Source organism: Synergistales bacterium, assembly GCA_021736445.1.
Taxonomy (GTDB): Bacteria; Synergistota; Synergistia; order Synergistales; family Aminiphilaceae; genus JAIPGA01.
Genome location: JAIPGA010000013.1, coordinates 1 through 42,422 on the forward strand (window position 1 = coordinate 1; position 42,422 = coordinate 42,422).

Annotated in this window: 38 protein-coding genes; 18 read left to right on the top strand and 20 right to left on the bottom strand. The window is 64.9% G+C overall.

Annotated elements, in window-relative coordinates; translation table 11 throughout:
• The 3 genes from K9L28_03630 to ychF all read right to left on the bottom strand — a co-directional run.
• On the bottom strand, nt 1-503 hold a 503-nt coding region (locus tag K9L28_03630; GenBank protein MCF7935413.1), incomplete at its 3' end, for an ROK family protein.
• Between the two features lie 34 nt (nt 504-537).
• Nucleotides 538-1,536: an NADH:flavin oxidoreductase gene (locus tag K9L28_03635; protein MCF7935414.1), complete on the bottom strand. Its 999-nt coding sequence runs from the start codon at nt 1,534-1,536 to the stop codon at nt 538-540.
• A 15-nt stretch (nt 1,537-1,551) separates the two neighbouring features.
• Nucleotides 1,552-2,646 carry a redox-regulated ATPase YchF gene (gene ychF, locus K9L28_03640; GenBank protein ID MCF7935415.1) on the bottom strand — a complete coding sequence of 365 codons (1,095 nt, stop codon included), beginning with the start codon at nt 2,644-2,646 and terminating at the stop codon, nt 1,552-1,554.
• Nucleotides 2,647-3,436: 790 nt separating this feature from the next.
• Here ychF and K9L28_03645 point away from each other — a divergent pair.
• The 5 genes from K9L28_03645 to K9L28_03665 all read left to right on the top strand — a co-directional run bounded on the left by K9L28_03645 (nt 3,437) and on the right by K9L28_03665 (nt 9,548).
• Nucleotides 3,437-4,879 (top strand): radical SAM protein, encoded by a 1,443-nt coding sequence (locus K9L28_03645; GenBank protein MCF7935416.1) that lies wholly within the window; start codon nt 3,437-3,439, stop codon nt 4,877-4,879.
• A 77-nt stretch (nt 4,880-4,956) separates the two neighbouring features.
• Nucleotides 4,957-5,574 (top strand): transglycosylase SLT domain-containing protein, encoded by a 618-nt coding sequence (locus K9L28_03650; GenBank protein ID MCF7935417.1) that lies wholly within the window; start codon nt 4,957-4,959, stop codon nt 5,572-5,574.
• A 139-nt stretch (nt 5,575-5,713) separates the two neighbouring features.
• Entirely contained in the window at nt 5,714-6,463 is a 750-nt protein-coding gene (locus tag K9L28_03655; GenBank protein ID MCF7935418.1) for a GntR family transcriptional regulator, read from the top strand.
• Nucleotides 6,464-6,568: 105 nt separating this feature from the next.
• Nucleotides 6,569-8,149 carry a sodium:proton exchanger gene (locus K9L28_03660; GenBank protein ID MCF7935419.1) on the top strand — a complete coding sequence of 527 codons (1,581 nt, stop codon included), beginning with the start codon at nt 6,569-6,571 and terminating at the stop codon, nt 8,147-8,149.
• Nucleotides 8,150-8,222: 73 nt separating this feature from the next.
• A complete protein-coding gene (locus tag K9L28_03665; GenBank protein ID MCF7935420.1) occupies nt 8,223-9,548 on the top strand; it encodes a saccharopine dehydrogenase NADP-binding domain-containing protein in 1,326 nt (441 codons plus the stop codon).
• Between the two features lie 88 nt (nt 9,549-9,636).
• Here the strand turns inward: K9L28_03665 and gpmA are convergent, their stop codons facing one another.
• The 3 genes from gpmA to K9L28_03680 form a co-directional block, all read right to left on the bottom strand.
• The gene (gpmA, locus tag K9L28_03670) at nt 9,637-10,386 is read right to left on the bottom strand and encodes a 2,3-diphosphoglycerate-dependent phosphoglycerate mutase (protein ID MCF7935421.1); all 750 of its coding nucleotides are present in this window, start codon (nt 10,384-10,386) and stop codon (nt 9,637-9,639) included.
• A gap of 167 nt (nt 10,387-10,553) precedes the next feature.
• Entirely contained in the window at nt 10,554-12,131 is a 1,578-nt protein-coding gene (locus K9L28_03675; GenBank protein ID MCF7935422.1) for a hypothetical protein, read from the bottom strand.
• A 323-nt stretch (nt 12,132-12,454) separates the two neighbouring features.
• Nucleotides 12,455-12,997 carry a hypothetical protein gene (locus tag K9L28_03680; GenBank protein MCF7935423.1) on the bottom strand — a complete coding sequence of 181 codons (543 nt, stop codon included), beginning with the start codon at nt 12,995-12,997 and terminating at the stop codon, nt 12,455-12,457.
• 511 nt (nt 12,998-13,508) lie between these two features.
• On the opposite strand from K9L28_03680, the gene K9L28_03685 reads away from it, so the two are divergent.
• Both K9L28_03685 and K9L28_03690 read left to right on the top strand, forming a co-directional pair.
• Nucleotides 13,509-14,570: a class I fructose-bisphosphate aldolase gene (locus tag K9L28_03685; protein MCF7935424.1), complete on the top strand. Its 1,062-nt coding sequence runs from the start codon at nt 13,509-13,511 to the stop codon at nt 14,568-14,570.
• A 119-nt stretch (nt 14,571-14,689) separates the two neighbouring features.
• Nucleotides 14,690-15,481: an A24 family peptidase gene (locus tag K9L28_03690; GenBank protein ID MCF7935425.1), complete on the top strand. Its 792-nt coding sequence runs from the start codon at nt 14,690-14,692 to the stop codon at nt 15,479-15,481.
• Here the strand turns inward: K9L28_03690 and K9L28_03695 are convergent.
• Nucleotides 15,448-16,794, bottom strand: a complete 1,347-nt coding sequence (locus tag K9L28_03695; protein MCF7935426.1) for a diguanylate cyclase — start codon at nt 16,792-16,794, stop codon at nt 15,448-15,450. The two genes, K9L28_03690 and K9L28_03695, sit on opposite strands and share 34 nt — an antisense overlap.
• 154 nt (nt 16,795-16,948) lie before the next feature.
• On the opposite strand from K9L28_03695, the gene K9L28_03700 reads away from it, so the two are divergent.
• A complete protein-coding gene (locus K9L28_03700) occupies nt 16,949-18,235 on the top strand; it encodes a M48 family metallopeptidase (protein MCF7935427.1) in 1,287 nt (428 codons plus the stop codon).
• Here K9L28_03700 and K9L28_03705 read toward each other — a convergent pair.
• The 3 genes from K9L28_03705 to K9L28_03715 all read right to left on the bottom strand — a co-directional run bounded on the left by K9L28_03705 (nt 18,232) and on the right by K9L28_03715 (nt 20,137).
• The gene (locus tag K9L28_03705) at nt 18,232-18,819 is read right to left on the bottom strand and encodes a ribonuclease HI family protein (protein MCF7935428.1); all 588 of its coding nucleotides are present in this window, start codon (nt 18,817-18,819) and stop codon (nt 18,232-18,234) included. The genes K9L28_03700 and K9L28_03705 overlap by 4 nt on opposite strands.
• A gap of 19 nt (nt 18,820-18,838) precedes the next feature.
• On the bottom strand, nt 18,839-19,450 hold the full coding sequence (locus K9L28_03710) for a protein-L-isoaspartate(D-aspartate) O-methyltransferase (GenBank protein ID MCF7935429.1): 612 nt from the start codon (nt 19,448-19,450) through the stop codon (nt 18,839-18,841).
• Nucleotides 19,451-19,537: 87 nt separating this feature from the next.
• On the bottom strand, nt 19,538-20,137 hold the full coding sequence (locus K9L28_03715; GenBank protein ID MCF7935430.1) for a DUF4412 domain-containing protein: 600 nt from the start codon (nt 20,135-20,137) through the stop codon (nt 19,538-19,540).
• A gap of 227 nt (nt 20,138-20,364) precedes the next feature.
• Here K9L28_03715 and K9L28_03720 point away from each other — a divergent pair, with 227 nt between their 5' ends.
• From K9L28_03720 to K9L28_03730, 3 genes are all read left to right on the top strand, one after another.
• Nucleotides 20,365-21,534 (top strand): ABC transporter substrate-binding protein, encoded by a 1,170-nt coding sequence (locus K9L28_03720; protein MCF7935431.1) that lies wholly within the window; start codon nt 20,365-20,367, stop codon nt 21,532-21,534.
• 123 nt (nt 21,535-21,657) lie between these two features.
• A complete protein-coding gene (locus K9L28_03725) occupies nt 21,658-22,551 on the top strand; it encodes a sel1 repeat family protein (protein MCF7935432.1) in 894 nt (297 codons plus the stop codon).
• A 167-nt stretch (nt 22,552-22,718) separates the two neighbouring features.
• A complete protein-coding gene (locus K9L28_03730; GenBank protein MCF7935433.1) occupies nt 22,719-24,209 on the top strand; it encodes a DUF4139 domain-containing protein in 1,491 nt (496 codons plus the stop codon).
• Nucleotides 24,210-24,605: 396 nt separating this feature from the next.
• Here K9L28_03730 and K9L28_03735 read toward each other — a convergent pair whose 3' ends face one another.
• From K9L28_03735 to K9L28_03750, 4 genes are all read right to left on the bottom strand, one after another.
• The gene (locus K9L28_03735; GenBank protein ID MCF7935434.1) at nt 24,606-25,118 is read right to left on the bottom strand and encodes a GNAT family N-acetyltransferase; all 513 of its coding nucleotides are present in this window, start codon (nt 25,116-25,118) and stop codon (nt 24,606-24,608) included.
• A 13-nt stretch (nt 25,119-25,131) separates the two neighbouring features.
• Complete coding sequence (locus K9L28_03740; protein ID MCF7935435.1) at nt 25,132-26,010, bottom strand: PhzF family phenazine biosynthesis protein; 879 nt, start codon at nt 26,008-26,010, stop codon at nt 25,132-25,134.
• 23 nt (nt 26,011-26,033) lie between these two features.
• Entirely contained in the window at nt 26,034-26,606 is a 573-nt protein-coding gene (locus tag K9L28_03745) for a YqhA family protein (GenBank protein ID MCF7935436.1), read from the bottom strand.
• A 220-nt stretch (nt 26,607-26,826) separates the two neighbouring features.
• Nucleotides 26,827-27,579, bottom strand: coding sequence for an IclR family transcriptional regulator (locus K9L28_03750; protein MCF7935437.1), 753 nt, complete (start codon nt 27,577-27,579; stop codon nt 26,827-26,829).
• Between the two features lie 137 nt (nt 27,580-27,716).
• On the opposite strand from K9L28_03750, the gene K9L28_03755 reads away from it, so the two are divergent.
• The 5 genes from K9L28_03755 to K9L28_03775 are packed head-to-tail and all read left to right on the top strand — an operon-like array spanning nt 27,717 to nt 32,987.
• Nucleotides 27,717-28,835, top strand: a complete 1,119-nt coding sequence (locus tag K9L28_03755; GenBank protein ID MCF7935438.1) for a hypothetical protein — start codon at nt 27,717-27,719, stop codon at nt 28,833-28,835.
• Nucleotides 28,836-28,849: 14 nt separating this feature from the next.
• The gene (locus tag K9L28_03760; protein ID MCF7935439.1) at nt 28,850-30,082 is read left to right on the top strand and encodes an amidohydrolase; all 1,233 of its coding nucleotides are present in this window, start codon (nt 28,850-28,852) and stop codon (nt 30,080-30,082) included.
• Complete coding sequence (gene dctP / locus K9L28_03765) at nt 30,079-31,134, top strand: TRAP transporter substrate-binding protein DctP (protein ID MCF7935440.1); 1,056 nt, start codon at nt 30,079-30,081, stop codon at nt 31,132-31,134. The genes K9L28_03760 and dctP overlap by 4 nt, the downstream gene beginning before the upstream one ends.
• Before the next feature lie 54 nt (nt 31,135-31,188).
• A complete protein-coding gene (locus K9L28_03770; protein MCF7935441.1) occupies nt 31,189-31,668 on the top strand; it encodes a TRAP transporter small permease in 480 nt (159 codons plus the stop codon).
• Nucleotides 31,665-32,987 carry a TRAP transporter large permease gene (locus K9L28_03775; GenBank protein ID MCF7935442.1) on the top strand — a complete coding sequence of 441 codons (1,323 nt, stop codon included), beginning with the start codon at nt 31,665-31,667 and terminating at the stop codon, nt 32,985-32,987. The genes K9L28_03770 and K9L28_03775 overlap by 4 nt, the downstream gene beginning before the upstream one ends.
• A gap of 486 nt (nt 32,988-33,473) precedes the next feature.
• Here K9L28_03775 and K9L28_03780 read toward each other — a convergent pair whose 3' ends face one another.
• From K9L28_03780 to K9L28_03795, 4 genes are all read right to left on the bottom strand, one after another.
• The gene (locus K9L28_03780; protein MCF7935443.1) at nt 33,474-34,613 is read right to left on the bottom strand and encodes a YibE/F family protein; all 1,140 of its coding nucleotides are present in this window, start codon (nt 34,611-34,613) and stop codon (nt 33,474-33,476) included.
• A 113-nt stretch (nt 34,614-34,726) separates the two neighbouring features.
• Nucleotides 34,727-36,469, bottom strand: coding sequence for an SYNERG-CTERM sorting domain-containing protein (locus K9L28_03785; protein ID MCF7935444.1), 1,743 nt, complete (start codon nt 36,467-36,469; stop codon nt 34,727-34,729).
• An 82-nt stretch (nt 36,470-36,551) separates the two neighbouring features.
• Complete coding sequence (locus tag K9L28_03790; GenBank protein ID MCF7935445.1) at nt 36,552-37,373, bottom strand: hypothetical protein; 822 nt, start codon at nt 37,371-37,373, stop codon at nt 36,552-36,554.
• Between the two features lie 207 nt (nt 37,374-37,580).
• Nucleotides 37,581-38,420, bottom strand: coding sequence for a 4Fe-4S dicluster domain-containing protein (locus K9L28_03795; protein MCF7935446.1), 840 nt, complete (start codon nt 38,418-38,420; stop codon nt 37,581-37,583).
• A 483-nt stretch (nt 38,421-38,903) separates the two neighbouring features.
• On the opposite strand from K9L28_03795, the gene K9L28_03800 reads away from it, so the two are divergent.
• Entirely contained in the window at nt 38,904-39,197 is a 294-nt protein-coding gene (locus K9L28_03800) for a DNA-binding transcriptional regulator (GenBank protein ID MCF7935447.1), read from the top strand.
• Nucleotides 39,198-39,294: 97 nt separating this feature from the next.
• On the opposite strand, the gene K9L28_03805 is transcribed toward K9L28_03800, so the two are convergent.
• The gene (locus K9L28_03805) at nt 39,295-39,717 is read right to left on the bottom strand and encodes an Rrf2 family transcriptional regulator (GenBank protein ID MCF7935448.1); all 423 of its coding nucleotides are present in this window, start codon (nt 39,715-39,717) and stop codon (nt 39,295-39,297) included.
• 312 nt (nt 39,718-40,029) lie between these two features.
• A complete protein-coding gene (locus K9L28_03810) occupies nt 40,030-40,881 on the bottom strand; it encodes an alpha/beta fold hydrolase (protein MCF7935449.1) in 852 nt (283 codons plus the stop codon).
• 332 nt (nt 40,882-41,213) lie between these two features.
• On the opposite strand from K9L28_03810, the gene K9L28_03815 reads away from it, so the two are divergent.
• A partial coding sequence (locus K9L28_03815; GenBank protein MCF7935450.1) for an aminopeptidase 1 occupies nt 41,214-42,422 on the top strand: 1,209 nt, incomplete at its 3' end.

Genomic DNA, 42,422 nt, shown 5'->3' on the forward strand with positions numbered 1-42,422 from the left:
CCGCAGGGGGCGTCGCCGCCCATCACCAGATGTCCCGGCTCGGCGGCCATCCCGCGGCTGCCGCGGAGGAGCCTCCGCCCCAGCACAATGCCGCCCCCGATGCCGGTGCCGAGGGTCAGCACCACAAAGGAGTCGTACCCCCGGGCCGCACCGAAGCGCCCCTCGCCGACGGCGTAGCAGTTGGCGTCGTTCTCCAGGGTCAGCGGCGCATCAATGTGCCTGCGGAGCTCCGCAGCGAGCGGCGCCCCCTCCCATCCCGGGAAGTTGGGCATCCGCAAGGCCACCTCGCGCTGGATATCGAGAAAGGCCGGAACGCCGACGCAGAGCGGCACCCCTTCCGCACCGGCGGTCACCTGCCGGGCGAGCCGGGCGATCTGCGCCAGCACGGCCTGCATCCCTCTGTCCGATGCCGTCGCCTCCCGGGCGTGTTCGACAATACGGCCATCCTCCACCATGGCGACGCGGAGGTTGTGTCCGCCCAGATCCACCCCTAGGGATCTCATCTCCATCCACCTCCCGCGGGCTGATCCCGCCGTGCTACAGCTGCCTCCACCGCTCCGGCAGCGTCGGATCCGCCAGCAGCGGACGCCCCACGCCGACCAGCCGGCAGGAACCGTCGCGGAGCAGCCGCTCGGCCGTCCCAGCGGAACGGATGCCGCCCGCGCAGACCGTGGGGGCCATGCCCACATGCTGGGTGATCTCGCGGGCGAAGGGCTCGAAGTAGGCGTCGCCCTCGCCGTCGTAGCCGCACATATTTCCCGAGAGATCGAGGATGTCCGCACCCATGGCCACCAGCTCCCCGGCCAGCCAGGCCGTCTCCTCGATCCGGAGCCCCCGGGGCTCCGCACAGGGGAGATGGTCGGCCATGCCCAGCCGTACCGAGAGGGGCGCGTCGCCGATGAGGTCCCGGACCACGTCGACGATGTCCCGCAGCAGCCGGGAACGCCCCCTGATATCGCCGCCGTATCTGTCGGACCGGTGGTTGGTCAGGGGACTGAGGAACTGCCCCAGCAGAAAGCCGTGGGCGCCGTGGACCTCCACACCGTCGTAGCCGGCGTGCATCGCCCGCAGAGCAGCGGAGGCAAAGGACTGGACGATCTCCGACAGATCGCTTTCGTTCAGCTCGCGGGGGACCGCCTCCCCCTCCAGACCGGGATGGGGCACGGGAGAGGGCGCCGCCGGCAGCGGCTCTTCATTCCACAGCGCAGGATCCATCACCAGGCTCCCGCCGTGGTTGAGCTGCACCAGCGCCGGCACCCCGGCGCTCCGGAAGCACTCCGTCAGGCGACGGTGCCCCTCGATCACGGCATCGTCGTGGAGCATCAGCTGCGTCTTCCGCACCCTGCCCGCGGCGTGTACGGCGTGGTGCTCCACCACCACCAGGCCCACACCGCTCCGGGCGAAGCCCTCGTAGATCTCCAGGGTCTTCTCGCCGGGCGTGCCGTCGGGCTGGGCGGTGCCGGAGAAGAGCGGCACCGAGACAAGGCGGTTGGCCATTCGCATATCGCGTACTCCAATGGGCTGCCACAACTGCATCACAGGCTCTCCTTTCTACACGTTGAACCGGATCTCGATGATATCCCCGTCCACAACGGGATACCCCTTGCCCTCCAGGCGCAGGACACCGGCCTCCCGGCATTTCGCCGTGGACGCCCCGTGGGCGATGAACTCGTCGTAGTGCACCACCTGGGCCCGGATGAAGCCCCGGGCCAGGTCGGAGTGGATCGCCCCGGCCGCGTCCACCGCCGTATCGCCCCTGCGGAGCGTCCAGGCCTTCACCTCGTCCTTCCCGGTAGTGAAAAAGGAGATCAGCCCCAGCAGATCGTAGGCCTCGGCGATGAGGCGCTCCCGGCCCGGATCGGCGATCCCCAGCTCCTCCATGAACTCACGCTGCTCCTCCGATTCCAGCTCGGCCATCTCCATCTCCGTCCGGCCGTAGACGGAAACCAGCCGGAAACCGCTCTTTTCGGCCCGTTTTTTCAGTTCTCCGTAGCCGGGGATGTCCGCTTCGGTCAGCTGGCTCTCATCGAGGTTGCAGACCACCAATTGCGGCTTCTGGGTCAGAAAGGTGAATCCCCGCAGCGCCTTACCCTCCTCCGGCGAGAGCTCCAGGTCCCGCAGGGGAAGCTCCTGCTCCAGATGTTCCCGGCAGCGCTGCAGCAGCTCCTCCTCGAAGCGCTCGCCGGCCTCTTTCTTCTTCTTGGCCTGCAGCCGGTCCAGGCGGTTCTCGATCACCTCCAGGTCCCGGAAGATCAGCTCCATGTCGACGATCTCCAGATCCCGCACCGGGTCGACACTCTCCTCGGGATGGGGCACCTCGGGGTTGTCGAAGGCCCGCAGGACATGCACCAGCGCGTCCGCCTCGGCCACGAAGGAGAGGAAGGCATTGCCCAGTCCCTCGCCTTTGCCGGCCCCCCGGGAGAGCCCGGCGAGGTCGACAAACTCCATGGACGCCGGTGTGGCCTTCTTCGGCCTGTAGAGCTCCACCAGCTTGTCGTGACGCGGATCCGGCACCGACACCAGCGCCTTGTTGGGGTCCGTCTTCCCCCCCGCATAGGACTTTACCTCCGCACCCGCCTTGGTGATCACATTGAAGACCGTGGTCTTCCCCGCCAGGGGCAGGCCGATAATGCCGCAGTTCAGCATGGTCTCTCTCCATCCTTTTGTCGCAGTGTGTGCGCTCCGTCCAGAAATCGGAGCCCCTTGCAATAGGTAAGCATAGCATACCTGCCGGCGGGGTCGTAGCGGCCCAATCGCTGAATTGTCTGAAGCTTGCGAAATTGTACCCGCATGATTGACAACTACGGACAATTTGCTATGATACGCGCGGCGTCGGCGAATGCCACGTGATGAACGTGATCGCGACGGTTTACTTTCACAAGGAGGAGGTATACCCATGAACGAACACCATATCCGCAAACAGGTTTCGCAGGCGATGTCTTTCTTCGGAAGCACCGCTGTTGCCCTCACGGCGGCTACGTACGGCGCAGCCATGCTGCTTCTGTAGGAGGCAGCAACCGACACAACCAAAACCACGTGCATACCCACGTGTGCCTGACAGTGTACAACCCACAACCCACCTCTCAACTCGGGGAGACGCCCACTGGGCGTCTCCCCTTCGCATATCCCGCATGGACGCCGCAGCGAGGGTCGCACAGTCACGAAAAGCCGTCTTCCCGGGAATCCCGGAGAACTGAAATCCCTCCATTTTCCCTGCATCCATCTTCCTGATATACTAAGCTCACAATAGCAGTAACCAGGAATGGTGTCTCCGCCAATCCGGCCCGGAAACGAAGGGGGGCCTGTGCAGGAATGTCGGAAATAGGAGCAAATGACCATGACAGGCCATTTGTCTGGTGATATAAATAACGAGTAGTCTGCCATAGACCACCTGGTTGCATTCTGCGGCTTGATGGTTGAAAAGGAGGGATACATCATGTCCAAAACACTGCTGGAACAGATGAAAGGCTACATCTCGGGAAAGCTCTTCGAACGCGTAACCACCCTCATTGACGAGGGGGATGAAACCAAACTGGCGCAACTCTTCGACAACATCGCAAGCATCGCCCCTGCGCAATACCACAAGGAGGCCTTCGGCTACCTGGCGCAGCTGGCGCGGGAGGGAAGCCCCTTCATGGGGGTCTTCCGCAGGATGTTCCGCAATCTCCACCCGAACTGCAGGAAGAAGCTCATCCAGAACTTCCTGGTCAACTTCGTGGTCCTCAGCCGGGGGATTCGGGAACGCAAGGAGGCGCAGCTTGACACCCATCTGCCCAACTTCTTCGTGGTCTCGCCGACCATGAAGTGCAACCTCCACTGCAAGGGATGCTACGCCAGCGGCTACGACACAAGCGAAGACCTGACCTTCGAAGAGCTCGACAAGCTCTTCTCGGAGGCCAAGGAGCTGGGGATGTACTTCTTCACCCTCTCCGGCGGCGAGCCCTTCTACCGCAGGGACATCCTCGACCTCTTCGCCAAGCACGACGACTGCTACTTCCAGGTCTACACCAACGGCACCCTCATCGACGACAGCGTGGCCGACAGGCTGGCCGAACTGGGCAACGTGGCCCCCATGATCTCCGTAGAGGGCGACAAGGAGGAGACCGACTACCGGCGGGGCGAGGGCGTCTACGAAACGGTGCGGGCCACCTTCCGGCGACTCAGGGAGAAGGGCGTGCTCTTCGGCTTCAGCGCCACCTACACCAGCCACAGCGCCGACCACATCGCCCGGGACGAGTTCATCGAGGAGATGATCGAGGCGGGCTGCTCGGCGGGATGGTTCTTCCAGTACATCCCCACGGGATCCAAACCGGAGCTCGAATACATGGCCACACCGGAACAGCGCGTCTACCTCCATAAAAAGGTGGAACAGTGGCGTCTCGACTATCCCATCTTCCTGGGTGATTTCTGGAACGACGGGAAGTACGTGGACGGCTGCATGGCCGGCGGGGAACGCTACATGCACATCATCTCCAACGGCGACGTGGAGCCCTGCGTCTTCTGCCACTTCGCGGTGGACAACATCAGGGACAAACCGCTGGCCGAGGTGGTCCAGAGCCCCTTCTTCAAGGCCATACGGGACGCCCAGCCCTACGACGACGACAACCTGCTCCGGCCCTGCATCATCATCGACCACCCCTGGGTGCTGCGGGATCTCGTCCAGAAACACGGAGCACGCCCGACCCACGACGGCTCCAGCGCCATGCTGGAGGAGCTGGCTCCGGGCCTCGACCAATACGCCCAGGAGCTCAAGGAGATCTACGACCCGCTGTGGGAGGAGCACGAACGGGCCCACTACGAACGGCTCATCCTCTCCAGGGAGGACAAACCGCGCTCCCACCAGCGCTTCCAGAAACACCGGCCCGTCCAGACCTCCTGAGGGGTTGCCTCCAGCGTCGCTTTCCCCTATCATGCTGGGGCGCTTGAACCCAGTCTGTACAAAGGGAGCGGATGTACGTGACAAATCGGCACCTCTGGTGCCTGCTTGTGCTACCGATCATACCGCTGCTTCTGACCACGGCCGCACCGGCCCCGTCGGAGGCAGCGGATCATTTTGGAAATCATCCCGGGATCCGCTACATGCGGAGCCTGGGTGAACACAAGTACGGCGCAGCGGCACGCAACGCCATCAGCAGCTTTCTCGCCACCAGACACAACGGACTGAATGCGACCACACGGCAGCGCTACGCACGCTGGACCACCGAAGCGGCCGACGAGTTCGGCGTGGATCCCCTGCTGGTGACCGCCATCATGGTTCGGGAATCCAACGGCCGCGCCGACGCCACCAACCGGGGCTCCTACGGCCTCATGCAGATCAACTGGCGGGCCCACCGCCGGACCATCCCCCTGGCCTTCCCCGAGGTCACCTCCATCAGGGCGCTCATGGCCCCCCACACCAACATCCGGGTCGGCACCTACCTCTTCGCCAACAACCTGCGGCGCGCCTCCTTCGACGTCGACAGGGCCCTGGTCTACTACAAGGGCGGCAGGAGTGACGCCTACAACCGCAGCATCCGCCGCTTCTACGAAGCGATGCTGCAGCAGTACAGACGCCACCGCCGACAGTCACCGTAGCCCCTGTTGCGTAGAATATTCCCAATATGCAGCTGAAGTAAGACTCCAGCCTCCTTGCACGGGAGCGCTGGAGTCTTTAGTATGTGTGTGCCCAACTGTATCCTGCATTGGATACGACTTTGTGAAAGAAGTGAAGAATATGTCCCGACAGAGCACCGAGGACCACGCCTACCGCACCCTGATGGGGATGCTCCTCAACCACGAGCTGCCCCCCGGGGACCGGGTGGTGGAGAGCGAGATCGCCGGCGAGCTGGGCCTCAGCCGGACACCCGTCCGGAACGCCCTGGGCAGACTGATCGCCCAGGGTCTGCTGGAAAAGCGGGGGAGCAAGGGCTGCTACGTACCCAGGCTCACCCCCATGGACATGAAGGAGGTCTTCGAGTCGCGGATCACCTTGGAATCCCAGGCGGCCCGCTCGGCGGCCCAGCGCTCGGTGGGCAAGGACCTCCGCTATCTGCGGATCCTCACCGAGCGGGAGAAGGAGCTCTACCGCGCCGGCGACCGCCACGGCTACACCGAGGTCAACAAGGACCTCCATCTCTTTGTGGCCTCCCTGGCCCACAACTCCTACCTGGAACGCTTCGTCCGCCAGACCTTCTGGCGCTCGGAGCTCTACATCTTCTTCTTCGACCGCTTCTACCAGCACCCGACGGAGGAACAGACAACCCTGCGCAACCCCGAGGAGTCCGTCAGCTGCCGGGAACACGACGCCCTGGTGACGGCGCTGGAGTCCAAGGACGCCGACCGGGCCGCCGAGCTGATGGAAGCCCATATCCAGAGCACCTACGAGCTCATCACCCGTCGCTTTCCGCCGCAGCCGCTCTATCCGGGGCTGCAGCGGAACGGCGTCGAGGGGCACAGCAGGGAAAGGGGGGATAGCAGGGGATAGTCGAGCGGTGGAGTGGGCGAGCATTCTGTCGTCAGCGCACCATGGGATGCAGCGATGTGCGGGAATGCATCCGATCGTATTGGAGACAAAGGGAGGTTCACACTCATGGAACACTACGGTTTTCTGTCTGTCCTGCCGCCGCTGGTGGCGGTGGTTCTGGCCATCAAGTACAGAAACGTCCTCATGGCCCTCTTTACGGGGACCTTCATCGGCACCCTCACCCTGGCGAACGGCAACCCCATCGTCGGCCTCACCTCGATGATCAAGGACTACATCTTCGAGCAGGCCGCAGGGGGCTACAACTCCAGTCTGCTGGTGATGATGGTCTTCATCGGCGGCTTCGTCGGCGTGGTTACCCACTCCGGCGGCGCGGCGGCCTTCGCCAGGAAGGCGGCCAACTGGTTCAACACCCGGGCCAAGGCGCAGATCGCCGTCTGGCTGGGCGGGATCGCCATCTTCTTCTCCGACTCCGGCAACCCGCTCATCCTGGGCCCCACCTTCCAGCCGATCACCGACAAGCTGCGGCTCAGCCGGGAGAAGCTGGCCTGGCTGCTGGACTCCACGGCCTCGCCGGTCTGTATCCTCATCCCCTTCATCGGGTGGGGGATCTACATCATGGGCCTCATCAAGCAGGAGTTCGGCAATCTGAACATGACGGAGGCCCCCCTGACGGCCTTCATGAAGGTCATCCCCTTCCAGTTCTACGCCATCAGCACACTGCTGATGATCCCGCTGGTGGCCTATCTGGGCTTCGAGTTCAGCGCCATGTACAAGGCCGAGAAGCGGACCATCGAGAAGGGCCAGCCCTTCTGGCCTGAAGCCCGTCCCGCCAGACCCTCGGTGGACATCAGCGCCAGGGAGAACGGCGTGGAGCCCCGGGCCTCCATGATGGTGATCCCCCTGATCGTCCTCTTCGTCTGTATCTTCGGCCTGCTGATCCCCGAAGGCTTCCCCTTCAAGAAGGTCTCGGGCTCCACGCTGCGGATGGCGCTCTGTATCGGCTACTTCCTCGGCGCCCTGGCCTGCATGTTCCTGATGGTGCGCTACAAGGTGCACACCGCCCAGGAGGCCTTCACCATGTACATGAACGGCACCAAGGAGATCGTCTTCATCCTGATGATCCTGGTGCTGGCCTGGTCGCTGGGCTCGGTCTGCAAATCCCTGGGCACCGCCAGCTACATCGTCAGCATCACCCAGGGAACGCTGCCGGGATGGATGGTGCCGGCGCTGGTCTTCGCCGCCGGGGCGGGTATCAGCTTCTCCACCGGCTCCTCCTGGGGGACCTTCGCCATCCTCATGCCGCTGGCCATCCCCATGGCGAGCGCCCTGGGCGCACCACTCTACGCCTCCATCGGCGCGGTGCTCAGCGGAGGGCTCTTCGGCGACCACTGCTCGCCCATCTCCGACACCACGGTGCTCTCCTCCATGGGGGCCGCCTGTGACCACATCGACCACGTGAAGACCCAGCTCCCCTACGCGCTCACCGTGGGCCTCGCCAGCATCATCGCCTACATCATCGTGGGCTTTACGGGCACCTCCGCCATCCTCGGCGTGGCCCTGCTGCTGACGGTGCTGCTGGTGACCATCTTCGGCAAGCTCTGGGGCTCCAGGATGCCCAACTACTCGGCCGACGAGATCGAACACATGGAAGCCCAGGGCGTGGAGGCCTACAAGGCGAACAACTAACCAGAGAGATCCCGCGGCCGCCGGCGCATCGCGTCCAATCCGGCGGCCGCGGCAGAGGAAGGTGTGTCAATCCGTGAAGCACGTACTCGTACTGGGAGCGGGCCGCGTCGCCCGCCCCTGCGTTCAATATCTCCTGCGACACCAGCACATCACCGTCACCGTGGTCGATCAGGCCCGGGACCGGATCGACCGCGTCCTGGGCGGACACCCCCGGGGGAAGGCCCTCCGGGACGACGCCGTGGCCCAGGCCGGCGCGCTCATCGAAGCGAACACCCCGGACGTGGTGGTCAACCTTCTGCCCAAGCAGTTCATGGCGTCTGTCGCCAGGGAGGGGATCAACCACAGAACGCCGGTGATCAACCCCTCCTACATCGGCGACGAGCTGCGGGCGCTGGACCGACCGGCCCGGGAGGCTGGGGTGCTGCTGCTCTGCGAACTCGGCGTGGACCCCGGCATCGACCACATGTCGGCCGTCAGGACCATCCGCTCCATCCACGACCAGGGCGGTCAGGTGGAGTCCTTCTGGTCGGGCTGCGGGGCGCTTCCGGCACCGGGGAGCAACACCAACCCTCTGGGGTACAAGCTCTCCTGGTCGCCCGAGGCCGTGGTGGGCACCGGCAAGCGGGAGGCCCGCTTCTACCGCAACGGCGAGACGGTGGTCTACCCCGACGGCGAGACCTTCCGTCACAGCTCCTTCACCGAAATCGGGGATCTGGGCTGCTTCGAGGAGTACGCCAACGCCGACGCCACCCCCTACCGGGAGCTCTACGACATCCCCGAGGCCGGCGACATCTACCGCTGCACCCTGCGCTACCCCGGATGGAGCGAGCTGGTGACGGCCCTCAACCGGCTGGGCTACTTCGACACGGAACCGCTGGACAGCCCCCCCGCCACGGCGGCCGGGTGGACCCTCCGTCTGGCGGGCCGGGAGGGAACACCCCGGCAGGCCGCGGCGGCCGCTCTCGGTCTGCCGGAATACGCCGCGCTCTTCCACAGGATGGAGTGGCTGGGGCTCTTTGCAGACAGAGCGCTGGAGGGGGAGCCCCGCTCCCCCCGGGATGTGCTCTCCCTGCTGTTCAACCAGCGCCTCCTCTACGGCGAGGGCGAACGGGACATGGTGGTAATGGAACACCGCTACCTGGCGCGCTTCCCCGGCGGCGGACGGAAGCGCTACACCTCCACGCTCGTGGACTACGGCGATCCCCTCGGGGAGACCTCCATCGCCAAAACCACGGGGCTCCCGCCGGCCATCGCCGCCACGCTGCTGCTGGAAGGGCGCTTCGACGCCGTGGGCGTCAGGGCCCCGGTCTTTCCGGAGCTCTCCGAGCCGTCGCTGGAGCTGCTGGAAAACGAGGGCATCCGCTTTGCGGAGACCGTGGAGGACATGCCCGCCAGATAACGCTGCGGGGCAGAGAGGCAACAGCACACAGGACAACCGGAGGGGACGGCGTGCGCCGTCCCCTCCGGTGCAGGTGCTCCCCTGTGGGCTACTGCTGCTGTGTGGTCTGGTCGGCCACGGCCCTGGAGGCCCTGGCCACCTCCTCGGGGTCGCCGAGGTAGTAGTGGCGGATGGGCTCCAGGCTGTCGTCCAGCTCGTAGACCAGCGGGACGCCGGTGGGGATGTTGAGCTTGGCGATCTCGTCGTCGTCCACCCTGTCCAGGTACTTCACCAGCGCCCGGAGGCTGTTGCCGTGGGCGGCGATGAGCACCTTCTCCCCCCGCTCGATGGTGGGGGCGATCTCCTGCTCCCAGTAGGGGACAAAGCGTTCCACCGTATCCCTGAGGCACTCCGTGTGGGGCGCCTCGCCTTCGGCCAGGTCGCCGTAGCGGGGGTCCAGACCGGGGAAGCGCTCGTCGTCCTCGGCCAGCCCGGGGGGACGCACATCGTAGCTCCGCCGCCAGGCGTGGACCTGCTCCTTGCCGTGCTTCTCGGCCATCTCGTGCTTGAAGAGCCCCTGCAGCGCCCCGTAGTGACGCTCGTTGAGCCGCCAGTTCCGTTCCACGGGGATCCACATCAGATCCAGCTCGTCCAGAACGATCCAGAGCGTCCGGATCGCCCGCTTGAGCACCGAGGTGTAGGCCACCGTAAAGCCGTACCCCCCCTCGCGGAGGAGCCTCCCCGCCTGCCGGGCCTCCTCGACACCCTTCTCGGAGAGGTCCACGTCGGTCCAGCCGGTAAAGCGGTTCTCCTTGTTCCAGACACTCTCGCCGTGCCGCAACAGTACCAGTGTATGCATCGGATCACTCCCTGACCGCAGATTTCATCTTCCTGCGGATAGTGTACACCACACCGCCCGGGAGGCGGAACCGGGGGAGAGCGTTGCCGCCGGCACCGGCGGGGAATCATAAAACAGGAGGCCGCCGAGGCGGCCTCCTGTAGCGTTACCGTTCAGACTGGAATGTGTTAGGGACGGGTGATCTCAAATAAAAACTGAAACTGGTAACACTGCATTCCGCCACGAACCATTGAAACATACATAATTTTTTTCCACTTCTTGTGAAGATCTGTCAGTCTATCCAAACACATAACAAACTCGGTTCTTTCAAACTCCCTTCTTGTCCGCCTTACAGGACATACTTTTTCATCCTCCTCTAACGATTTCCATTCCCCGTTTTCAAGAACTCGGTAGTCTCCTCCGCCTCGACTAACGTTCTGCGAGACATAGCCCTCTTCATACACTCGCCACCACTGCTCAGGCAATCCTACGGTAGCCAATAGCAATGTTGTCGCATTTACGGGGATATCCGGCATCCTGTCACCGGCGTGGAGTGTCGCCAGCTCCGTCCATCCGGAGTCTGTGGGATCCTCCTCGTTACCAGGATCGGTGATGTGGTCGGAGCGGTAGTAGACCTCCACCGCCACATCGTCGGTGCCTGCCGTCTCGCTCCCCTCGGGGATCATGAAGGTGTAGTCCTTGGATCTGGACTGGTCTTCGCTGGTCAGATTGATCTCCACATCGTAGGAGACGGCGGTGCCGGCGGTCCGCCAGGTGGTGACCACAGCCTGATTCTGTGCATTGACTCCCGGTCTGCCTGGAAGTTCCCAGTATCCGTACCAGTCACCATCCTCCTGGACCTCACAGTCCCGGGACAATGTCATGTCGTCGAGGCCGGAGACAATCAACCGTTTCGATCCCTTACCTCGGGAATCGAGGCCCTCCGCTTCCAGATCATAGCTGATGCCCTCGTCGGGGCTGATCAGGTTCCACTGTTCCGTTACCAGGAGATTTTCGACCGCCCAGTTGTTGTCCGGATTTTCGTTGTCACCGATTTTGTCGGTACGTCCGGTACGGTTGAAAACCCATTCGAACTGTGCGTTGTCTCCGAAGTTCTTCCGCACCGTCGCATACCTGAACACATAATTGGCGAAGCTGGTGTTCAGGATGAACTCCTCTCTCAGGGGATCGCTGTTGTCGCCCTTTCCAGTCCGTACTGATGTCTCCACAGGCTCGCCATAGGTGCTCAAAAAATTTACTCCACTGGCATAGGTCCATCCCCTGGCGGCCCAGCCGTCATCGAGGTCGCCGCTCACCTGATAGTCCAGATGGAGATCCTCGCTGTTGGGCAGCGACATCCAGACGTCGTTGGAGCAGTCGTCCTCGACGATATTGATCCAGCCGCCGTTCTGCTTGTAGGACCACTCCACATCCGGGCTGGCCTCCACATCGGTGAGGTCGATCGTCCGCTCCCATGTATAGGTTTTGTCGTCCTCAAGCGTAATCCGGAATTCCATCTTCTTCCCGAGGAAGTCGGGACGCTCGTTGAACCGGTACCGATAATACCTTGCATAGGTTGCATTGTAGTCGTTGGAGATCTCCTTGTCCTCCCAGCCGAAGGCCTCGCAGGTCACCAGAAGCGGCTGGCCCTCGTCTCCCGGAAAGGTTCCGTCCTCGGCGGGATAGAGATCAAACCAGAGATGCCCCGTGCTGTTTTCGCCATCTCCCCACATACCGAGGCAGTCGTGCTCGTACCGGTCCTCCACGGTCAAGCGGAGCTCCGGCTCATCCGACGGTGTCGGCGTGGGCGTCGGAGCTGTAGTTGGTGTCGGGGCCGGCGTGGCCGTCGGACCCGGTGTGGGGGTGGGGCCTACCGTAGGTGTAGGTGTCGGGGCGGCCGTCGGCTGGGGTGTGGGCGTCGGAGCTGTAGTTGGTGTCGGGGCCGGCGTGGCCGTCGGACCCGGTGTGGGGGTGGGGCCTACCGTAGGTGTAGGTGTCGGGGCGGCCGTCGGCTGGGGTGTGGGCGTGGGCGAACCGGTGGGGGCGTGGAAGGTGTTGACGGTGATCCGGATGCGGCCCTCCTCGTCGTTCAGGTCGTACCGGCCGTTGTCGGCGATGCCGTTCCAGTGGAGGCTGATGACCTCGCTTCGGCCTTCGCCGACCTCGGAGCTGATAAAGCCCAGGTGCCGTCGCTCCGCTTGGCGAAGAGGTAGTAGACAGCGGCACTGTGGCTCCGCACCCGGAAGGTGGCGTTGGCAGTGAAGGCCGCGGCGTGGAACGGTGCGCCCGACCGGACCATCCTGCCGTCAACAATCCGGAGTTCCTCTCTCCCGGCCGTGTTCTCGGGAACGAGATCAAGGGTTCCCCCGCCGCCGGGGACGGGTTGTGCCGAGGGCTCCACCTCCTGGGCGGTACTCTGGGAGGTCTCTTCGTCCTCCTCCGCCAGCTCGGGCTCCACATTCTCCACCTGCCCACCCGCCACGGTGGTCTCATCCAGGTCGGCCGAGGGCGCCTCGCCGCCGTTGTCGCCGCCGCCTCCGCAGCCGCCCGCAAGAAATACGGAAAAGGCCAGAAGCGCGACAAAAAGCCAGACTGTCGATGCTGTGCTCTTTCTCCGTCCAAATCGATACATATCTGCGTTCCTCCTTACAGTTCATCATCCCTGTGGTGCATCCTGCTCTGCTGTCCATCCCGTTTTCGCGTGTCTCGGCTTACCACTCCGACGGGCATCACCTGCCTTCGGTAGATCGCGCCGTACGAAACAATCGGTCCCTTCCGCAACAGAGGAGACCAGACAGCCGTAACGGCGGCACTATTGGAACTATCATATATCGTACCACAGGAACCGGTTATTGGAAGGAAAGATTTTGAGCTTTATTGTATACAACGCTAGACAATTCGAGCCTCCATATCGATTTAACTGTCAGTGCAACAACTGTATGTTTTACCCAGATGGAACAGAAAACACCGGCAGGGAACCCAGGCCATCCCTACTGGAGAACCACGCATTCCCCGCACTTTTTTCATCACATTCACAATCGGGCAGTGACAGCGCGGAGGCTCTTCGTTATTATAGAGGCTGGCCGCCGCTGGTGGCCGGAGGCTCTAACCGTTACGCCCGAATCCTACAAGGAGGCGATACTATGGCAGAAGGAAGCGCACGTATTCGCGAGCTGCTCGGGGAGGAAGCGGACTACCTGCTGGACCACCGGTGTTCCACCGTACCGACGGATCAGCTGCACCTGCCCGGTCCGGACTTCGTCGACAGGGTGGTGGCCGACAGCGACCGGCCGGTGCCCGTGATGCGGGCGATGCAGGATCTCTACGGACACGGCAGGCTGGCCGACACGGGGTACCTCTCGATCCTCCCGGTGGACCAGGGGATCGAGCACTCCGCCGGGGCGAGCTTTGCGCCGAACCCCATGTACTTCGACCCCGAGAACATCGTGCGGCTCGCCATGGAGGCCGGCTGCAACGGCGTGGCCAGCACCCTGGGGGTGCTCTCCTCGGTGGCGCGGAAGTACGCCCACAGGATCCCCTTTATCCTCAAGCTCAACCACAACGAACTGCTCTCCTACCCCAACTCCTACGACCAGATCCTCTTCGGCTCCGTCGAACAGGCCCACCGCCTCGGCGCCGTCGCCGTGGGGGCCACCATCTACTTCGGCAGCGAGGAGTCGCAGCGGCAGATCCAGGAGATCTCCGAGGCCTTCGAATACGCCCACGAAATGGGGATGGCCACGGTGCTCTGGTGCTATCTGCGCAACAACGCCTTCAAGCACGAGGGGACGGACTACCATCTGGCCGCCGACCTGACGGGACAGGCCAACCATCTGGGGGTCACCATCAAGGCGGACATCATCAAGCAGAAGCTCCCGGAGACCAACGGCGGCTTCAAGGCCCTCAAGTTCGGCAAGACCAAAGAGGAGGTCTACAGCCAGCTGACCTCGGAGCATCCCATCGATCTGCTCCGCTACCAGGTGGCCAACTGCTACATGGGCCGGGCCGGGCTGATCAGCTCCGGCGGCGCCTCGGGCAAGAACGACCTGGCTGCGGCGGTCCGCACGGCGGTCATCAACAAGCGCGGCGGCGGCATGGGGCTGATCCTGGGCCGGAAGTCCTTCCAGAAGCCCTTCAAGGAGGGCGTGGGGATCATCCAGGCCGTCCAGGATGTCTATCTGGACGACAGCATCACACCCGCCTAGCCCGTTCGCCCCAAAGGAAGGTACAATACAGCCTGGAGGCATCCAGCCTCCAGGCTTTTTCTTTGGGTTTCCCCTATGAGAGAGAAAGAGCGGATCACATCTGCAGGAGGAGGAACTGCATGCAATTCCTTTCGGTTCTGTTCGGTATCGCGCTGGGCGCTGCGCTGGGATCCTTTCTCAACGTGGTGGCCGGCCGCTCCATCAGCGGCGAGGCCTGGTGGGGAAAGGAGCGCTCCCGCTGCGACCACTGCCGCCGGGAGCTCACGGCGCGGGAGCTTGTGCCGGTGGTCTCCTATCTGATCCAGAAGGGGCGGTGTCCCTCCTGCGGGCACGCCATCCCCATCTCCTATCTGGTGGTGGAGAGCCTGGGGGCACTGCTTGGGGGACTGCTCTTCTGGTCCTACAGCCCGGCCGAACCGCTGCCGCTGCTGGTCGCCGCCGTCTGCGCCTTCAGTCTCTACCTCAACGCGCTGACGGACCTGAAAAGCGGCTATATCTTCGACCTCTTCGCCTTCCTGCCGGGGGTGGCCGGACTGCTGCTGCGGATCCCGGGGGGGTTCACCGCGCTGGGCGACGGGTTGCTGGGCGCCGCACTGGGGTACGGTCTGATCGCGTCGATCATCGGGATCAGCAATGGTGTGCTGGGCAAACCGGGCATGGGCTGGGGCGACGCCCACCTGATGGCGGGCTGCGGCGCGCTGCTGGGGTGGAAGATGACCGCCGTGGCGCTCTACCTGGGGCTCATGGGCGGCGGGCTGATCGTGCTGGCTCTGCTGCTGTTCCGGGTGGTCCGCCGGGGCGACGCCCTCCCGCTTGGGCCATTCCTCGCGCTGGGGGGCATGGCGTCGCTCTTTGTCGGGCCGGCGCTCCTGATGCGCTACTTCGGGGCCGCTCCCGGCTGGCCCTGGTAGCGGTAGACCTCATCGGTGGAAACGAGGCAACAGCTGTTGCCCCCAGCGTCCTTGGCCCGGTACATGGCCTTGTCGGCCTTGCGGAAGAGCTCCTCCACGGTGCGGGCGTCGTCGGGGAACCGGGCGACGCCGATGCTCGCCGACATGGAGACCTCCCGGCCGCGGAGCGAGAACCGCCGGTCGAAGAGGCCAAGGATCATTTCGGCAGGCCGCCGGAGGTCTGCGAGATCGTCGGCTGCGGTGAGCAGCACGGCGAACTCGTCGCCCCCCAGCCGGTAGAACCGCCGGCGGGTTCTGCTGATCCGCAGGAAACCCCGTGCGCTTTCGGTCAGCAGCCTGTCCCCGGCGGCGTGGCCCATGGTGTCGTTGATCTCCTTGAAGTTGTCGAAGTCGATCACCATCAGCGCCGCGGGGAAGCCCTCCGACGCAGCGCAGCGCACCATCCGCTCCGCCTGCTCGTTGAAGGAGGTCCGGTTGGGGAGTCCGGTCAGGCCATCGTAGTAGGCCATGCGGTGGAGCTTCTCCCGGGTTTTGCGCAGCTCGCTGATGTCCCGCAGGACAAGCACATAGCCGCCGTCGCCCTCGCCTGCCGAAATGCCTTTGAGTGTGCCCTCTACGGGGAAACGCCGGCCGTCCCGGGAACGGAGCTCCAGGGACGACCCCGCATCGAGAAAACGCTGCAGGGCCTCCTCGGGGGGCTCGCCCTTTCCCGGCCTCAGTCGTTCGTCGCCTGCAAGGAGGGTGATCACATCGAGGAGGGAGTATCCCCGCACCTCGGACTGGGAGAATCCCAGGAGGGACTCCCCCGCAGGGTTCAGCGCCACGAGACGGCCCTGGCTGTCCAGGGTGAAGACCCCCTCGTCCAGGGCATCCAGCGTGGAGGCCATCAGCCCCTGCTGCCGCCGGAGATCCTGCTGGGCCTGCCACAGGCCGTAGCCCACCTCGATGGTGGTCCGCACGCTCTGGACGAAGGAGGCCTTGCTGTAGTCATCCTTCAGGACGTAGCCGTAGGGGGCGGTCTCGGTGGCCTTCCGCAGGGTCTCCCCGCCGGCGTGGGCCGACAGGTAGATCACGGGGATCCCCATGGCGGAGACCGCTCCCGCCGCTTCGATCCCGTCGATGTCGCCGTCGAGAACGATGTCCATCAGGACGAGATCGGGACGGAGCCGTTCCGCGAGCTCGACGGCCTCCCTACCGGATGCCGCCGTTCCCGCAACAGCATACCCCAGCTCCCGCAGCACATCGCCGAGGAACCGGGTAAAGAATCGGCTGTCGTCGACGACAAGAATCTCCAACGTCTCGTGTTTGTTCATTCGGCCTCCGCACCTTTTTCTGCACACCTGTGAGAATATTACAAGAATAGCAAAAGATCGGCCGTTGTGGAACAGGGCCGGCAGACTCCGTCCCTTTCCGCTTGAGTATCATCAAGCCGCCACACCGTGGACGCACAAGAAAGCGAGGTTAACCATGGATTTTGTGACACTGCTGATTCTCCTCCTCCTGGGCCACGCCGCCTGGAAGGAGTGGCTCGCCTACCGGAACCACCGGGCGCTCCGGCGGTTCGCCGCGACCCCCGACCCCGATGTGCTCGCCACGTTCCCCGAGGGATACCGCTGGAAACGGGAGGTGGCCTACCGCACGGCCCACGGCAGAGCGGGGATGATCGCCGAAATCTGGGAGACGGGGCTCCTGGCGGCCGTGCTGGCCTCGGGGCTTCTCCAGGCACTGGCCCGGTGGAGCGCCGGGATTGCCGAGGGCCCCTTTCTCCCGGGGCTGCTCTTCGGGGCGCTCTGCGCGCTGGCCGTGGTCGCCGCCGGTCTCCCCCAGAGGATCTGGACCACCTTTGTGCTGGAGCGGCGCTTCGGGTTCAGCCACGAGAGCCTGGGGCACTTCGCCAGAAACAGCGCCCTGGCCGCCCTCCTGGCGGCGCTGCTCGGCGGGGGACTGCTGGGGCTGCTCGCCCTTTTCGCCGGCATGGGCCCGCTCTGGCCGCTCTGGGGGTTTCTGGGGACAGAGGCGGCCACGCTGCTGTTGACGGTGCTCTTCCCGGTGGCGATCCTGCCGCTCTTCTACCGTCTCAGACCCCTGGAAGAGGGCACTCTGAAGGAGGCCATCCGGCAGCTCTTCGCGGAGACCCCCTTCGCCTCCAGGGGGATCTCGGTGGCCGACGAAAGCACCAGCTCCACCCATCTCAACGGCATGGTCAGCGGTCTGGGGAAGGCCAAGCGGATCATCCTCTTCGACACGCTGCTGCAGCGGGTCTCCGAGGAGGGCATCGTGGCGGTGGTGGCCCACGAGCTGGGCCACGCCGTCCACGGCCATATCAGGCAGCGTTTCCTCCTGGCCACAGCCCAGTATGTCCTGCTCTTCGGCGTGGCGGGACTCCTCTGGGACCTCCCCTGGGTCACGGCGGCCGCCCCGGCCCTCCCGGTGCGTCTGGTGCTGGTCTTCCTCTTTGCGGGCACCCTGATGGAGCTCTTCACCGGCAGCCTGACCATGGGCTTCGCCAGAAGGCAGGAGTTCCAGGCCGACACCTACGCCGCCCGCAAGGCGGGGCACCGGGCCACCTACGGTGTTCTCTCCAGGCTGGCCAACCACGAGATGAGCTGGATCCCCGATGACCCCCTCTACGCCCGGTGGAACAGGGACCACCCGACCCTCCCCGAGCGTCTCCGCCGGCTGGGGACACCGCCGGCAGAACCCGGGGAGGAACAGGATGGAGAGGAGACCGCGGAGACGGAGGAGGCCGGTTAGGGCCGGCTCTTCGCCTCCTCCAGATGCCTGCAGCTCCCCTCCTTCCGGAAGGCGGGGCAGGTGCAGGCGGCGTGCCTTCTGTCCACGGCGAAGCGTTCGTCGCCGTCGCTGACCACGAAGATCTCTGCAGCCACCTTGCGGAAAACGAGGGGGGAGGCGGCTTCTGCGCTGTCTCCCCCCTGCGCATCGGGCCCCCCGTCCATGGCCCTGTTGGCCAGGGCGTCGGCCCGGCTGTTGTCCTTCCGAGGCACCCAGGCAACCCGGGCTCCGGTGTGCCGGAGCAGGTCCCGCGCCCTGGCGTGCAGGGGCTGGAGCCTCGGCTCCCGCACCTTCCACGTCCCCTGCAGCTGGTTCACCACCAGCCGGCTGTCGCCGTAGAGGGTGATGCCGCCCTCCGCCCCCCGGCGCTGCAGCTCCTCCAGCAGCAGCAGCACAGCGGCGTACTCCGCTTCGTTGTTGGTCTTCCTGCCCAGAAACCGCGAGGCCTGCCAGACGGCACGGCCCTGCTCGTCCACGAGCAGGGCCCCCGCTCCGGCGACGCCGGGGTTGCCCCTGGAGCCGCCGTCGAAATAGCCGCGTATCATCCCATACCTCCCGCCTCCATCACTCCTCTTCCACACCAGGCAGAAGGGGCACGAAGCTGCAGTATTCCAGCCGGCTCTCCTCAAGGGCGTCCCCCTGTTTCACCTTCAGCAGCAGCTGCTCGCCGAAGACCCGCTGCTTCAGGGGCACCACCAGACGCCCGCCGTCGGCAAGCTGGTCGATCCAGGCCTCTTCCACGGTCGGCGCGGCCGCCGTCACCACAATCCCGTCGTAGGGGGCCATGGCCGCGTAGCCGCCGCGTGCGTCCCCGGCCACCACCGTGACCTGGTAGCCCAGGGCATCGAGCCGCTTCCGGGCCGCATCGGCGAGCACCCGGTACCGTTCCATGGAGACCACCTCGGCGCCGGTTTCGGCCAGCACCGCCGCCTGATAGCCCGAGCCCGTGCCGATCTCGAAGATCCGCTTGCCCGGGCCGGGCTGGAGCAGCTCGGTCATCCGCGCCACCATATAGGGCTGGGAGATGGTCTGTCCGTGTCCGATGGAAAGCGGGCCGTCCTCGTAGGCCGCCCATTCCTTTGAAGGCGGGACGAAGGCGTGACGGGGTACCCGCCCCATGGCTTCAAGCACCGCCTCGGCGCGAACCCCCCGGGGCCGGAGCTGCCGTTCCACCATCTGACGCGCCTGCTGCCGCCAATCTGTTGCCACTGTTCTCCCCCCTTCTGCAGCCGCCGACACAGAGGGGCAACACCGAAAGTGCCGCTATGCGCCGGGCATCTCCACCTTCTTGAACCCTTCCGGGATCTCGAAGAGGCTGTCGTCCAGCGGCTTCTCCCGGATATTGCTCATCTCCGTGGTGAATGTCCCCTCCTCGGTCTCGGCGATAATCTTCAGCGGCGTCTCCAGCTCCTCGGAGATCCAGAGCGTGCCGGCGTTCCCCTCTGCATTGCTGTAGGTGACGTGGTAGACCTTGCAGAGATAGCCGTGGAGCTTCTCCTCGCCCTGGTACTCCGCCTCGGCGATGTCGGGGTTGTTGGCCACCAGATCCTCGGCCGATTCCCCGGAAAAGCGCGGCGACTCCGGCGCCTGCTCCCCCATGGCCGAGAGATCCATGTACATCTTCCGTTCGTGGAGAACCACAAAGGTGCCGCCCGTCTGCTCGTCGATGATGATGCTCTGTTTCTGCCCCCCCATGGCGAGGTCCTGCCGGAACCGGTCGCCCTTCACATAGACCGTGGCGTTCCGCTCCCCCTGGGGTCCGGAGATCACCATATCCGCCGTGTACTCCGCCGCCATCCCCGCCAGGGGCGAAAGCAGCACCAGAGCGCACAGCACTACGCCCATTACCAGAATCCGTTTCATCACGTAGATCCTCCTCTCGTCGGTTCGCGTAACGCTCTCCTGCCGGAGCTATTGTACCTGCTGCCGGGCCTCGACGGAAAGGCCCTCCGCGCCTCATCGGCGACACCGCCCCGCGGCACGCTATTGCCTCCCCACCCCGCATGGTTTAAAATTTTTTCAGGATACCTTCTCGTTGCTGTACCGGGAAGACGCATCGGGCCAAACAGCCCGCTCTGGGAGGGACAACGATGAAGCGGAGCAGTGCCGTACTTGTGGCGGCGGCAGCAGCATTCCTTTTGGCCCTGGTTCTCTGGCTCGGCGCCGACAGACAGCCGATCCGGATCGGTTTCGCCGGCACCCTTACCGGGGATCTCTCCGACCTCGGCGTACAGGGGCGGAACGGGGCGATCCTGGCCGTGGAGGAGATCAACGACCGGGGCGGCGTGAACGGGCGCAGACTCGAACTCATCGCAAAGGACGACGGCGGCGATCCCCGGCAGGCGAAAGCGGTGGACCGGCAGCTGATCGAAGCAGACGTGACGGCCATCGTCGGCCACATGACCTCCAGCCTCACCATCGCCGCCCTGCCTGTAACGGAAGCGGCCGGGACGGTGCTCTTCAGCCCCACCACATCCACCCCGAAGCTCTCCGGCAAAGAGGACCTCTTCTTCCGCCTCAATCCCGCTTCGGACACGGAGGCGCGGGCGCTGGCCCACTACGCCCGCCGGACCAGGGAGCTCGACAGCGTGGGCATCCTCTGGGACAGCGACAACCAGGCCTACGCCGAGCCCTTTACGGAGGCCTTCCGCTCCCAGTTCGAGGAGGAAGGCGGTGCCGTTCCCGCAGTCTGCCGCTACAGCTCCTCCTCGCCGACGGAATGGAACGAGCAGCTCCACCGCATCCGGCAGTCGGACGCACAGGGGATCCTGCTGGTCAGCTCGGCCAGGGATACCGCCACCTTCGTCCAGCAGCTGCGAAAGGAGAACAGGGACTGGGCGCTCCTTTCGAGCGGGTGGGCGGCCACCGGCGCGCTGCACCAATACTGCGGCAGCCCCTGCCGGGGCGTCCTGTTCGCGGGCAGCTTCGTCACCGGAGAACCCCCGGAGGCGATGCGGGACTTCCGGCGGCGCTACCGGGAACGCTTCGGCGCCTCGGCGTCCTTCGCTGCCGAGCTGGCCTACGACACCATCCGCATCCTGGCCCAGGCACTGCAGCAGACAGAGGGCAGGACCGGGAACCTCCCGGAGGCGCTCGTCGCCATTGACGGCTTTCCCGGCCTCTCCGGACCGATCTCGCTGGACCGCTACGGCGACGTCTCCTCTCCCGTCACCATCATGGAGCTTCGGGACGAACGCTTTGAACCCATCGCCACGGTCGAACCGGAGGAGTTGCGGCTCCCCGGAACCGCCGTTCGATAAAACGTCGAGGCTGACGCATCGTTCGCACCGTCGTCCTCAGCGCCCCATCCATCCGAACACCGGGCGCGCCGGCGCGCCCGGCACCGTCGAGGGAGAGGAGCATGCCGTGATGGAACAGTGGAGATGGAGACCCCGGCATTCCGCAGAACCCCGGGAGGTGAACGGCACGCCATGAACACCCGCAAGCTCTCCGACCTCAGCCCCGAGGAGATCCGCAGACAGGCGGAACAGGGGAATACCGAGGCCATGCGGCTTCTGGGAGCCATGTATGCCTTCGGCATGCGCATCGAACAGGACGACAGCCAGGCCATCCACTGGTACAGCGAAGCGGCGCGCCAGGGGGATCTCCCAAGCCAGTGCTTTCTCGCCTCCCGGTACACCTACGGCATGGGTGTGGAAAAGGACAGGGACCAGGCCTTCTCCTATTTCAAGGAGGCCGCGGGCCAGGGGCACCCCTGGGCGCAGCACGAGCTCGCCAGGATACATATGGAGGAGCCCGCCTACTACAATCCGCAGGAGGCCTCGCGATTGTTGAAAGCGGCAGCCGAACAGGGGAATCCCGCAAGCCAGAACGCCCTGGGGGAGCTGCGCGAACAGGCCGACGACAGCCGGCAGGCTGTCTACTGGTGGCAACAGTCGGCAACCTCGGGCAACCCCGACGCCCAGTACCATCTGGGCAGGGCCTTCCAGTCCGGAGCGGGCGTCCACCAAGACACCGCCAAGGCCGTCTACTGGTACTGGAAGGCCGTAGCGGGCGGCGGCCATCCGCTGGCCGAATACGAACTGGGGCTCATGTACTACCACGGCGAAGGCATCGAGCCGGACCACCAGCAAGCCCTGGAACTGCTGCGACGCAGTGCGGCCCAGGACATCCCCGAAGCGCAGTATCTGGTTGGCCTCTTCTACACCGAACAGGTGCCGGACACCCCGGTGGATCTCGACGAGGCCCGGATGTGGCTCCAGCGTGCCGCTGACAGGGGGGACAGGGAGGCCCGGGAGGAGCTGGCCAAGCTCTAGCGTCTGCAGCCGGCAGCGCAGCCCTGCCGCCCTCCCGGATGCAGGTCCCGAAAGGATGCAGGCGGATGGAGGACAGACCGGCCGACACATATCCCGTAATCCCCAACACTTTGGTACAATAGGTGCGCAGCATAACCAAACAACTGTACAGACAAGGATGTGATTTCATGCGGAAGATTCTGTTACCCATCGGGGCGATGCTCCTGGCGATGCTGCTGATCCTGCCGGCCTCGGCCGCACCGCGGGTGGTCGCCGCCGATCTCTATCCCCGGGGGATGCTGGTGGTCTTCGAAACGGCCACGGGGGCCGGCGGGGGAAGCATGCAGCTGCCCGGCGCCTTCGACGCATCCCGCATCTGGTGTGTGGGCACCGACGTGGCCCTCCATTCGACCTCGGTGCGGCGGGTACCGCTCTCCCGGGACCTCCCCGGCAAACTGGGCGAGATGGAAGCGGAGATCGAGGTGAAACAGGAGCGTATCGCGGAGATCGATGGGCTGATGAAACACGCCAGGCAGTTCTTCGGCGGCTCCAGGGAGGGCATGGAGATCCGGACGGATCTGCAGGCCTACCTGGATGCCTCGGAAGAGATGGGCCGGGAGCTCTTCCTCCTCTCCGACCAAAAGGAGAAACTGGAAGCCAGAATCCAGGCGCTGCGGGCCTATCTCCGCGACCACGCCCCCGCCTCCCCCAGCGAGGCGGTGGAGGTCGCCTGGGAGACCGCCGAAAGCGGACATATCCGGGTCTATGCCTGGTCTGACCATGCCCGCTGGGAACCGCGGTACCATCTGGACCTGCAGCCGGAACCCGGCACGGTCCGGATCGCCCTGAAAGGGAAAGCCCGGCAGCGTACGGGGCTGGACCTCACCGGCAGGCCGGTGACCTTCCACACCCAGCTCCCGGGACACGACGTCCGGCTCCGCTCCGTCCCGCCGCTGAAGGTCTCGGAGAAGCAGGAGGCCAAGTTCCTCATGCGCAACATCCTGCGGAAGGACGAGGTGGGCGCTCCCGCACCGGAACAGCCCCGGGAGCCCGTCAAGGCGGAGCGGAGGGAGTCCGTGGCCGGCGTGTCCTTCACCGCGGAGACCGTCCTTCCCGGCGACAACACCGAACAGGTGGTCACCCTGGAGAGCCACACCGCGGAGGCCAAAACCTACATCGCCCTGCGTCCCTTCCGGCAGAAGCGGGGGATCATCGTCGGCGAGATCGACGAGCTGCCCATGCCGCTCTTTCCCGCCACGGCCCAGCTTTTCGTGGACGGAGCGCCCTCCGGCGAAAGCAGGATCGACGCCCATCCCAGGGGGACCACGGCGGCACTCCCCTTCGGCTGGACCGATCAGGTCCGGGCCGAACGGATCGACAAGGTGGGCACCAAGGGGGAGAGCTTCTTCGGCACCAAGGGCCTGATCAAGGAGGCCTACACGCTGAAGGTCTCAAACGGCATGCCCCGGACTGTGGATATCCGGCTCAGCGACCGGATTCCGGTGAGCACCAACGAAAAGATCGAGGTCGAGGATGTCTCGATCGGCGTGAGCCCCACGGAGCGCGAGGAAGGGGTCCTCACCTGGCGCCGCAGTCTTGCTTCGGGCGAGACCTTCGAGGTGGAGATCCGCTATACCATCAAGCACCCCGAGGACATGGAGATCCTCAAAAGCGACTGACCTCCGCCTCCCACACGATGGCAGCAGCGCGGCAGCGCCCGGGGCGACGCTCCCGGGCGCTGCGTGATCACTGGAGGCGCCGATGGTTTGGCGAGCAGACATGCGAAGGATCACCAGACAGTCGTAACCAGTACAATTGTTTCAATTTTGTAACAGCCCCTTGCCTTCCGGCGGAAAGTGTGTATACTATTCTCTCAAGCACCCATCCACTTCGTCCTCCTGCTCCGCTATTGCAACCGCCAAGCGACACACCATCCCATCCCTGAGGCCCCCGGAATTCCGGGGGCCTCAACGTATGTCGGCATGCCGCCGGAAGGGCGGCCGGGCCTCGACAGCAGAAGACCCCGGGGCCGGCAGCCTCCGGGGCTCCTTCGGGACGCAAAAAACCTTTCGACATTACAGCTCCAGATCGTAGCGCTCCTCCACGATATGCCTGCCCCAGTGCTCGTGCTCGATCACATCGGTCCGCCGGAAGCCGTAGCGCCGATAGATATGGATCGCCGCATCCAGCTCCCGCACCGTCCAGAGGAAGATCCTCCCGTAGCCCTCCTGCCGGCAGAAACACACCGATTCCCCGATAAGGTGCTTCCCCAGCCCCCGTCCGCGTACCTTGGGGTGGAGGAGAAACCACCGCAGCTGCGCCGCGCCGTCGCCGCCATCCACGATGGCCACGGACCCCCGGACGCCCTGGTCGGTGGCCACGATCCAGATCCGGTCGCACCGGTTCCGGTTCAGCACAAAGTGGGCCATCGGCTCGGCCACGTAGGGCTCGAAGGTGGCGTCGAAACCGTATTCCTCGGCGTAGAGCACGCCGTGGAGCCACACCACCGCCCCCAGATCGCCCGGTTCGATGGTGGTGCGGATGGTGACGCCGCCGAAGGCCGCCGTTCCGTTCCCGTTCCCCGCCATGGCGCCCACCTCCCTAAAGCTGGATGGTTCCTTCGATACAGGGCACGACGCGACCGCCGATGGCGACCCCTCCGCTTTCCGGATCCATCCGGACATGGACGGCGCCGTCGCGGTGCAGCTCGTGCCCCTGCCTGGCGATATAGTCCCCGCCCACCCGGTCGAGCAGACCGGCATGGAGGATAAAGGCCGCCACGCTGGCGTTGCCGCTGCCGCATACAGGGTCCTCGGGCACATTGAGGATCGGAGCGAAGGAACGCACGTAGATCTGGTGCCCCCCTCCCCGGCTGGGCGCCATGCCGAAGGCCGTGATCCCGGTGATCTCCAGCTCCCCGCTGAAGCGGGCAAGCTGCTGCATGTCCGGTTTCAGGGCGTGCACCGCCTCCTCCGTCCCCAGGGGAACCACAAGCCATCTGGGCCCCACGTCCACCAGCAGCGGAACCGGGCCGTCCAGATCCCGCCCGATGCAGGCCGCCGCACGGGTGGCCACAGAGGCGTCGAGCTCGGTCACCTCCGGCTGCGGCGACTGGACAAAGGGGATGGGTTCATCGCCCTGCTCCACCACTACCTCAAGCAGCCCCGCATCGCACTCCTGCACCAGGCGCTCCGCTTCGGCGTCCACAAGACCGCTCCGCAGCGCGCAGTAGGCCGCGCCCACCGAGGGATGGCCGGCAAAGGGCAGCTCGCACTCCGGCGTGAAGATCCGCACCCGGTAGGAGGCCCTCTCGTTCTGCGGCGGCAGCAGAAAGGCGGTCTCCGAGAGATTGGTCCATCTGGCGAGCTGGAGCATCTGTTCCTCCGACACCCCCTCGGCGCCCGCTACCACCGCCAGGGGATTGCCGAAATAGGGACGGTTGGCAAAGACATCGACCTGGTTGAAACGGAAGGATTGCATCGTCTCACTCCTCTCCTGCATGGCTATCGTTCGTTCTTGTTCATAAAATAGGTGCCGATGGAGATGGACAGTATGGAGATCGCCAGATAGAGCATGTCGGTAGGCGAGTTGTACCGCATGGCCAGGGCCCGCTGGAAGAAGGTGACGATCAGCACCATCACCACCACCTTGATGATCCGGCTCTTCAGCTCGTCCAGAGAGTGGATGTCCAGGATGGCGATGCTGTCGCCCAGGCGGGCCACATCGATCTGGGAGATGAAGAGCTCGTAGAGACCGAAGCTGACGATGAGCAGGATCACGCCGATGAGATACATGTCCACGGCGCCGATGATCTGGATGATCAGCCGCTCGTGGACCACCTCGCCATGGCCCAGATGCGTCGCCAGGTAGACGATGGCGTCGGCGATCTCCAGGCTCCCCTTGAAAAAGAGAGCCATGGCACTGATGATGCTGAAGATCACCGCAAAGACCACCATATACCGGGTCCCCCAGAGAAGGCGTTCGAAACAGCGCTCCCAGGGGCGTTTGTCCATCAACTGTTCGCAGTGTTTCTGATGTTCCGTATCGAGCTGTTCGCCGGCGCTCGGCTCCTCCACCGTTCCATCCTCCATTCATCAATCGGCTGGGGCACGCAGGTCGGCGGGGAAACCGCCGGCGTGCCGGGCAATTGTACCATCATCGGAACGCAGCCCCGCCGAAACAGGAACAGCTTTTCCTCGGGACGTGTCTCCGCGGTGGGTCTCCCTCGGGAGGACACGTCAGACGGCGGGCTCCGCGACGAAGACCGTCCCCATCGGCGGGAACTGCAACCCGCGGCTACGCCCCCTGAAACCCGAGCTGCCGGGAGATCATCCGCGCCGCCTCCACCACCCTCTCCGCCCAGGGCTCTCTCAGTTCCGCAGCAAAACGGACGGCGGGGACACCCAGCGCCAGACTCGCCTTGAACCGCCCCGACTCGTCGAAGACAGGCGCCGCGATCCCGCAGGAACCGAGGGTGCTCTCCTCGCTGCTCAGCGCATAGCCTCTGGCCCGTATCGCCGCGTACTCCCGGCGGAGCGCCCCGGGATCGGCGATGGAATAGGGGGTGGACGCCGTCAGCGAGAAATCCCGCAGAAGCGCATCCCGGCGTTCCTCCGGCAGAAAGGCCCCGGCCACCTTCCCCAGCGCCCCGAGGTTGAGAGGGTACTTCCGCCCCGCCCGCCCGGAAACCCGGAGGTCCTGGCTGCTTTCCACGATATCCACCAGTACCACATAGGCCCCTTCCAGTATCCCCAGCGCCACCGACTCGCCGGTCTCTTCCCGGAGACGCTCCATCACCGGCACCGCCACGTCCCAGAGCCGCTCGCGGCTCTTGTAGAGATTGCCGAGGCGGAAGAGGACGGGGCCGAGGCTGTACCGTTTCGTATCGGGATGGCGGAGGAGAAACTGCTCCTCCGCCATCTGGGTCAGTGTCTTGTAGAGGCCGCTGCGGGCCAGCCCCAGCTCTTCCGCCAGCTCCGTCAGGGTCATCGAGTAGGGTGGTTCCGCCAGTCGTTTGAGAATCCACAGCGTTTTCTCCGTCGCGTTCATTGGCCACACCTCCGGCTCACGTGATTGTACAACCTCCTTGCCTTCTGGAGGATACTTTTTCTTGACAGCGCGACGTCTCCATGCTACAACAAACGTACCGAACAGGAAACCGGAGTATGTAATAGGAAAACAAGGAGGTGAGTCCACTGGAAGAGGAAGCGATTGTGTCCATTGAAACAGCGGTGATCCCCATGGCCTTCAGGAAGACCTGGGCCACGTCACTCTACGCGGAGCAGTCCCGGCCCCATCTCTTCGTCCGGATCACCACAGCCGGCGGTGTACGGGGTATCGGGGAGATCTCCCCCTCGCCATCGTTTATGGGAGAGAGCGCCTTCACGGCGGAACAGGTGATCCAGCACCACTTCAGGGAAGCCCTCACGGGGATCAACGCCGCCCGGATCGCCCTGGCACACCAGCGTATGGACAGGGCCATCCACGGGAACTACGCGGCCAAGACAGCCGTCGATCTGGCGCTGCACGACGCCGCGGGCAAGATGATGGGGGTCTCTGTCTCCCGATTGCTCCGCGGCCCTCTGCGGAGTCGGGTGCCCCAGGCCTGGGTGCTGGGGCTGCAGGACGAATCGTCGGCGCTGGAGGAGGCGCGGGCCGCCCTCGCCAAGGGGTACGGCACGCTGAAGATCAAGGTCGGGCACGACCCGGAACGGGAACAGGGGATCCTCCGGGCTTTGCGCCGGGAGTACGGCAAGGGGCTCAGGCTGCGGGCGGACGGCAACCAGGGGTTCACCGTCCCCGAGAGCCTCCGTTTTCTGGAGGCCACGGAGGAATTCGGACTGGAATGCCTCGAACAGCCCGTCCCCCGGTGGAATCTGGAGGGAATGCGGTTCATCAGGGAGCACAGCTCTGTGGCGATCATGGCCGACGAGAGCTGCGCCTCCCTGCAGGAGGGACTCAAGGTGATCCGGGAGGGCGCGGCGGACATCCTGAACATCAAGGTGGCCAAGGTGGGGGGACTCCACCGGGCCTCCCAGATCGCGGCCCTCGCCGAGGCGGCCGGGCTCACCACCGTGGCGGGCTGCAATCTGGAAAGCGGCTACGCGTCGCTGGCCAACATCCACTTCGCCGCCTCGGCCCCGACGATGCGGCACGACAACGATCAGATCGCCGCCCCGCTCTACGAACGGGATGCGCTGGCGGAACCCCTGGAAGTCGGACAGGGAACCGTAGCCGTGCCGACCGCGCCGGGCCTCGGCGGTACGGTACGGGAGGATCTCCTCTCCTGGAACGGAGAGGACTGAGAAGGGAGACCGCCGTGGACCAGAGGGTCGATCCCGCAGAGCTGCGCGCCCATGGGGCGGCAATAGCCGATGACATCATCGGCCTGCGGAGAACCATCCACCGCCATCCGGAGCTCGCCTTCGAGGAACGGAAGACGGCCGACCTGGCCGCCCGGACACTCGATGAAGCCGGTTTCGAGGTCGTCCGCGGACTGGCCGGCACCGGTGTCCTGGGCATCCTGCGGGGCGCCGCGGAGGGGCCTTCGCGGGGGCTGCGGGCCGATATGGACGCCCTGCCGCTCACCGAGGAGACAGGCCTGTCCTTCGCGTCGTCCGAACCGGGTATCATGCACGCCTGCGGCCACGACGGCCACGTGGCGTCGCTGCTCGGCGCGGCCCGTATCCTTGCCGATCACCGGGAGCACGTCAGGGGAACGGTCTGCCTCCTCTTCCAGCCGGCCGAGGAGGGAGCGGGCGGGGCCAAACGGCTGGTCCGGGAGGGCCTCTTCAGGGATTTCCCCATGGATTTCCTCTTCGGGCACCATCTCTGGACCGGCCCGGGCTTCCCGAAGGGGAGCTTCGTCACCAGGAAGGGCATCATGACCGCCGCCAGCGACCGCTTCGAGATCTCCATCACCGGGAGGGGCGGCCACGCCTCGCTCCCCCAGTACACCCTGGATCCGCTGCCGGTGCTGGCCGACCTGATCCACGCCGTCTACGCCATCCCCTCCCGGAGGCTGGACCCCTTCGACCAGGCTGTCGTCTCCATCGGCCGGGTCGCCGCCGGAGAGGCGGAAAACGTCATCCCCCAGGAGGCGACCCTGGCGGGCTCGATCCGCACCTTCTCGCCCGGGGTCCAGCAGGAGGTCCACCGGCTGCTGGCGGAGACGGCGGAGGAGATCAGCGCCGCCCGGGGATGCACCGGCACCTGCAGCGTACGGAGAGGCTATCCCTGCCTGCAGCAGGACGAGGGACTGACGACGGCGGTGCTCCGGCTGGCTGAAGCGTTCTGGGGGAAGGACCAGGTCATCGAAAAGGAGACCCCCTTCACGGGGTCCGAGGATTTCAGCTACCTGGCCGGGGCGGTGCCCGCCTGCTTCGCCATGATCGGCTGCGGCGGGGAGTACGGGCTCCACAGCCCGAAGATGGAACTGGACGAGGAGATGCTTCCCCTCCTCAGCGCCTGGGAAGCCTATCTCGCCATCGAAAGCGGTGCGTTACCGTCCACGGACGGTACAGAGGAGAAGAAAAAGGAGGTTCCCCAATGAAACGCGGTGTTGTTGTCTCGCTTGCGCTGTTTTGCCTGACTCTGGCTGTCCTGGCTCTTCCGGCTGCATCCCAGGCCGGACCGATCGTGCTGCGCTACGCGGAATCCGGTCCGCCGGCGGGCCTGGGCGGCGAGTACGTGAAGATCGTCAAGGAGGAGATCGAGAAGGCCACCGACGGCCGGGTCACCATCGAGGTCTACTGGAGCGGTTCGCTCCTCAAGGGGAAGGAGATCCTCAACGGCATCAAAACGGGTCTGGTGGACATGGGATACGTGCTCCCCGCCTACTATCCGAAGCAGCTCTTCGTCCACAACGCCCTCTCGCTCTTCCCCGTGGGCCCGGTGGGTTTCGAGGGGGCCCATCGGGCGATGGAGCGCTGTCTGCAGGAAATCCCGGCATTCAGGGAGGAGATGGCCTCCTGGAACCAGAGGGTGCTCTACATGCGTCAGATGCTCCCCATGGCGCTCTGTTCCGTCGACCCCGTCACGGGGCTGGAGGACTTCGAAGGGCAGCAGATACGGTCCTCCAGCAAGCACTACCTGGCGGCGCTGGAAGCCCTGGACGCCTCGCCGGTGTCGATCCCCTGGAGCGACTGCTACATGGCGCTGCAGACGGGAACCATTGACGGCGTGTTCACCAACTACGACGGCATATTCGCCACCAAGCTCTACGAACCGGCGCCGCATATCCTCACCGCCAAGGCGCTCTGGGTGCCCATGCCGATCTTCAGCTGCATCAACCTGAAGCGCTGGAAGAGTCTGCCTGAGGAGCTCCAGTCGGCCATGCTCGAAGCCGACGAGGCCATTGTGGAACGCTTCTCCCGCCTCTACGAAGAGGAATGGGACCACATCGTCGCCGCCATGAAGGACGAGGGCTGTACGGTCACGGCGGCAAGCCGGGAGGACATCAGGCGTTTCGAAACGCTCCCCGTCTGGGAGGGCTTCCGGGAGGAGTGGGCCGCCGATGCGGCGAAAAGAGGCATCCCAGACCCGGAGGAGGTTCTGGAACAGATGGCAACCATCATCGCCGAGGAGCGTCGGCAGGAGAACTAGAGAGGGTTGAGGGCGGTCCCCGGGGCCGCCCTCAACAGGGAAAGGAGGACCACCGTGCGCATTGTCCACAGCATCAACCGGATACTCGCCGAGAGCAGCGGATGGCTGGTGACCGTCATCATGGTACTGCTTCTTTCCGACATTGCAGCCAGACTCTTTTTCAAGCCCCTCCAGGGGGTCAGCGAGCTGGCCGTCTTCGCACTGGTGGCCACGGTCTATCTGGGGCTCTCCCACTGTGAGGAACGGCATGGGCACGTCCGGGTGGAGATCCTTCTGACCAGGCTGTCGGAGCGGTGGCGGAGGAGACTGTCGCTCTGCACCCGCACCCTCTCGACCATGGTGCTCGCCATCCTGGTCTACTCGGCGGCGCAGAGCGCCCGGACAGCCTGGTCCACCGGGGAAGCGGTGGCCGGCACGGTGCCGCTGCCCGTGGCGCCCGTCAAGACGGTCATCCTGGCGGGGCTTGTCCTCTACCTCGTGCAGACAGCCCTGGGAAGCCAGAGCAACCGCTCCGGAGAGGGGGAAGGGGAATGATGGAACCGGTGACCGTAGGCCTCGGCGGGATCGCCGTCATGCTGGCGCTCCTGGTGACGGGCATCCCTATCGCCATCAACTTCTTCCTGGTGGGCTTCTCCGGTCTCGCCCTGCTCATCGGCTTCCAGGCGGCATCGGGCTTTCTCGGCGAAGCGCTCTACTACACCATCGCCTCGCCGACATTCTGCGCGCTGCCGCTCTTTATCCTCATGGGGGCCTTCGCCGCCCAGGGGGGATTCGCCGAAAAGGCCTACGAAGGCATCCACGACCTCGCCGCCCGCCTGCCGGGTTCGCTGGCCATCGCCACCACCTTCGGCTGCGCCGCCTTCGGTGCCGTCTCGGGCTCCTCGCTGGCCACGGCGGCCCTCTTCGGCAAGATCGTCCTCCCCGAGATGCTCCGCTACCGGTACAACAAGTCCTTCGCCCTGGGCAGCATCGCAGCGGCGGGGGGCTTTGCGGCCATGATCCCCCCAAGTGCGGGGTTCATCGTCTACGCCATCATCACGGGACAGTCGGTGGGCAAGCTCTTCATCGCCGGGATCCTCCCCGGTGTCCTGACCGCCGTCACCTTCTCGGCGGTCATCATCCTTCGCGTCCTCCGCAGGCCCGAGCTGGCGCCGCAGCTGCCCCCCGAAACCGGGGAGAAGCGCCAGGCCCCCACCAGGGCGGCCTCACTGGGGAAGATGTGGTCCATCGGCCTCATCGCGGCGATCGTTCTGGGCGGGATCTACACGGGGCTCTTCACACCCACCGAGGCGGCGGCCATCGGCGCCGCGCTGGCTTTGATTCTCGGGGCGGCGCAGGGCAAAATCCGGCGGTTCGCGCAGTTCCGGGAGGCCATGCGGGACTCGGCCCGCACCACCTCGATGGTCTTTCTCATCATGGTGGGCGCCCTCTTTTTCGGGAGGTTCCTGGCGCTCACCAGGGTACCCACCACCTTCTCCGAGATGGTCTCGGCGGCCAGTCTGCCGCCCTTTCTCATCCTCGCCGGCATCCTGCTGATCTGGTTCCTCCTGGGGATGATCGTCATCCCCACGGGGATCATGGCGCTCACGCTGCCGATCTTCTTCCCCGTCATCACCTCGCTGGGCTACGATCCGATCTGGTTCGGCGTGATCATCATCAAGCTGGGGGAGATCGCCGCCATCACCCCGCCGGTGGGATTGAACGTCTATACGCTGAAGGGCGTCGCCGGTGAAGGCACGACACTGGAAGAGGTCTTCTCCGGCGCCTGGCCCTTTGTGCTCTGCGAACTCTTCGTTCTGCTGCTGCTGGTGCTCTTCCCCCGGATCTCGCTCTTCCTCCCGGGGCTCATGTAGTGGGGCGGTCTCCCCTTCGGCAAGAAGAGCCTGGAGCAATTCGATGACCCCCATGGGATCGATGCCCCGGGGACAGACACCGGCGGTGCAGCCGTAGCACCACATGCAGGCCTCGGCCCGCATCCGGACCACCGACGACGCGGGACCGCCCCGGAGGAAGGCCAGGACATGGCGCTGCACCTCCACCGGCGGCACATCCCGCAGCGGGCCGCTGCGGACAGCAGGGCAGAGGGCCACGCAGCGGCCGCAGAGACGGCACCGCCGGAGCAAACGTTCCCGCACAAGCTGGAGTTCCGCCGGCAATGGCTGCATTCCTCCGCCCCCCTTTCGATGTCATTGCTCTGTTGGAATCTTTTTTACCCCATTGTTACGTTTGCCGTAGTATACGCGCTCCAACAGCAAAATGCAAATGTATGCAACCACAACAATGCCCCCAGGGTGCGACAAACCCCGGGGGCATTCGTTCTCCGGACACTGCCGCAGCGGTCAAGCGCGGCTGTCCGGCTCCCTTTCCCCTGACAGAAGCAGCATCCCGGCGAAGGAGGTGAGCGGGATGGTGGAAAGAAGACCCACCGTTCCGGCCACGCCGCGGCAGAGCTCCTGGGCGATCATGGGATCGTTGAGCAGCGAGAAGAAGCCGGTCCCCGAGGCGGCGATCAGAAGCGCCACCACCAGGGAGCTGCCGAAGTAGGCGAGGATCAGCGTGTTGATCATGCTGCCCAGGACATCGCGCCCCACATTCATTCCCGCCTGGAAGAGCCGGCCCCCGGGGATCTGCTCGTCGTAGGCGGCGAGCTCCGACATGGCCGAGGTGATGGAGATGGCCACGTCCAGAACGGCCCCGATGGCGCCGATGATCACCGAGGCGAGCAGCACCCCCCGCATGGAGAGCGCCGGGAGCGTGCCGGCCAGCAGCGCCCCCTCCTGGGAGCCGAGACCGTTGAGCTGCCAGAAGGCCACGGTGAACCACCCCACCAGGAAGGCCCCTACGGCACCCCCCACCGCCCCGGCGAAGGCCACGACCCAGCAGCGGCGCCGCCGGAGCACCACCACAATGGTCAGCGCCGCGATGGCGGCGACAGAGAGAAGGGCCACCAGCACCGGGGGCGTGCCGGCGAGCATGGCGGGGAGGCCCCAGCCGGCCAGCAGTCCCAGGGAGAGCAGCAGCCCCAGCAGGGCCCGGACACCGCTCCCGCCGGCTGCAAGACAGAGAAAGACGGCCACGGCCACCAGGAAGCCGATCACCTCGGGCAGACGGAAACGGTCGGAGAGGAAGTAGACCACCGTCCCGTCCTCGAAGCGGTTGGTGGAGAGCACGTAGAGCTTCCCCGGCTCCATCCGGAGGCGGCTCTCCTTGAGATGCTCCACCTCCACGGTGCGCTCACCGCCTTTGCCCTCGCCGGCGAGCACCGTCACCTCCATGTTCCGGGTCACCGTGGCCCACTCCCCCCGGGACTCCCTCTGCTCCCTGGGCGCCGAAACCCGGTGCAGCCGGACCAGCCAGGCGTCGTCCCGGTCCCACCGGGCGATGAAGACCGCCTCGGTCACCAGGCCGGCGGCGTAGCCGACGAGTACCGTAAAAAGAGCGACCAGGACAATGACCCCCAGGTTTCGCACGTCATCCACATCCCTTTCCCCGGCATGACAGGGCACCGGGAGAGCGACTCCCCCGGTGCCGTCACGAACAGGTTGATGTTCTCAGTATACACTACATCGGCGCACTGGAGAACAGACCGGCGCTACCGCCTGAGCAGGACCAGAGGCAGAAGCAGGAGCGCGAAGACAGCCGGCGCCGCAAACCCAACGGAGCAGCCTCCCCCGCCGCCGTCGGCACTGCCTGTGGGCACCACACCTGTAGGTGTCGCGGTCGGGGCAGCCGTCGGGCCGGACGTCGGCGCCACCGTGGGTGCGGGCGTCGGCGTGGGGCCCGAATGGCTGTCGGTGAAGGCCTTGAGGCAGACATTGGCGTTAGGGATCTCGGTCGTCAGATCCGTCCAGGTTGTCCCATCCAACGAGACGTAGCTCTGCCCCGCCGACGCCGTGGCGTTGCTGGTGTAACCGGTGATCGGGCGTTCCACAGCAATGGGGTAGGTGTACCCCGGCGTGGTGAGCTCCACCACGATGGAGAAGTTCTCGCCGCCGGCGACATAGACGGCGTTGCCGAGCGGAACGGTGACGTACCCCGTGCGGCCCAGTGTCCCGCCGGTCACCTCCCGCAGTGTCCCGTTGATGGGGTTGCCGGGGCTCGCCGGGAGATCGGTGTAGACATAGATGTTGTAGCTCGCCGGGTTGGACGTGGAGGCGCTGTTGCAGTAGAAGGAGACGGCCTTGATCTGTTCGCCGGCCGCCCCTTTGCCGCCGGCAGCCTCCTTGCCCGTTCCGGCCTGGAAGACATTGGCGAACCAGGCCGTTTCCGAGCTGTATCCGAAGGTATCGACCAGCCCCAGCGGGTCGTACTGGTAGTTGTAGTCGTAGTTGGTTGCGTCCTCCACGGCGTAGGCGACGCCGCTGTCGATCCCCTTGCTGTAGTAGGAGACGTAGAAATAGCCGCTGACGCCCCAGCCTGCGCCCCAGCTGTTGCGGACGATCCAGGCGCCGTCGTCGGGGGGCGTGGTGGCGAAGTTGCTCGCCGCGTAGCTGTCGTCCCAGCCGACGATGTTCACGGCGTGGTCGGAGATGCCGTTGCCCTGGTAGTAGAAGGAGCTGGTGGCGCTGTCCCAGACCGTGGCGTCACCCATGGCGGTCGAATAGACACCGATGCTGATGGCGCCGTAGTTCATCAGCGCATATTTGGCGTTCTCGATGTCGATGGCGGGGTACCTGGGCATCATCGGCGAAGCGGGATCCAGATGGAGATAGTAGGCGTTCTGTAGATGCTTCCGGATCGTCTCGCTCCCCGTGGGGTCGGCGCCGCCGTAGGGGACGGCGCTCTCCAGGACCGGTGCGTCCCAGCGCGCCAGGGTAGCGGCAGCTATCCAGTCGTCGCCGCCTGCATTCCGCCAGTCTCCGCCGCAGTCAAAGGCCGGGGAACCGTTGAAGGCCTGGTACCCCAGCTGCCACTCCGAGTAGTCCGCCGCACCCATGCCCTGTTTCAGCATGGAGGACTCGATGGAGGCCTGGGCGGCGAAGGTCCAGCACAGACCATAGGGGTTCTGGTCTTTGACGGGAGAGACCTCTCCCAGCGAACGGAGGTCGTACTGGGCCGGGGCTGTGTTGACCTGCTTGCGGGCGCTCCGTGGGACAAAGGACTTCCCCGCCAGATGGGAGAAATCCACCGGATGGGGGACATACCCCCGCGGCTCCAGGATCTGCCCGGTCCGCTTCGCCTCCTGCACCTGCTCCCGATAGGCCTCGAAGTCGGGGTTCAGCGGCGCCGACTGCAGCTCCGCCGCCCCCGCCGGCGCTCCCGCCGCCACCGCAAGAAGGACGGCCATCGCAATCAGCCCGGTCCACCGGGCATACCTGTTGGTGCTCTGCTGCATCCTCTCCACTCCCTTTCCACTCTCTACGTAGATTGATACCCCGGCTGCCGATCGTGCCGGGGAGACTGCCCACAGCATGGAATCACGATCCGCTGTACCACTCCGGTGCGTCGATGCCTTCCATCTCGGCGCCGTCAACAGGCGCCGAACGGAACCATTCGCCGTCCTTGTCCCGGTAGTAGAGATAGTCGCCGGGGGCGCTGCAGGGCGGGATCACCCGCCGGTACCAGACGCCCTGCCGGATCTCCAGACCGCCGTCGCCGTGGCGGTGCTTCCCCTGCTGGTCCGGCGCCAGACAGGCGGCGAAACGGCGCCCTTCGGGCAGGCCGGGGAACCAGCGCGGTGCGCTCACGGCCTTCAGCGGCGTGTCGGGGGCCACCACCTTGCGGTAGCATTTGCCCTCTTCGTCCACCAGCAGCACGCTGCCCAGACGCCTCGGTCCGGCGGGTACCAGCCGACGGGCCCAGACACCGCCGTAACGGCGCCAGGACTCCCAGGAAAAGACCAGTCCCTCGGGCATCCCTTCGGCGCTGCCGGAACTGAAGAGATTCGCGCCGCCGTCCATGGGACGGCCCGGCGCAGGGAACCACTTGGGGACCGCGGTGCGTCTCCAGGTGACATCGGGGACCACCGCTCTGGCGTAGACATAGCCGTCCAGCGCCACCACCGTCATCCGTCCCCTGGTCGCAAAAGCGGGGATGATCCGCCGCCCCCAGAGGCTGCCGTGCAGGTTGATCCACTCGCCCCACTGGAAGGACTGGCGGTTCTCGCCGGCGCTCTGGCCGAAGGTGCCTTTCGACTCCACGGCTCTGGCCTCCTCCGGACACCCTGCCAACACCGCACACACAAAAAGACCAACCATCACCACAAGCCACTTGCTTCGCGTTTTTTTCCATCCAAGCATAGATTTGCCTCCTTTCTTTGAGGGTGGTTGCTCAGCGTAATGCTTCAACTGGCAAAATCATAGCACAGATGGGCGGAGGGAAGAACAGAAACTGGAAGGATTTTTATCGAATCCGGAGAAAGGAGCAAGAGACACAACAAAGACGCGGCAGACGGCATGGGTTCCGCCGTCTGCCGCGGTGATCACGATGGACTCGGCGCGCAGGGTCTACGCCGTCTTCTCTTCGGGCTCCTCCTGCTGCGCGTCCAGCTCCCGGGCCGCGGAGACCGCCGGACAGGTTTTGCAGCTCGCCATGGTGGGGTTCCTGACGGTCTCGATCCGCAGCGCGCCGGTGGGGCATATGGCCACACAGTCCATGCAGCCGTAGCATTCCGGAGAGACGCTCAGGGTCTCACTCCCACCCTCTTCCTTAAGCTCCTTCGCCCGGGCGATCATGGGGTCCAGAAGCCGCTCGTCGAGGTCGCAGACGGTCTTGCATTTGCCGCAGCCGATGCACTTCTCGGTATCCATCACCACAGGGCTCTTCTTCCTGGCGATGGCCATGATGGAACCCAGCGTCCCGCCGGGGCAGACATGGGCGCAGAAGGACCGGGGCTCGAAGATCAGCGCCATCACGGCCGCCAGGGCGAGCATGAACTGACAGAACCGCAGAAAGAGGATCCCGTGGGCCTCGTAGGAGGCAAAGGCGACGGGCATCCCTTTGTGGATATTCACCAGCCAGACGATCCACCCGAAGTAGGCGAGCATCCCCGCCAGAAAGAGGCCCTGCAGCACCCGCCCCTTGTTGAGCCACCGCGGAAAGGGCACAAGCTGCAGGGAGATTCTGCTCCACAGCAGATCGATGAACCCGCCGTTGGGACAGAGCATACCGCACCATATCTTGCCGCGGAACATGGAGAGCAGACCGCCGATGGCGATCATCAGAACGCAGAACCACCACTGCTTCATGATAAACACGGCGACGATGAAAGCGATCACCAGCTGCGCCTGCAGCACGCTTCTGATGCCCTTCCAGGTCTTGAGATCAAGCTGGCCTTTGGAAGCCATTCCACATACCCCCTCACAGAGACGTACTCTCTATGAGAAGGATCCTACTATACCCCTCATGGGTATGTCAAGCCGCATCTCGCCGCCGAATGCAGAGCGGAGACAGGGAACGCGCTCCGGTTCGCAGCACCGCGAAGACGCGGCCGCACACCTCCCCCCGTTGCTTTGTCCACAGCCTCCCTGCGGGGTTCGCCGTCCGGGGCCCGGGAAGACCCCGATGGCGGAGACCCTGCCGTCCATTGCAGGTGCGATTCCCGCACGTGAACCGTCACCAGTACCGTTCGGGTGACGTGTGGGCAATGTCATGTTTGTCCATGTTTTGAGGAACGGTGGCCTATGGGTAATGTCGTATCTTCCCATGTCTTGGGGAACGGTGTGTAGCGCCGCATTCCTTTGATTTCGCAACAGTACATTGTAGTCGGGGGAGAGATGTGCTACCATGCTCTGCGGTCAATTGAGCTTTCGTTTATGGGAGATGATAGAATGGCTGAAAAATGGAAAGACGCACTGACCGACCAGCTCTGCAAGGCGATGTTGAGCCTGGAAAACGTGGACGAAGCCTACCAGTTCCTCTCCGACGTGGCGACGATCGGGGAGATCAAGGCGCTTGCACAGCGCCTGGAGGTAGCGCGGATGCTGCGGGAGAGCCACAACTACGCCACCATCGCCAAGGAGACCGGCGCCAGCACGGCAACCATCAGTCGGGTGAAAAAGTGCCTCGACTACGGGGCCGACGGGTACAAGGTCGTCCTCGACCGCCTGGCGGAGAACGCCTGACCCAGGTTCTGACCGTAAGGGCGCACGAAATCCCCGGGGATCCCCCGGGGATTTCGCCTTGCCGTGCTCCGACGGAGCGGAACCGGCCTCAAAACCGCTACGAAGAGGTCTCGGTAAAGATGTTTTCCGCCATATCGGCGATGGAGATACTGGCAAACCGTTTGCTGGCCTCCTCGGAGAGCTCGTCCAGGATACGGGCCAGTTCGCAGAAATCGAAGGGACAGCCGCGGATGGAGCATTCCGTCGGGTTCAACGGTCCCTCGATGGCCTCGTAGACCTGCTTCAGCGAGATCTCACCGGGGTCCTGGTTCAGCGAGAGACCACCCCTGGGCCCGCGGAAGGTCTTGATCAGATTGGCACTGATCAGAAGCTTCAGCACCTTCTCCATGTGGGGGAAGGAGCATCCGATCGCTTCGGCCAGAGCCTCGCGCTTCACCAGATCCTCTCCGGAATGCGCAAGGTAGACCATGGCGTGGATCCCCAGCGATGCTGCTTCGGATAGATTTACGATTCTCGACATGCCTGTACCCTCCCAACTCATTCTCGTTCGTCTTGCCCAACCCCGCGTTTCAGGCTCTTTTCCGGCATCCACCCTCCACCATTTAGGGTTCTTTTCTATCAAATGCCATAAACCAAACGTCTTGATTGTACACAATTTTTCACCAAGGCGCAACACCCATGCGGACAGGTATCAGCTATTCAGGCAACAAAAGGTGCGTTTATCGGCACACCGGCCTGTCCCGCACCATTCCCGATGCCACCGGCCAGGCCCGGTCGGTTATCCTCTGATTGTATTGATTATATCACGTTCTCCAGACAGCCGACAGGCATTTCACTGCCACGCTATCCCGTCACACACCCAGGAGACCAGCAGTCGGGCCAGCCCGACCCGCGAATGGATCAGGGTGTGTCCGTCGTCGAAGACATGCTCCTCGAGGGCCACCTCCGGGTTGGCCAGAAGCGCCGCGGCGAGCGGTTCGTGATGCCCCGCAAAGGGGCAGATCTCATCCCTGCGTCCGCCGCAGAGAAAGAAGGCCCCCTCCCGGGCGCCCCGGGCACGCTCCACCAGATCCCAGGCATCCGCATTGTCCATGATCTCCCGGAGCAATGTCGGCGCATCCGTCCCATGCAGAGGAAGCAGCTTGTCCTCGATAAACCCCAGATAGGAGGCCCGGAACGCGGCGTCCTCCCGGGCCCTCCTGCCCAGTACGCCGAAGTTGGCGGGGGTGATGCCGGCCGCAGCCGGGAAGAGATCCGGTTCGCTCCCCACCAGGAGACTGAGGAACCCCCCCATGCTGTGGCCCACGGGGAAAAGCCGGTCGGTGTCGATCCGGTGAGCCCAGGGCGCGCCGGGTTCCAGAAGGAAGCGCCGTGCCGCCCGGACATCCTCGGCGCAGTGGGAGAGGGAGAAGCTCCCTCCGGTCCCCCAGCTGCCGCGGTAGTGGAAATAGAGCACGTTGACGCCCCCCCGGCAGAGGGCGTGGGCGAGATCGAGGTTCCGTTCGTAGCCGGGGAAGCCGTGGAGCAGAAGCGCCGTCGGATGGGGCCCCGCCCCGGCGGCGAGATAGAACGTTCCGGGCACGGTCACGCCGTTGCTTTCAAAGGGGCAGGGGACCACATCCATGGGATACGCCTCGTCGCGCTCCTTCGGGTCGGCGGTGAGCCAGTCCTCTCTGTCTTCCATGTATGGACCTCCTTCGTTCTGTCGAGGACGACAGCCTGAAATCGTATACCACGGACACGATCACGAATAGTATAACAAATAAATCCCTTCCATTTCAGCGCCCCGCCGCCCGCAGCATCCGATCTGCAGCCTCCACGAGGCCGGCTCGGCAACAGGCCGTCCGGAGACGCTCGAAACCCGCCCCCTCGTCCCCGGGGATGTTGCTGTACAATATGCAGAAGGCCACCCTTCGGCGACCGAGAAGTTTGTTTTGCTCATCTTAGGGCTTCGCCGCCGCACTGACAATCACGGAGCGCAGGCCGGAAGGCAAGAGGTACCTGCGCGTACTCTACATGGAAAGGGGCTGCACGATGCCGGAAGAATCCACAACCGAGACATCGCTGTACAGGGCCTGGCGCCGGTACAGCGACGACAACCGACTGGAAGGGATCAACGAGGATCTCAAAGGTTTTCTCTCGCTCTGCAAGACCGAACGGGAGGCAACGGGCTGGCTGGAGGAGGATCTGCGTTCGCGGGGAGGGATCCCCGTGGAGGAGGCGGAAGGCCTGAGGGCCGGCGACCGCGTCTTTCTGAACTGGAAAGGAAGGGCCTTCGCCGCCGCACGGATCGGCTCCGCCCGCCCCGAGGAGGGCGTACGCATCATCGGCTCCCACATCGACTCGCCGCGGATCGACATCAAGCCGCAGCCCCTCTACGAGGAGTCGGGGCTGGCCATGCTGGACTGCGTCTACTACGGGGGGATCAAGCAGTACCAGTGGACCAATGTCCCTCTGGCGCTCCACGGACGGATCCATCCGCCGGGACACCCTTCGCAGGATCTAGTGATCGGCGAGGATGAGGGAGAGCCGGTCTTTCTGCTGCCCGACCTGGCACCCCATCTGGACCGGGAGATGGACAAACGCAAGGCCTCGGAGACGGTGCTCGGCGAACACCTCGACGCCGTGGCCGGGAACCGACCGCTCAAGGGGAAGGACAGCGAGAAGGATGCGGTGAAACGGCAGATCCTCCAGTATCTCGACGCCAAGTGGAACCTCTCGGAGCGCGACTTCCCCAGCGCCGATCTCTGTCTCGTGCCGGCGGGCCAGGCCCGCGACGCAGGGCTGGACAGGGGCATGGTCAGCTCCTACGGCATCGACGACCGCGCCTGCGCCTACCTCTCCTACCGGGCCTTCACCGATTTGCAGGGCGCCGCACCCACAGCGGTCTATCTGGCCTTCGACAGGGAGGAGATCGGGAGCGAGGGCCTCGCCTCGGCCCAGAGCCCGCTGCTGGAGGAGTTCCTTCTGGAGCTGCTCCACCACCTGAAACGGCCCACGGACCAGCGGACGCTCAAACGCTGTCTCAGCCGTTCCGAGGCGCTGAGCACCGATGTGACGGAGGCCTCCAACCCGATGTACAAGGAGGTCTTCGACCCCCGGCAGGCACCGCTCTGCGGCGGCGGAATCGCGTTGATGAAGTACTCCGGCGGCCGGGGAAAAGGCGGGGCCAGCGAGGCCGACGGGGCCTTCGTCAGCCGCGTGCAGCGCCGCTTCGACAGGGAG

Excerpts from the sequence above, each read along its gene's own strand:
- K9L28_03680 (MCF7935423.1), bottom strand. The coding sequence starts at position 12,997 with ATGTATCGATTTGGACGGAGAAAGAGCACAGCATCGACAGTCTGGCTT.
- K9L28_03720 (MCF7935431.1), top strand. The coding sequence starts at position 20,365 with ATGAAGCGGAGCAGTGCCGTACTTGTGGCGGCGGCAGCAGCATTCCTT.
- K9L28_03695 (MCF7935426.1), bottom strand. The coding sequence starts at position 16,794 with ATGAACAAACACGAGACGTTGGAGATTCTTGTCGTCGACGACAGCCGA.
- K9L28_03690 (MCF7935425.1), top strand. The coding sequence starts at position 14,690 with ATGCAATTCCTTTCGGTTCTGTTCGGTATCGCGCTGGGCGCTGCGCTG.
- dctP (MCF7935440.1), top strand. The coding sequence starts at position 30,079 with ATGAAACGCGGTGTTGTTGTCTCGCTTGCGCTGTTTTGCCTGACTCTG.
- K9L28_03730 (MCF7935433.1), top strand. The coding sequence starts at position 22,719 with ATGCGGAAGATTCTGTTACCCATCGGGGCGATGCTCCTGGCGATGCTG.
- K9L28_03805 (MCF7935448.1), bottom strand. The coding sequence starts at position 39,717 with ATGTCGAGAATCGTAAATCTATCCGAAGCAGCATCGCTGGGGATCCAC.
- K9L28_03740 (MCF7935435.1), bottom strand. The coding sequence starts at position 26,010 with ATGCAATCCTTCCGTTTCAACCAGGTCGATGTCTTTGCCAACCGTCCC.
- K9L28_03785 (MCF7935444.1), bottom strand. The coding sequence starts at position 36,469 with ATGCAGCAGAGCACCAACAGGTATGCCCGGTGGACCGGGCTGATTGCG.
- K9L28_03700 (MCF7935427.1), top strand. The coding sequence starts at position 16,949 with ATGGATTTTGTGACACTGCTGATTCTCCTCCTCCTGGGCCACGCCGCC.
- K9L28_03705 (MCF7935428.1), bottom strand. The coding sequence starts at position 18,819 with ATGATACGCGGCTATTTCGACGGCGGCTCCAGGGGCAACCCCGGCGTC.
- K9L28_03790 (MCF7935445.1), bottom strand. The coding sequence starts at position 37,373 with ATGCTTGGATGGAAAAAAACGCGAAGCAAGTGGCTTGTGGTGATGGTT.
- K9L28_03645 (MCF7935416.1), top strand. The coding sequence starts at position 3,437 with ATGTCCAAAACACTGCTGGAACAGATGAAAGGCTACATCTCGGGAAAG.
- K9L28_03795 (MCF7935446.1), bottom strand. The coding sequence starts at position 38,420 with ATGGCTTCCAAAGGCCAGCTTGATCTCAAGACCTGGAAGGGCATCAGA.
- gpmA (MCF7935421.1), bottom strand. The coding sequence starts at position 10,386 with ATGCATACACTGGTACTGTTGCGGCACGGCGAGAGTGTCTGGAACAAG.
- K9L28_03725 (MCF7935432.1), top strand. The coding sequence starts at position 21,658 with ATGGAGACCCCGGCATTCCGCAGAACCCCGGGAGGTGAACGGCACGCC.
- K9L28_03775 (MCF7935442.1), top strand. The coding sequence starts at position 31,665 with ATGATGGAACCGGTGACCGTAGGCCTCGGCGGGATCGCCGTCATGCTG.
- K9L28_03810 (MCF7935449.1), bottom strand. The coding sequence starts at position 40,881 with ATGGAAGACAGAGAGGACTGGCTCACCGCCGACCCGAAGGAGCGCGAC.
- K9L28_03750 (MCF7935437.1), bottom strand. The coding sequence starts at position 27,579 with ATGAACGCGACGGAGAAAACGCTGTGGATTCTCAAACGACTGGCGGAA.
- K9L28_03710 (MCF7935429.1), bottom strand. The coding sequence starts at position 19,450 with ATGGTGGAACGGCAGCTCCGGCCCCGGGGGGTTCGCGCCGAGGCGGTG.
- K9L28_03735 (MCF7935434.1), bottom strand. The coding sequence starts at position 25,118 with ATGGCGGGGAACGGGAACGGAACGGCGGCCTTCGGCGGCGTCACCATC.
- K9L28_03715 (MCF7935430.1), bottom strand. The coding sequence starts at position 20,137 with ATGAAACGGATTCTGGTAATGGGCGTAGTGCTGTGCGCTCTGGTGCTG.
- K9L28_03800 (MCF7935447.1), top strand. The coding sequence starts at position 38,904 with ATGGCTGAAAAATGGAAAGACGCACTGACCGACCAGCTCTGCAAGGCG.
- K9L28_03660 (MCF7935419.1), top strand. The coding sequence starts at position 6,569 with ATGGAACACTACGGTTTTCTGTCTGTCCTGCCGCCGCTGGTGGCGGTG.
- ychF (MCF7935415.1), bottom strand. The coding sequence starts at position 2,646 with ATGCTGAACTGCGGCATTATCGGCCTGCCCCTGGCGGGGAAGACCACG.
- K9L28_03685 (MCF7935424.1), top strand. The coding sequence starts at position 13,509 with ATGGCAGAAGGAAGCGCACGTATTCGCGAGCTGCTCGGGGAGGAAGCG.
- K9L28_03655 (MCF7935418.1), top strand. The coding sequence starts at position 5,714 with ATGTCCCGACAGAGCACCGAGGACCACGCCTACCGCACCCTGATGGGG.
- K9L28_03635 (MCF7935414.1), bottom strand. The coding sequence starts at position 1,536 with ATGCAGTTGTGGCAGCCCATTGGAGTACGCGATATGCGAATGGCCAAC.